At 57.0% G+C, this 48965-nt stretch carries 53 protein-coding genes and 1 tRNA gene; 47 read left to right on the top strand and 7 right to left on the bottom strand.

Features of this window, described 5'->3' with window-relative positions:
- The first annotated feature begins 310 nt into the window (after positions 1-310).
- The 11 genes from WAW39_RS25215 (at position 311) to WAW39_RS25165 (ending at position 7081) form a co-directional block, all read left to right on the top strand.
- A tRNA-Ile gene (locus WAW39_RS25215) sits at positions 311-383 on the top strand.
- Positions 384-643: 260 nt separating this feature from the next.
- Positions 644-856: a hypothetical protein gene (locus tag WAW39_RS25210; RefSeq protein WP_422321925.1), complete on the top strand. Its 213-nt coding sequence runs from the start codon at positions 644-646 to the stop codon at positions 854-856.
- 138 nt (positions 857-994) lie between these two features.
- A complete protein-coding gene (locus tag WAW39_RS25205) occupies positions 995-1519 on the top strand; it encodes a hypothetical protein (protein ID WP_422321924.1) in 525 nt (174 codons plus the stop codon).
- Positions 1516-2328: a RecB family exonuclease gene (locus tag WAW39_RS25200; protein ID WP_422321923.1), complete on the top strand. Its 813-nt coding sequence runs from the start codon at positions 1516-1518 to the stop codon at positions 2326-2328. Before WAW39_RS25205 ends, WAW39_RS25200 begins: the two co-directional genes overlap by 4 nt.
- Positions 2329-2388: 60 nt before the next feature.
- Positions 2389-2763 (top strand): hypothetical protein, encoded by a 375-nt coding sequence (locus WAW39_RS25195; protein ID WP_422321922.1) that lies wholly within the window; start codon positions 2389-2391, stop codon positions 2761-2763.
- On the top strand, positions 2702-3148 hold the full coding sequence (locus tag WAW39_RS25190; protein ID WP_422321921.1) for a hypothetical protein: 447 nt from the start codon (positions 2702-2704) through the stop codon (positions 3146-3148). The genes WAW39_RS25195 and WAW39_RS25190 overlap by 62 nt, the downstream gene beginning before the upstream one ends.
- A gap of 90 nt (positions 3149-3238) precedes the next feature.
- Positions 3239-4309, top strand: coding sequence for a DNA ligase (locus WAW39_RS25185; RefSeq protein ID WP_422321920.1), 1071 nt, complete (start codon positions 3239-3241; stop codon positions 4307-4309).
- A 24-nt stretch (positions 4310-4333) separates the two neighbouring features.
- On the top strand, positions 4334-4588 hold the full coding sequence (locus WAW39_RS25180; RefSeq protein ID WP_422321919.1) for a hypothetical protein: 255 nt from the start codon (positions 4334-4336) through the stop codon (positions 4586-4588).
- Positions 4585-6018 carry a DNA polymerase III subunit beta gene (locus WAW39_RS25175; protein ID WP_422321918.1) on the top strand — a complete coding sequence of 478 codons (1434 nt, stop codon included), beginning with the start codon at positions 4585-4587 and terminating at the stop codon, positions 6016-6018. The genes WAW39_RS25180 and WAW39_RS25175 overlap by 4 nt, the downstream gene beginning before the upstream one ends.
- Before the next feature lie 62 nt (positions 6019-6080).
- Positions 6081-6275, top strand: coding sequence for a hypothetical protein (locus WAW39_RS25170; protein ID WP_422321917.1), 195 nt, complete (start codon positions 6081-6083; stop codon positions 6273-6275).
- Between the two features lie 29 nt (positions 6276-6304).
- Positions 6305-7081, top strand: a complete 777-nt coding sequence (locus tag WAW39_RS25165) for a DUF932 domain-containing protein (RefSeq protein ID WP_422321916.1) — start codon at positions 6305-6307, stop codon at positions 7079-7081.
- 229 nt (positions 7082-7310) lie between these two features.
- Here WAW39_RS25165 and WAW39_RS25160 read toward each other — a convergent pair whose 3' ends face one another.
- Genes WAW39_RS25160 through lexA form a run of 3 tightly spaced genes read right to left on the bottom strand, consistent with a single transcriptional unit; the run spans position 7311 to position 11878 of the window.
- Positions 7311-8045, bottom strand: coding sequence for a hypothetical protein (locus WAW39_RS25160; protein ID WP_422321915.1), 735 nt, complete (start codon positions 8043-8045; stop codon positions 7311-7313).
- Positions 8042-11239, bottom strand: a complete 3198-nt coding sequence (locus WAW39_RS25155; RefSeq protein ID WP_422321914.1) for an N-6 DNA methylase — start codon at positions 11237-11239, stop codon at positions 8042-8044. The genes WAW39_RS25160 and WAW39_RS25155 overlap by 4 nt, the downstream gene beginning before the upstream one ends.
- A 3-nt stretch (positions 11240-11242) precedes the next feature.
- On the bottom strand, positions 11243-11878 hold the full coding sequence (gene lexA / locus WAW39_RS25150) for a transcriptional repressor LexA (RefSeq protein ID WP_422321913.1): 636 nt from the start codon (positions 11876-11878) through the stop codon (positions 11243-11245).
- A 384-nt stretch (positions 11879-12262) separates the two neighbouring features.
- Here lexA and WAW39_RS25145 point away from each other — a divergent pair, with 384 nt between their 5' ends.
- Positions 12263-14398 (top strand): ATP-dependent nuclease, encoded by a 2136-nt coding sequence (locus WAW39_RS25145; RefSeq protein ID WP_422321912.1) that lies wholly within the window; start codon positions 12263-12265, stop codon positions 14396-14398.
- Positions 14399-14400: 2 nt separating this feature from the next.
- Positions 14401-16212, top strand: a complete 1812-nt coding sequence (locus tag WAW39_RS25140) for a UvrD-helicase domain-containing protein (protein WP_422321911.1) — start codon at positions 14401-14403, stop codon at positions 16210-16212.
- Between the two features lie 79 nt (positions 16213-16291).
- On the opposite strand, the gene WAW39_RS25135 is transcribed toward WAW39_RS25140, so the two are convergent.
- Positions 16292-17872 carry an RNA-directed DNA polymerase gene (locus WAW39_RS25135; protein WP_422321910.1) on the bottom strand — a complete coding sequence of 527 codons (1581 nt, stop codon included), beginning with the start codon at positions 17870-17872 and terminating at the stop codon, positions 16292-16294.
- 383 nt (positions 17873-18255) lie between these two features.
- Between WAW39_RS25135 and WAW39_RS25130 the strand changes: the two genes are divergently transcribed.
- From WAW39_RS25130 to WAW39_RS25090, 9 genes are all read left to right on the top strand, one after another.
- A complete protein-coding gene (locus tag WAW39_RS25130; RefSeq protein ID WP_422321909.1) occupies positions 18256-18594 on the top strand; it encodes a hypothetical protein in 339 nt (112 codons plus the stop codon).
- 218 nt (positions 18595-18812) lie between these two features.
- Entirely contained in the window at positions 18813-19199 is a 387-nt protein-coding gene (locus tag WAW39_RS25125) for a hypothetical protein (RefSeq protein ID WP_422321908.1), read from the top strand.
- A 136-nt stretch (positions 19200-19335) separates the two neighbouring features.
- Complete coding sequence (locus WAW39_RS25120) at positions 19336-20613, top strand: TolC family protein (protein ID WP_422321907.1); 1278 nt, start codon at positions 19336-19338, stop codon at positions 20611-20613.
- Between the two features lie 13 nt (positions 20614-20626).
- Positions 20627-21337: a hypothetical protein gene (locus tag WAW39_RS25115; RefSeq protein WP_422321906.1), complete on the top strand. Its 711-nt coding sequence runs from the start codon at positions 20627-20629 to the stop codon at positions 21335-21337.
- A 7-nt stretch (positions 21338-21344) separates the two neighbouring features.
- Entirely contained in the window at positions 21345-24491 is a 3147-nt protein-coding gene (locus tag WAW39_RS25110; protein ID WP_422321926.1) for an efflux RND transporter permease subunit, read from the top strand.
- Positions 24488-24757 carry a hypothetical protein gene (locus WAW39_RS25105; RefSeq protein WP_422321905.1) on the top strand — a complete coding sequence of 90 codons (270 nt, stop codon included), beginning with the start codon at positions 24488-24490 and terminating at the stop codon, positions 24755-24757. Before WAW39_RS25110 ends, WAW39_RS25105 begins: the two co-directional genes overlap by 4 nt.
- A 79-nt stretch (positions 24758-24836) precedes the next feature.
- On the top strand, positions 24837-25277 hold the full coding sequence (locus WAW39_RS25100; protein ID WP_422321904.1) for a hypothetical protein: 441 nt from the start codon (positions 24837-24839) through the stop codon (positions 25275-25277).
- A gap of 66 nt (positions 25278-25343) precedes the next feature.
- Positions 25344-27581 (top strand): heavy metal translocating P-type ATPase, encoded by a 2238-nt coding sequence (locus WAW39_RS25095; protein WP_422321903.1) that lies wholly within the window; start codon positions 25344-25346, stop codon positions 27579-27581.
- Between the two features lie 8 nt (positions 27582-27589).
- Positions 27590-27976 (top strand): hypothetical protein, encoded by a 387-nt coding sequence (locus WAW39_RS25090; RefSeq protein WP_422321902.1) that lies wholly within the window; start codon positions 27590-27592, stop codon positions 27974-27976.
- Between the two features lie 158 nt (positions 27977-28134).
- On the opposite strand, the gene WAW39_RS25085 is transcribed toward WAW39_RS25090, so the two are convergent.
- The 3 genes from WAW39_RS25085 to WAW39_RS25075 all read right to left on the bottom strand — a co-directional run bounded on the left by WAW39_RS25085 (position 28135) and on the right by WAW39_RS25075 (position 29880).
- Positions 28135-28722 (bottom strand): class I SAM-dependent methyltransferase, encoded by a 588-nt coding sequence (locus tag WAW39_RS25085; RefSeq protein ID WP_422321901.1) that lies wholly within the window; start codon positions 28720-28722, stop codon positions 28135-28137.
- A gap of 43 nt (positions 28723-28765) precedes the next feature.
- Positions 28766-29554 carry a substrate-binding domain-containing protein gene (locus WAW39_RS25080; protein ID WP_422321900.1) on the bottom strand — a complete coding sequence of 263 codons (789 nt, stop codon included), beginning with the start codon at positions 29552-29554 and terminating at the stop codon, positions 28766-28768.
- A 137-nt stretch (positions 29555-29691) separates the two neighbouring features.
- Positions 29692-29880 carry a hypothetical protein gene (locus WAW39_RS25075; protein ID WP_422321899.1) on the bottom strand — a complete coding sequence of 63 codons (189 nt, stop codon included), beginning with the start codon at positions 29878-29880 and terminating at the stop codon, positions 29692-29694.
- Between the two features lie 267 nt (positions 29881-30147).
- Between WAW39_RS25075 and WAW39_RS25070 the strand changes: the two genes are divergently transcribed.
- From WAW39_RS25070 to WAW39_RS24950, 25 genes are all read left to right on the top strand, one after another.
- Positions 30148-30450, top strand: a complete 303-nt coding sequence (locus tag WAW39_RS25070; RefSeq protein WP_422321898.1) for a hypothetical protein — start codon at positions 30148-30150, stop codon at positions 30448-30450.
- Positions 30451-30530: 80 nt separating this feature from the next.
- Positions 30531-30854: a hypothetical protein gene (locus WAW39_RS25065; RefSeq protein ID WP_422321897.1), complete on the top strand. Its 324-nt coding sequence runs from the start codon at positions 30531-30533 to the stop codon at positions 30852-30854.
- The gene (locus WAW39_RS25060; RefSeq protein ID WP_422321896.1) at positions 30851-31336 is read left to right on the top strand and encodes a hypothetical protein; all 486 of its coding nucleotides are present in this window, start codon (positions 30851-30853) and stop codon (positions 31334-31336) included. Before WAW39_RS25065 ends, WAW39_RS25060 begins: the two co-directional genes overlap by 4 nt.
- 14 nt (positions 31337-31350) lie before the next feature.
- Positions 31351-31920, top strand: a complete 570-nt coding sequence (locus WAW39_RS25055) for an RNA polymerase sigma factor (RefSeq protein WP_422321895.1) — start codon at positions 31351-31353, stop codon at positions 31918-31920.
- 98 nt (positions 31921-32018) lie between these two features.
- Entirely contained in the window at positions 32019-32270 is a 252-nt protein-coding gene (locus WAW39_RS25050) for a hypothetical protein (protein WP_422321894.1), read from the top strand.
- 254 nt (positions 32271-32524) lie between these two features.
- A complete protein-coding gene (locus WAW39_RS25045) occupies positions 32525-33634 on the top strand; it encodes a hypothetical protein (protein WP_422321893.1) in 1110 nt (369 codons plus the stop codon).
- Between the two features lie 36 nt (positions 33635-33670).
- Entirely contained in the window at positions 33671-34585 is a 915-nt protein-coding gene (locus WAW39_RS25040) for a helix-turn-helix domain-containing protein (RefSeq protein WP_422321892.1), read from the top strand.
- Between the two features lie 64 nt (positions 34586-34649).
- Positions 34650-35066, top strand: coding sequence for a hypothetical protein (locus WAW39_RS25035; RefSeq protein ID WP_422321891.1), 417 nt, complete (start codon positions 34650-34652; stop codon positions 35064-35066).
- 8 nt (positions 35067-35074) lie between these two features.
- A complete protein-coding gene (locus WAW39_RS25030; RefSeq protein ID WP_422321890.1) occupies positions 35075-35389 on the top strand; it encodes a hypothetical protein in 315 nt (104 codons plus the stop codon).
- Positions 35390-35561: 172 nt separating this feature from the next.
- Positions 35562-35738, top strand: coding sequence for a hypothetical protein (locus tag WAW39_RS25025; RefSeq protein WP_422321889.1), 177 nt, complete (start codon positions 35562-35564; stop codon positions 35736-35738).
- A gap of 100 nt (positions 35739-35838) precedes the next feature.
- Positions 35839-36036, top strand: coding sequence for a hypothetical protein (locus WAW39_RS25020; protein ID WP_422321888.1), 198 nt, complete (start codon positions 35839-35841; stop codon positions 36034-36036).
- A gap of 146 nt (positions 36037-36182) precedes the next feature.
- Complete coding sequence (locus tag WAW39_RS25015) at positions 36183-37415, top strand: hypothetical protein (protein ID WP_422321887.1); 1233 nt, start codon at positions 36183-36185, stop codon at positions 37413-37415.
- A gap of 28 nt (positions 37416-37443) precedes the next feature.
- Positions 37444-37596 carry a hypothetical protein gene (locus WAW39_RS25010; RefSeq protein ID WP_422321886.1) on the top strand — a complete coding sequence of 51 codons (153 nt, stop codon included), beginning with the start codon at positions 37444-37446 and terminating at the stop codon, positions 37594-37596.
- Between the two features lie 52 nt (positions 37597-37648).
- Positions 37649-38074 carry a DUF302 domain-containing protein gene (locus WAW39_RS25005; protein WP_422321885.1) on the top strand — a complete coding sequence of 142 codons (426 nt, stop codon included), beginning with the start codon at positions 37649-37651 and terminating at the stop codon, positions 38072-38074.
- Positions 38075-38085: 11 nt separating this feature from the next.
- Positions 38086-38379 (top strand): glycogen-binding domain-containing protein, encoded by a 294-nt coding sequence (locus WAW39_RS25000; RefSeq protein ID WP_422321884.1) that lies wholly within the window; start codon positions 38086-38088, stop codon positions 38377-38379.
- 57 nt (positions 38380-38436) lie between these two features.
- Positions 38437-38775 (top strand): hypothetical protein, encoded by a 339-nt coding sequence (locus WAW39_RS24995; protein ID WP_422321883.1) that lies wholly within the window; start codon positions 38437-38439, stop codon positions 38773-38775.
- Between the two features lie 25 nt (positions 38776-38800).
- Entirely contained in the window at positions 38801-40153 is a 1353-nt protein-coding gene (locus WAW39_RS24990; protein WP_422321882.1) for a site-2 protease family protein, read from the top strand.
- A gap of 216 nt (positions 40154-40369) precedes the next feature.
- Positions 40370-42775, top strand: coding sequence for a glycoside hydrolase family 15 protein (locus WAW39_RS24985; protein WP_422321881.1), 2406 nt, complete (start codon positions 40370-40372; stop codon positions 42773-42775).
- A gap of 7 nt (positions 42776-42782) precedes the next feature.
- Positions 42783-43496, top strand: coding sequence for an ROK family protein (locus tag WAW39_RS24980; protein WP_422321880.1), 714 nt, complete (start codon positions 42783-42785; stop codon positions 43494-43496).
- 11 nt (positions 43497-43507) lie between these two features.
- Positions 43508-44332: a hypothetical protein gene (locus tag WAW39_RS24975; protein WP_422321879.1), complete on the top strand. Its 825-nt coding sequence runs from the start codon at positions 43508-43510 to the stop codon at positions 44330-44332.
- Positions 44329-45414 carry a 2Fe-2S iron-sulfur cluster-binding protein gene (locus WAW39_RS24970; RefSeq protein ID WP_422321878.1) on the top strand — a complete coding sequence of 362 codons (1086 nt, stop codon included), beginning with the start codon at positions 44329-44331 and terminating at the stop codon, positions 45412-45414. The genes WAW39_RS24975 and WAW39_RS24970 overlap by 4 nt, the downstream gene beginning before the upstream one ends.
- A 4-nt stretch (positions 45415-45418) precedes the next feature.
- Positions 45419-46162 carry a hypothetical protein gene (locus tag WAW39_RS24965; protein ID WP_422321877.1) on the top strand — a complete coding sequence of 248 codons (744 nt, stop codon included), beginning with the start codon at positions 45419-45421 and terminating at the stop codon, positions 46160-46162.
- Positions 46159-46962 carry a multiheme c-type cytochrome gene (locus tag WAW39_RS24960; RefSeq protein WP_422321876.1) on the top strand — a complete coding sequence of 268 codons (804 nt, stop codon included), beginning with the start codon at positions 46159-46161 and terminating at the stop codon, positions 46960-46962. The genes WAW39_RS24965 and WAW39_RS24960 overlap by 4 nt, the downstream gene beginning before the upstream one ends.
- 5 nt (positions 46963-46967) lie before the next feature.
- The gene (gene zwf / locus WAW39_RS24955; protein ID WP_422321875.1) at positions 46968-48584 is read left to right on the top strand and encodes a glucose-6-phosphate dehydrogenase; all 1617 of its coding nucleotides are present in this window, start codon (positions 46968-46970) and stop codon (positions 48582-48584) included.
- 42 nt (positions 48585-48626) lie between these two features.
- Positions 48627-48965, top strand: a 339-nt coding sequence (locus WAW39_RS24950) for a heavy metal-binding domain-containing protein (protein WP_422321874.1), incomplete at its 3' end; no start/stop codon positions are given.

Below are 48965 nucleotides of genomic sequence, written 5' to 3'. Positions count from 1 at the left end.
ATCAAGCTTTGGGCCTGCTTGTCATTGCGCCGCGATAAACTTGCCTTGCACTTCACCTCTCTGTTGGCTTTTGCCGCCGTCATCGATTGGATGCAGCCTTTCAAGAAGTTTTAAAACACTGCCTAGGGGACTCAAGGCTTGTCTCTCCACTCCTGCGCCCGGGGCTGAGTCCGTGGGTCTTTCAGACCCTGTGAGGCGAGGCGTTTTGACGAAGGGCGGCAGGAGGGGCATGGCGGCCTACAATGGAGGCAGCGAGATCATTAGTTGCCGCGTGTTCTGTGCGATGCATAATCACATGCTCCGTGCGCACGCTCCTGTAGCTCAACGGTTAGAGCAGGGGACTCATAATCCCTTGGTTGCGGGTTCGAATCCCACCGGGAGCACTTCATTTTCAATGCTTTATAAGCAATTCACCAAGTTAACGGTCGTCGCCCAGGTCAATTGTAGGTCAATAATTTTGGCCTTTCCAAAGCGGTTTGGAGTCGTTGCTTCGCTTTGAGATTCTGAATCTGACCGCTCCCATCCATGGCACCGCTGTTTAGAACGTCGCTGCTAAGTCGGCACGCCCTGCAATTCCCCGCACCTCCGCGTTATAAATAACTGAGCGACCAAGGCTTACCCTTTGCTGTCTCATCCACCCACCATGCCCCGGCGAACCCATTATTCGCCCTGCATCGACCGGGTCATCATCTGCGCATTGTATCATGAAGGCCGGCGGCTGCGCCGTCCCATGACACGACTGGTCAACGACCTGCTCACCTCATCCCTGCAACACACGCAGGGATGGAGCATCGCTGCCACGCAGATGAGCGTCCCGGCTCAGGGCCGCATTCAGGAGGCTGGCAACACCTGCTAGCCGCACCACGTCGTCACAGCATTCCACTTCATCCACCCGGTTCTCTCGCAAGAGGAACCGGGTGTTTTGTTGTCGGGCCATGTGGCGGCTTCCTCATCCACCCAAGCACACCCACCCCACATCAGGAGACACACCACCATGGCCATCAAACTCAGCGCCAATTACAGCAAAAAACTCGGCCTGCCGCAATACAGCAGCCACAGCTTCAGCGCCTCCGTTGAAGTCGAACTCAGCGACATCACCCAGGTCGAAGCCGAAGTGCAGAAGCTTTACCAGCTCTTGCAGCAGTCCGTCGATCAGGAAATCCAGCACCCCGGCTACGTCCCGACGGCCAATACCAACGGCAACGGGCATGCAGCGCCACAGACAAATGGACGCAGCTACCCGGCCAACGGCAACAATCGTTCCGCTCCACCGCCCGTCACGGATCGCTGGAACTGCACCGATGGCCAGCGCGGGTTCATCCTGCGCATCGTCAGCGAGAACGCCAGCATCACCAAACAGGTGGCGGAGGATCTGTCCCAGCAGCTCTTCGGCATCGGCGTCAAGCAGCTCAACAAGATGCAGGCATCTCAGTTGATTGAGGACCTGCTAGTCAAAGCCGGCAAACCCGCTCCACGCCAGACCCGCTGGCAGCAACAACCCACCGCCCAAGCCGCATGAACACGCCCGCTGCCTCACCTCCAGAGCGCAGCGAGCAGGACATCATCACCGCATTGCAGGCAACGGTGTCAGCTTCACGGCTGTCGCTGTTCCTGCAATGCCGGTTGAAGTTCTACTTCCGCTACGTGCTCAAGCTCAAGAAACCCAAAACAGCCTCGCTCCATCTCGGCAATGCGGTTCACGCCGTGTTGAAGGCCTGGAACAAGGCACGCTGGGTGCAGCAACCGCTTTCGCTCAAGGTGGTCCATGAGACCTACCAAACAGCTTGGGCGGACAACACCGAAGGATCAGTGGAATGGGAACCCGGTGAGGAAGATGCCGACAAAACGACAGGCTGGCGTCTGCTCGACACCTACCTGCGCGAAAGCCACCTTCCCGCTGAGGTCAAACCCGACGCCGTGGAAGTCGCGGTGGAGGCAGACCTGCAACAGCATGGATTGCCCCGTCTCATCGGCATTCTCGATCTGGTGCAACAACGCCAGATCATCGACTACAAAACCAGCGCCACGACCCCCAACGCGGACAAGGTCGCACACAGCACTGAGATCCAGACCAGCAGCTACGCTATTCTGTACCGGCACAACACCGGCGCGCAGGAAGCAGGCATGCAGCTGCATCACCTGGTCAAACTCAAGAACCCCAAGGTGGTCATCACCCCACTGCCATCCATGAGTCCAGCACAGCAGACCCGGCTGTTCCGGCAAATGGAGGCTTACCTCGAAGGATTGCAGCGTCGTGACTTCATCCCTTCGCCTGGGATGCACTGCTCAAGCTGCGAGTACTACAACGAATGCCGTCGATGGCATTAAACCCTGCTGCAGGTCGGCGCTCACCACGAGCGCTGGCCTGCGGTCCATCCCAACACCACAATGAAACATCTCATCCTCATCACCAGCCTTCTGATGCTGTTCTCACTGAACACGCATGCAGGCTGGTTCTTCGCTGATCCTCCGCCAGATCTCGGACCGGAATACCGGGCCAAGATCATCAAACTGGAAGATCGCATCTCGGAACAACACGCTTCCACTACTCGCTGGGAGATTGCCACCGGCTCTCTCGCCGTGGGCTGCGTGCTGTTGTTTGTCATCGGAACCGCCCTTGGGGCCAAAACACGCCAACATTATGATGGAACAACCAGAATGGGACGAACAGTCCCCACCACTACCCCGGCAGCTCCCAACGGTGCCCGCCACCACCTGGGCGAAGCAGGCCCGCCAGATCGTCATTCGACGCTGGCAGCCTGAACCGCTCAGCGAACCCGTCATTGACGATGCCCTGCCGCATCTCAGCACCATTGAGCGCTCTGCTGAGGTGATCAGTTTCACCTGTCGTCGGTTTGAATACTGGCTCTCACCACAGGGAACTCTGCGGGAGTGGCTCAAGTTCAACCTGCGTCTTGCTCTCGGACTTGCGGTGCCCGCCTTGCTGGTGGCACCCTTGGTCACGTTGGCTTTGAACCAGTTCAGCCTCTGGATCGATGTCATCAGCAAGACGACCTCCAATGTTGTCCTGGTGCCGCTGTCGGTGCTGCTGGTTGTAGGACTCATTGCTGGATTGGTCTCCATCGGAAAATCGATCCTCTCAATGCGCATACGTCATCAACAACGCCGGGATCCCTACAACTACTGACGCGTAGCACACGTCCCAACACTCCAAACCCAGGGCCGGATGATCGCAGGATCGTCCGGCTCTTTTCATTTCAAGAAAGGAAGTCACCTCATGGAAAGCATCACTTTGTATTTTCGCAAAGGTCCGTCCGACAAAGTGTACCAAGCCAGCATCTCCTCCAAGGATGCCGGGTATCACGTACACTTCGCCTATGGCCGTCGCGGTTCCACGCTCAACACCGGCAGCAAAACGCACACGCCGGTCGAATATCCAATTGCCAAAGGCATCTACGACAAACTCGTCCGGGAAAAGATGGCGAAGGGCTACATGCCTGGAACCGACGCTGCTCCCACCACACCACCAGAATCGCCCAACAAGCACACTGGCATTCAGTGCCAGTTACTCAATCCCATCAACGAACAGCAACTCGACCAGGTGTTGCTCAACCCCGACTACTGGATGCAGGAAAAGCTCGATGGCCGTCGTCTGCTCCTCAAAAAAGACGGCGACCAGATCACCGGCATTAACCGCCTGGGATTCCCCACCGCCGTTCCTGAGACGATTGCACGCAGTGCCGCCAAATACCCGCGCAACTTCGTTCTCGACGGTGAAGCGGTCGGAGACACCTACAATGCCTTCGACCTGCTCACCATTGGACCGGAGGACATGCGTCATCTGGCGTTCTCGGTGCGCTACCTGCGGCTGCGCGACATGCTCAACGCCTTCGATCATCCCCATATCCGGGAGGTGAGAGTGTTCTTCCCTCCTCAATCGGTTGGCTGGTTCCAGCAGTTCAAAAACGAGGGGAAGGAAGGCGTGGTGTTCAAACACAAGGACGCGCCGTACACTCCCGGCCGCCCCAACAGCGGCGGCAGCCAGCTCAAGTTCAAGTTCCACGAGACCGCCTCGTTCATCGTCACCAAGGTGAATGATAAACGGAGCGTCTCGTTGATCTTGTTCGCGGGCGAAAAAGTACGCCCCGCTGGCAACGTCACCATCCCACCCAACCACGAGATTCCTGAGCCGGGAACCGTGGTGGAGTGCCGCTATTTGTACGCGTTCAAGGAATCCGGCTCCATCTACCAGCCGGTTTATCTCGGAGCGCGTTCAGACATCCGTGCGGCTGAATGCGTCACGGCCCAGCTCAAGTACAAAGCCGATGCGATGTCGGCTGCCGCCTAGCCAACTCAACCCACGCTCAAGCCCATGCGTCTTCACCGGCGCATGGGCTTGTTTGCGTACATCCCCGAAAAATCATTCCTCATGAAGAACATTTTCCATTTCATCAGACTGGCAGCCTGTGCGCTGCTCGTCCTCACAGGCACAGCCTGCCCTCGCTCCTCTTCGCAGCCAGCCATCAAGGAACTGCGACAGGAATTCATCATTGTCGTTCCGCAAACCAACATCCCGCCGGAGCAACCATTGCATCCGGGCGATCAACCTCAACCGCCACACCCATGAACCCCATCACTCTTCCCATTGCGGAATTGAAACCCGCTCTCGCAGGACTTGGCAAAGTGATCAATCCACGATCCACTTTGCCCATTCTGCAGTACGTTAAAGTCGAGCGTACTGCCGATGGTTGGATTGCTCTCACGAGCACCGATCTTGACCGCTTCGTCACCGTTCGTCTCGAACAACCCGCCACAGGACCTGCCATGACGGTATTTGTCCCCCATGACCAACTCGTTCAGCTCACCAAGAACTGTGACCGCAACGAGAGTCTGCTCATTGATGCCACGCCGGGCGGACCCGTCATCAAATTCGCCCTGGCTGACAACCTCGGCGAATCCAAGGTGAAACTCATCCCACTTGCGGAATTCCCTATGACCCCGCGCCTTCCTGGTGAGGCCATCCCGCTGCCGCCCGAACTGCGCCGCTCCATCCACGAAGCGATGGACTGTGCCAGTATCGACAGCACGCGGTATGTTCTCAACGGCACATTCATCGACGCCAGCAACCCGAAGGCCCATTACATCGTTGGCACCGACGGCAAGCATCTGTACAGCGCAAACTCCTTTGCGCTGCCGTTGAAGCACTCCGTCATCATTCCGAACACCAAGTTCCTCGGTTGGAAGGAATTTAATAACGACGGCGAATGGCAGCTCAAGGCGGACGACAAAACCGTCCAGATCAGCAGCCGACGCTGGCGGTTCATCAGCAAGCAGATCGAAGGGAACTATCCCAACTGGCGACAAACAATCCCGAACCCAGACGACGCCAAGACCCATATCACGCTCGACTCGGCAAAACTGGAAGCGCTCTCCAAGCTCATTCAGCGCATGCCTTGTCACGATCCGGAGAAGTTCCAGACCATCGGCTTGGAATGTAAAGAGGGGCAATTGCTGCTCCTCGGTAAAGAGAACGGCAATGAGCCTTGGACACGAGTTCCTGTGCCCGATGCCAAAGTGGAAGGCCCGGAAGCACTGATCTTCCTGCCCCGACGCTTACTCATCAAGGCTCTCGATTACGGTCTCAGCACCATCAGCATCATCGATCAAATCGCCCCGCTGCGTTTCCACAACAAGGGCAGGCAGATGATCGTGATGCCTCTTCGACCTGATGGAGCCAACACCCAGCCCTCAGCAAACCAACAACCCGCTCCGGTGAACATGCCTCCATCCCGGCCTGTTCATCCGCCAGCACCACCACCCAAACCAATGATCACGAACCCCACCTCCGAAGGAACTGCAGCCAACGAACCCAAAAGCCCGACGGAAGAAGCCATCGACATAACCTTGCTCATCAGAGACAAGCTCAATGAAGGTTTCAGCCTGCTGCGCGACCTTTCCTTGAAGCTGAAGGCCATCAACCGTGACCAGAAGGCCAGTGCCCGCGAAATGCAGTCTGTCCGTTCCACGCTCAGGTCCATCCAAGGCCTGAAGATCTGATCCCACCCAAACCCCAAGGAGCCAGACGTGCCTTAATCGGTGTGTCTGGCTCTTGTCGTTTCATGAAACGCATCTCGTCCATTGTCTTCGACAAACACGAGCGACTCAGGCGAGCCACCATCATCACTCCGCTTGGCACCATCAAGGTCGAGTGGAGGGATGTGGCAGGTGATCGTTACTGGACCAGCTCTGGTGAGCTTACGGCCCGGTTGCTCGCAGTTCCTGTCATTGAAAGAATCGAACGTCTCTTTTCCTGACGTCTTCAACCCCAAACCACAACACCATCATGATTGCTCATCTCGAACCTGAAGCCCCCACATTCATCCAACGTTCCCATCCCAATCTCATCCTCCACTGTGGCGCTCGTGCCGCTGAGCGGCAGGAAATAGTTGCAGTTCCCACCCCACGCCCCACGGAAAGCTGGAGTCCCATCCCCCACATCGAACTGGTGAAACAGGTGGAAGGCACCCTCCGTAGCAACGGCCTTGTTGTCGGCACTCAGGCCCACAGCCTCACACACGATGGCATGCGCTACTTCGGCCTCATGGAAATCCAGCGTCGTGAACACGACAAGGATTACTGCTGGGTGCTCGGGTTGCGCAACAGCCACGACAAAACGTTCCCCGCCGGCATCGTGGCTGGATCAACGGTATTTTGCTGCGACAATCTCGCCTTTTACGGCGAGGTAAAACTCGCCCGCAAGCACACCAGGTTCATTGTACGTGATCTGCCCGGTCTCGTTCAGAGTGCCGTGGGCAAACTGATGGAGCGCTGGCACCATCAGGATAGCCGCATCGCGAGCTACAAGCTCGCAGACCTCGACGACCGCACGGCCCACGATCTCGTGGTTCGTGCTCTGGATGTCGGTGTCTGTCCCAACCGTCACATTCCTCTGGTTCTGCATGAATGGCGCCAGCCACGCCATGAGGCCTTCCAGCCTCGGAACGTCTGGAGCCTCTTCAATGCGTTCACCGAGACGCTGAAGGGCAACCTCATCGAACTCCCGAAACGTACCGAGGCACTGCACGGCCTCTTCGACACCCATGTTGGACTTTCGGCATGAAAAAAGCAGGCTCGAAGATGGCGGCAAGCCATCTTCGAGTTCTCTTTTTAGCTATCACTCGTTCATCTCAAAGCTTCCAGCATTTGCCGAAGCTCCTCTTTCACACGTCGCTTCAGCTCGGACGGCTCCAGTACTTGAGCTGGTGCCCGTGGCAGAGCCCAGCGGGTGATCTCTTCTAGGCCGACTGATTCGGCGCAGAACTTGCGTCACAAAGAATTCCGGCCCGATCTCACCCGCATTCGTGCCAGGAGTGAAATATCTCGATGGGCGTGGCCGCATCATCGTTATTCCATGGAAATAGACGCTGGTGGACCGTGCGATGTAGTCTGTCCGTTTGATGATTCAAAGGCGAAGTCTCCAAGACTTCAACATTTGCGGGACTGCCGAGTTGGCGGTGCCGCACGGCATCCGCCAACACGGGCGGCAAATCTCGGCCGATGGTGTGGCCACCACGCACGTAGCCGATCATGAACGCCTCCTCCATTGCCCAGGCATAATCGCCGATGATGAATCGCTCGATGCCCGTGCAATCTTTTCCCACCGCACAATAATGCCCCGTGAGACTATGCTGGCGATCCACTGGCTTGCACTCGGCGAAGACCGCATCCTGGCACTGATCCCAATCCACGCGATGCTCCCGGCGCAGTTTGAAAACCAGATCAGGCTTCTTGCTGATTTTGACGCCATCAAAGTTCACCACCTCGCTGCCGCGTGAGACAGACCGGAAAAAATGATGATCAAAGGCTTCCACCTCTCCCTTGTTCCAAACCCGATTTTCCAGCGTATTTTCCAGTCTTTCGGTAATCTGATTCTCACCCGCTATGGCCAAAGCATAGCCATCCGCACGGATCATCTCAAAAGCACGGGACACGGCCTGATGAATCGCGAAGGCTAGGCGGAGGCCGATTCGATCATGTGGCACCCGGTAACGGGGTGGCGGCCTGGAAAAAACAAGAGGCATCATGGACGGCTCGGCAGGGGAAAGTTCTTGTCCAAGTGCTCCCCGGCCAGATGAAGCGCGCAGAGCCGCGCTCGACTGCGAGTCCAGAAACGGCGTTGATTCAGCAGCCCCATCACTAGGCCACCACTTGGCACCGGCATGACCACCCTGCTTGCTGAAGTTTCAGAAGCGACGCGCATCAGCTTCGCAATGAACGCCGGTGTAGGCTCGAAAGTATCTCCTTCGAGCAGAACGGTCACAAACCGCCACGGCGGATTCCATTCGCCGTTTTTTTGATCCACCGCTTGGACTCGCACCTTCTGTTTCACGATCTTGAACAAAGGCTGCAAGGCGCGCCCAAGGCAGGAAGCAAACGAGGATAGTGCATTACTGTCTGGCGGCTGTGCGGCAAGCCCACGCGTTTTCTGATAGGGGCCATTATGCTCGACGGTCTCGTGGACCACCTCAGCATCAGAGGCAGACAACCCAAAGAGACCACATACAAAATTGTCCACGGACTTCCAGTTGATCGTGCTGCGAGCGTCGATTAATGATGCAAGTTCTAAGGCTTTGTTGCGATCATCATCTGTGAGTTCTTCGAGGATGGGGAAGGGAAACGAATCAACATCCTCCTTGGTTATGATTCGGTGCTTTGCACCGATGTAGGCGCTACGCATGTAGCAGTAATGCCGAAACAACTCGCTATGAACGATGACGTGAATTATCGCAGTCAACAGTTTGCCGTCTTTGCGGCAAGCGGCAGAATAGCCATAATGATACTGGTCAAAACAGACATCTTCATGTAGCTCCCTGTAGGCTTTGGGGGTGTCTCTGCCTTCCCTTGGCGTGCGTGCCACCAGTACAAGCGGGTGCTTGTAGTTCTCTTGTTGCCGAGGGCATTCCAGCGGTGCTTTTCCATAGGTCTCCTCGTAGGTGGATAATTTCCTTTTCTTATCGAAAAGCGTTTCATCCGTCGGCACCACAAACACGGATAAACCCAGCAGCCAATCAGGCGGTGGCTTGTTGCGTGATTTGAAGCCGAATCCTTGGCAGCTTTGCAGTTTGCCGCTCCAGAATGATCCAACCGTTTGTCTGGTTCGAGCTTGCTCGATTTTCTCCATTACCTCCACATCCAGCATCGTGCCCATTGCCAGAGCTTTGAGCAGCCAGCCACGATGGATGACTGATCGCACCGGAACAGGATAGGCGGCCTGATAATCCAGCCGAAAATCGCCTCTGCTGCTAAATGAGTTCTCACGCACGGGCGTCAGCAAATTGAAAGCCGCATGTTCAATGTCGGGTTTTGTGTTCCTTGCCCACAAAAGAAGCCAAGGTTCATCAATTGTTTCCCAAACGGCCGTTTTCTCTAAATCCGAACCGTTCAGAATACCGGTTACCATGACAGTTTTGAAAATTGCGTCTCGTGCAGCTTTGCTAATTTTCGATTGGCTTAGGATAAGCCTCGCATCCAACGCATAGGCTATCACCCCGCCGGGCTTGGCCCATTCCGTCGCCCGCCAGATAAATGGCACGTCGGGAACACCGCCCGGACTCTCATATGAGGCAGCCTCCACATTCAGTCCAGACGCTAACAGAACCCTCCTCCCGATGGCGGTGAAAATACGATCTGTGTCTTTCCGCCTTTTCTTGTCATCAGGTGTGCCAGCTTTATCTCCCTGCTTCAAAGTATCGCGTGTCCATGGCGGATTGCCGATCACGGCATCAAACTGACCGTCAAAGGATTTGTCCACATCATCCCCCAGACTGCCCAGCACAAAGCCGCGCTTGCGTTCAGCACCGTCCTTGGGTGCAAAGTTGAATAGCACAAGGTTCTTGAGAGCAGCGGGTGCGTGCAATTCGGACAAGGGTTTGGTGATCTCATTCAGTTCGATGGCGGTGACGTAGAGGCCGAGAGCAGCGAGGCGCAAGGCGGGTTCACTGACATCGAAACCGCAGAGCTGCTTATAGAGCACTTCATGGATGACTGCTTTGCCGGGGCGCTTCGCATCATCACCTTGCTCCTTGCGATCCTTTTCCCAGCGCCGGCGTACGATCTCGCGAAAGGCCAGCACGAGGAACACGCCCGCTCCGCACGCGGGATCGAGCACTTTGGCCCGATGCGGCTCATCCAAGCCGGCCAATGCCTGATCCACCAGCAGCTTCGCTAGATTCTTTGGCGTGTAATGAACGCTGTCTGCACGGGCGGCGTCCGAATCCCACTGGTGGCTAAAAGACTCATACACCTGACTGAGCACGCCCACAGGTATGTGGCGGAAGTTCAGATCCGTCCAGTCCACAGCTCCTGGCAACATCATCTGCACATGGTTTTTTGAGACAGCCTCGTAGCCTTTCAGGATTGCTTCCAGATGAAGAAATACCGCGCCATCCGTCAATTTTTCCGCCTCTTGATACGCTTGGAGATAAAGCTCCTTCCGCTCGCGTGTTGGTGTCTGCTTTGTGATCGCCTCCACCAGAGGCAGCAGGTCGCCATTGAACGTCTCATCCAGCCAGACGGAGATTTGAGCAGCACTTTCCGCCGATGAGAAAATTCCCTGAAGCCCTCCGCTGCGTAGCGGAGAGGGCAGATCATCCACATCAACGATACGGCGATCCATAAGAAAGCGGAAAAACAACGCCCTGCCCGTCATGGAGAGAACCGTCAGCCCATCCAATGGTCCCTCACCCTCCTCTCCCGCCAGAGCGAGTGAGGCATTCGACATCAGTCGGTGAATCTCTGAAAATACGGGGTCGGCCTCCGTCATGCGCCCTTCGATGACCCTGCTGCCGGAGGCCAGTTCTTGAAACAAAAAAGGCGCGCGCTCATCCCTGACTTGCACCACATCAAAGCGCCCGGATAGCAGTTCTTTTCGGTCCAAATTCAGTGGATACAGGGTCAGATCTCCAGGCCGCGACACGGCAAGAACAGCGTGCTCCCCACGATTGGCGAGTAGCTGTTGCAAATCCTGCAACTGCTGTGGCAAAGGCGCACTGGCAGTGCCATCCAGAAAATAAAGGACCGCCCGGCCCTGAAACTCCGCCACCGCCTGTGGCAGCGGCGTGGCCCCGGACAAGTCACGCTCCGGCAGCAAGTCGAGGTATTGGATATGCTCCGGCTTCATCTCCTTGCGTCGCAAGGGGATGAGCTTCGGGCAACCAAAGCGTCGCGCCAGAGTATTCAGACGATCCAAGGCTGCATCACTGAGGGCGGCGGCTGGCATGGCTCAGAAACGTCGAATGGTTCCCACCAGAATGCCTGCGAGGCGACAGCTTCGCGCCGCCTCCGAAGAAACGACACGATCCGGGAAAGCCGGATTCTCTGCCTTCAATCGCAGTCCCCTGGAGGTGCGATAGAGACGCTTAAGCGTGGCTTCTTCATCCACCACTACGGCGGCGATCTGCCCGTTTTCAAAATCAGGTTGTGCGGCGAGAATGGCAAGATCGCCCTCGAAGATACCCGCCCCAGTCATGCTGTCGCCCTGCACTTTCAGAGCAAACAGCTTCCGTCCACGAAAAAGCTGCCTTGGCAGTTCCAAATGGTCCTCCACGTTCTCCAATGCAAAAATGGGATGGCCTGCCGCGATCCGTCCCAGCAGAGGAACCGTCACCATGTCTGTCCTTCCGGGCCTGCCCGCACGCCGCACGAGCAATTGGATTGAGCGCGGCGAGTTCGGGGACCACGCGACGTAGCCTTTCTTTGCCAGAGCTTTGAGATGGTCGCTCGCCGCGTTCGGACTCTTGAAGCCAAAATGATCACAAATCTCCTGCAAGATGGGCGCAAAACTCCGCTCTTTAACGAAGTCCTCAATAAAACCGAGAACTTCCTCCTGGCGTTTAGTCATTGCATTTTTATCCCGCATTTTTGCGGATCCTACTGTAACCATTTACAGTATTCAAGTCTCGCCGCTCGGTCAGGCAACATTTTTTATCTCCAGTCTTGATTTGGCTTGGCCGCGCAGATCATGTGCTCGGATGAGGGAGCAAGTCGAAGAAGGGAAAGCGGACAATATCGCCTGAGGTGCGCGAGAAAATCGCAGAGGCAAAGAGAGCACTATGCGAAATCTCAACAAAGCTGCGAGTGCTTTAAAAAGGCGCATTCTGATTGAGCCCGATGGCACGTCGGTTGCGAAAAATATCGCCGTTGCCTTAAAGGGTGTGCCGACTACGATACCACAGAATTTTTAACTCTGGCAAGGCTCAAGGCTGCACACCTACCCAACAGACCACAAAAGGCAACCTGATCAATGCACATCTCAAAGCTCTCCCTCGTAAACTATCGCAATTTCAGGAATACGAAATTGGTGTTCAACAAGGGAATTAACACCATTATCGGCGAAAACGGCTCGGGAAAAACGAACATCTTTCGTGCGCTTCGACTGCTACTGGATGAAAACATGCGGCGTTCGGCTGTTCGACTGGAACAGGGCGACTTCTGCCGTGCCTTGGGTGAATGGAGAGGCCACTGGATCATTATCAGCATTGAGTTCGATGAGATCTCGGCCGATGAATCGGTACAGTCCCTATTCCTGCACGGGACCGCAGATGTTAGCGGTGCCTCAATCGAGCGCGCCACATACAATCTGATCTTTCGGCCCAAGGCGGAGATCAGGGCAGCACTGTCGAGAACTGAGGACGGCGACCACGACGCTCTGGACGGCATTCGACAAGCCATCACGATTGCAGATTATGAGCCAGTTATCACAGGAAGAAGCTCTGCCGATTTCAACGATGACGCAGTATATAAGGCACTGGTGGGTGATTTTGAAACTGCGGTCCCCAGCAGGGAGCTTGAGAATCCGATTCTCGGCGCTCGCGTTCCAGCGGGATTCTCGATTTTCCAGGAGATCTGTTTTACATATATTCAGGCACTGCGGGACGTGGTAGCGGAATTCCACAACAACAGGACGAATCCTCTTTTGACATTGCTTAAAAGCAAGAGCGGAGCAATCGACCCGGCGGCGCTAGTGCCCATTACAACCATGGTCCGGGAACTGAATGCTTCCATCGAGAGTCTTCAGGACGTGCGGACGCTTCAATCCGATATTGCCGACACCATAAGAGGAACTGCCGGTGAGACATATTCGCCAGCGGCACTTTCTATCAAATCCGACCTCTCCAATGATGCAGACAAGCTCTTCCAATCGCTGAAACTCTACGTTGGAGAGGCTGATGACGGGCACGAAGGCGGAATCAATGATCTGAGTCTCGGTGGTGCAAATTTGATTTTCTTGACCTTGAAGCTCCTGGAATTCAAATACCAGCAAACCAAGCAATCATTCGCAAATTTCCTCATCATCGAGGAGCCCGAGGCGCACATCCACACGCACATTCAGAAAACGCTTTTCGACAAGCTCAACTTCGCGAATACACAGATCATATACTCTACGCATTCCACTCAGATCTCCGAAGTGAGCAATGTTCGCAATATGAACATTCTCGGAAGACGGTCCCCAGTCTGCGAGGCATATCAGCCTTCGACTGGCCTGACAGACGGTCAGATCAATGTTACACAGAGATACCTGGACGCAGTGCGAAGCAATCTGCTGTTTGCCAAAAGCGTCATTTTAATAGAAGGAGATGCTGAGGAAATCCTGATCCCCATCCTTGTAAAGAAAGTGCTCGGCATCAGCCTGGATGAGCTGGGGATCAGTTTGATCAACATACGCAGCACGGGTTTCCAGAATGTTGCTGTTCTGTTTCATGATGACAGGATCAGGAAAAGGTGCGCAGTCGTTACTGACCTTGATACCGCAATAATTGACACCACTCCGAACGTCAGAGATTCGGACGAAATCAAGAAACTCAAAGCCAAATGCCTGGCTTCCCAACAAAGCGGTATTCGGAGAAAATCTGCGCTTGAAACATTTGCGCAGGGGAATTCTTGGATCGGACTCACCTTCGCGCATCACACTTTTGAGGTGGACTTCATCGCGGCTGGCAATGCCGCAAAGGTTGTCAGTGTGCTTGGCGAGGTGTATGCCGATGCAGCAACCATTGTCGGCGCAAGGACGCAACTAGAATCCCAGGATGTAACACAGTATGGTCGCCGGGCACTGACGATTGCCGAAAACAAGGGCAAGGGCTGGTTTGCCTTGCTGTTAAGCAGAATGATAGACTATCGGACTACCATTCCGGACTACATTTTGGATGCAATATTTTTCGCCAAGCCGCTTCTTACGGACCGAGTGTGGGTCAATATTTTGAGTTACCGGGTGGAAAAGATCGTCCAGAACCAGCAACTTACCGCAGCCGAAATCAACGCGTACAAAGAGACCATTGATGATTTTAGCTATGGTCTAATTGACTTTGTTCAGTTGAGGAATGAAACGCTTGCCGCTTTTCCCTCTGACGTTATCAACCCAATCATGGATCGTTTTTAGAAATGTTCGTCTGGACCGAAGATCAGCTCGATCCTGAGCAGGATGCCGCCGTCAGGAGCGACGGCAATGTCTTCCTTATTGCGTGTCCCGGCAGCGGCAAAACGCGGACCCTGACTTACAAGATCGCGTATGAGCTGTCGTGTCTTACCAGTGACAAGAAACGCATAGTGGGAATTACCTACACCCATCGCGCTGCTGACGAGATCCACGAACGTATTGATCTTCTCGGCGTGGATGCATCACAACTGTGGATTGGAACAATTCACTCATTCTGCCTGGAGTGGATTTTAAAACCATACGGAATCTACCACGAAAAATTAAAAAATGGCTTCAGGGTCATTAATTCCTATTCTTCTGAACAGCTAATAACTGATCTTTGCAGCCAATATACGAATCCCCGCATCCAGTTCCGCGATTGCGAATTCTATTACACGGAAACAGGTATTAAATATGCCTGCACGAACAGCTGGAGATTGGACAGTGTGAAGCAGGTGTTGAGCGATTACTTAAAGATTCTGTCTGACAATGGGCAGATCGATTTCGAGTTGATGCTCTATTATGCATATCAGCTGATTCAAGAACAGCCCTTGATAAGCATGATTCTGGGGAAGATATTTTCTAAGGTCTTGGTTGACGAATATCAGGATACCAAGTCGATCCAGTACTCAATCATTGCGGCAATTGTCAAAGCCAGCCAAGGCGAGTCGACTATTTTTGTCGTCGGCGATCCAAACCAGTCGATTTACGGTTCGCTTGGGGGCTACCCGATACCCGTCGCCGATTTCGAAAGAATGGCAGACATCACTATCAATGAGATGGAACTTTCAAAGAACTACAGGTCGTCAGAGCGCGTCGTAGATTATTTTAGCGAATTCAATGTGTTCGATACGACGATCGAATCTGCCTCGCCACATCGAGACTATCCGAGCAAGATTTCCTTCATCGACACAGTTCAGCTGGATGCGCTTCATGAGGAGATCGTCAGATTGGTGCGTTACAATATTGAGGTCGTTGGCATAGCACCTCATGAAGTATGCATCCTGGCACCCTGGTGGGTTTCATTGGCAAGCATGACGCGTCAACTGGTGACGCGTCTGCCCGAATATGATTTCGATGGCCCCGGGCTCATTCCTTTCGGCAGGGATCTGGATAATTTCTGGTACAAAATGTGTCGACTGGCGCTCACAACAGCATCGCCAGCGATGTTCATTCGCCGAAAGCGCTGGGCTAATGAAATTCTAGTTGACCTGGCGGCCTCCGGATTTTCCACTGACGGCTTAACATCGAAAATGTTGCTTCGCCATTGCAACAGTATCAAAATCGAAGAGGAAGATGGATTGGCATATTTAGAGGCCTTTTTTCACCAGCTATGCCTGCAGCTTGGTTGCAACATAGAAATGAATGCCATGCTGAAGGAGCATCATGCAGCTTTTTTCGAGAGTGCCCGCAGCAGGATCGAGAGGTTGACCAGTGATGGAGCTGGCTTCATCGGCGAATTGAGCAATTTCCGAAAAGTGTTTGGAAACCGGGGCGGGATTACCGTCTCGACGATTCACGGAATCAAAGGCGACGAGTATGATGCCGTGATTTCGTATGCTCTGCTGGAAGGCATGGTGCCACATTTTACAGACGGTCAGGACAGTGCGAAAAAGCTGCTCTATGTGGTCTGTTCAAGGGCCAGGAAAAATCTTCATCTGATCTCTGAGCGGCGGCTAGATAACAGGGGCGTGGAGAGACAGACAACCATCTCCCTTGCAAACCACCGTTTCGATTACGATGTGATCGCTGAGGTGACCGAATCGTGTGCGGCTTGATTCCTGCCGCTCCCACTTTGCCGAAGGCATCCTGGTCGAGCCCTGGGCGATGATTAAACAATCGCCAGCGCTGAAGTAGCTAGTATTCACCGCTCCCGCCTCCACCGCCTGATCCGGGAACGTACCGGCTGAGTATGCGCGGGAGTGCATTGATATTGAAGAACGACACATTTTGGCTACGCAAAAAGTCGAATTGAGGATGCGCACCGAGGGAATCCACTCCTGATGGCGGAGTCAGCCACCCTTGCTTATTGGACTCGTAACAGAGAAGCCAATGCCTCCCGAATAGTTCCGATGGTTCGGCAAATGCCTGAAGTCGAGGAAAGGACGCCTCATTCCAAAAGTCATAGCTGGACATGCTCAACGCCATCAGTGCTACGGGAGAATCATCGCAAGTATCGATGGCGGACACCACAGATTCAGACATGCTGATGCCAAGGCACCGCATCATCCATAGTGCCCAAAGCGCTTCGCTGGCTTGTCCCAAGGGCAATCGTTCAAGGATGGTTTGTTCAAGGCAAACGGTCCAAAGTGGAATGTCCACGGCCAAGCCTTGGTTCGACTGATAGTAAAATATTTGATCACAAACCTGAGGCAGGCACGCTGGTTCACAACGAGCACATTGGCTGAGAAGATATTGGAAAATCTGCCAGTTGTCGGGAGCTAGATCCACAGCGTTAAGTCGTGGAATGGCATACTTGAAAATTGTTTCGTCTGGGGCACCCCTTGCCAGAGCAAAAACGTTGTCGAAATAGGCGGTGAGATCTGTCCGCTGTCCCTTGGTGCCAGCGTCTCTAAAGACGAAAGTTCTGAGACGTGAGGTCCACAACGGTTCGATTGGGTGCGGCAATTCGATGATTTGTGTCTTTGTCGGATTGAGTGCTAATTCAAATTTACTCAAAATAGATTGTAAGGTGCTTACGACCACCTCAGCTTCGGAGCGCTTGTTGGTTACAAACTCATAATCATCGATAAAGCGAATCCCCCGCAAGCCGGGAATAGTTTGATTAAGCTCTTCGTCGACTGCGGCCAGAACACACTCGGCGAGCAACAAAGAGGTGTCTGGTCCAATGGGTATACCCACCGTCTGCTGATCGTTCATATTGCGTGTATTGGTATCCAATCTATCAGACCAAATCGTATTGAGAGTATTTGTTGCCTTTGCCTGTTTGACCACATTCTTCCCTTCGATTGCCCATGGAATCGAATGGGTGTAAACTGAGGGGTAGAATCGGTTGATGTCAGCGTGAATAAGAAAACGCCCTGAGGCCCTTAATTCTGCCCGGCGCATCGTTCTAGCTGTGAAATCATGAGATCCCGTGATTGCCCTCTCTGCTCCCGTGTCCACAGGCTTCGTTAGCGAAAATGGAGAGCGGTGGGCGCTTTGCTGCAACGCCGCCCAATGTTGAACAATGAACGAACACTGGCGCGAGTAATGAACTGGATTCGGAATTCCAAGATGTCTCCGAAGACCGCCGCTGCGGACCATGTTGTGAACACACATTTCCGCGTATCGAGGCGAGCCGGCTACGGTTGATATTTGGGCGACCAATCCATCGTTTGGCCCAGTCACCGCATTAGCGAATGAGGCGGTGGAAAAACTGGGAGGCAATTCTCTGGCGAAATATCCAGACGCTAGAAGATTTTGGAGAGTTGGCATGACGTGGTGATTCAGCCGAACAAGTTTGGTAGCACGTTGCCCCCGGCATTCTTCGGCGCACTCTTGTTGGAATTATTTTGGCTCGTTTTATCGTGTAGGCCGGTTCCGGGGTCTTTCGGCATAGCGCAGATGGTTGAAGGCAAGGAACTGAGTGGAATCACACATGATACATGGGACCCATCTGGTGCATCTGTATCACAGGCCTTGACGTCCTGAACGACTTGGGAGCGGTTGCGGAGTATGACGATCTGAATGGGCTCGGGAAGGGCGATCATGCGGTGCATGCGCATGAAAGAGGTTTCATTGCCCTCCGGCAAGGAATAAGGAGTAATACGCGGGGGCCACTGCTTGGGCCGAAAGTTGAGAGAAGGGATGGAGGAGCCATGCAGCTTGAGAATGGTAAAGACGACTCAGGCGTCGTTCACAAGGCGCAAACAAGCTTCGCTCTTGGACAGGTTCCGCAGGAGAATGTCAGTCAAGACGACCAGGCTCCATCAGTCCCTCAGGCTGGCTCCTCACAAGGCCGGCAAATTGGCACGCGTCTCATCCCGCCCGTATTGCATGAATGGCGCGAGCCTCGTCATGATGCGTTTGAGGGACGGAACGTGTGGAGCTTGTTCAATGCTTTCACCGGATCGTTTAAGGGCAACCTCACCGAACCCCCTCGCCGCACGGAAGCCCTCCACGGCCTGCTCGACAATCATGTTGGCTTGTCGGCATGATTGAGAAAGGCGAAGAGAGGTTCGGCGCAAGTCGGGTCTCTTTTTTAGCTATCCCGAGGCAGAACGCGCTTCGGTTCGGTCATGCAACCCGGTGTTCGTTAGCATTGGCAACTGAGGTGCATGGATTGCTCTCATCAACATCGCCAAGACCTTGCTGCCCCCCAAGATCACCACTTGACCATTCCCGCTCATCTGCGATTTTCGGTATCGCTTCGTCAATGAAACGCTTCTGGCAAATCATCGCACTCATCCTGCTGGCCCTCATGGTGCCTGCCTCGATGTGCTGTTGGGTTCCGGAAAGCACCGGCAAGTCTTGTGAATGCCAAGGTGAGCCAGCTCATCATGAAGATGGCGGGGAGTCACAGAACACCTGTCCTAGCGACACCATTGCCCACAGCCAGATGCCAGCGGCGATAATGATGCCTGAGATGCAAATGGTAGAGCTGCTTGATTTGCTGGCGGCGATGGTTCACCGAAATGAAAGCTCGGCAGCTTTTTCTAGTTCCACCAGTGAAATGACCACCGCGCCACCGGAGCTAAGTCCGACGTGGGCCTTTGTGAGCCGTGCGGCACTGCCTGCACGCGCCCCTTCGGCTCTAGCCTGATTTTCCGTGCGCACGCCACCCTTGAGGTGGCGAATGAATGCGTCGGAGTGATGCACACCCGTCAGCGGTGTCGCCTGTCCGCCTCGTGTTGAGGCACTTCCATGTCTGTATCTGCCATTCAACCTCCTTTCCCATCATGCGTTCCATCCATTATCCACTCTTGCTGCTCGCAGCGATCTCATCGGTCCTTTCAGAGGAACCGCCCGTACCAAAATCCGTCGAACATTTAGTCTCGATCACACTCACAGCAAATCCAGAAATCCGATTTTACGAGGCCGAGATTGCCAAGGCGCAAGCCACGCGCAGCACGGCAGGCAGGCAGGCAAATCCCACGATCGAACTCCAATACGGCAAGAACAAGCTCATCGCGCCGGAAGCTAGCTCTGACGGGCTGGCCTTTTCGGCGAGTCTCGCACAACCCATTGAATGGCCTGGACGGTTGGGTTTGCGGAAGGCCATCGCGAACCGCGACATCAGACTCGCAGAGCTTGGTCTGGAGCGCTTCCGCTTTCATCTCGCCTCGCGGGTGAGGGTGTTAGCCTACACGCTGATGGCACAACAAGATGTCGCGACTGCTGCAAGCGAGGTGGCCACCCGTTACGCATCGCTGCGAGAGGTGATGGTGCAACGCGAGCCTGCGGGCATCGCGCCCCAATTGGAGATCACCACCATTGAGGCGGCGGCGCTCGTGGCCGAATCACGGGCGGCTGAGGCGGCGGTGGCCGTTCAGAATGCACTGCTGGAACTCAATCAGCTCATGGGCCGCCGGGCAGACGCCGCCCTCGTGGTGAAACATGCCGCCTTTAATATGAAACCGGTCCCCTCTCTCGACTCGCTGATGCTGGCTGCGATGCAGAACCATTACGACCTGCGTGTTCGCCGTGCTGAGCTGGAGCAGCAGGGCTTCAAGGTTGAGCTGGCGAAAAATGAGCGCTACCCCGCCATCACAGTTGGGCCATTTTTTCAACAGCAGAATGCCCCGGCGCTGGAAAACCAGTCAGTGATCGGCATCGGTGTCTCCTTCCCGCTGCCGATATGGAAGAACGGCAAGGCGGAAGTCACTGCCGCCGAAGCACGACAGATGCAGGCGCAGGCCAGTCTCAGCACTTTGCAGCGTGATGTCGAACGTCAGGTGACGGCGTCCATGCTGCTCTACAAAACGCAGCATGCACGCCTTGCTTTATGGAAGCCGGGCACTGTGTCAAAGTTCAGCGCCGCAGCAGAGCTCGCAGATCAACACTATCGCCTTGGAGCCGTCCCCATGGCCACGTTCGTTGAGCTTCAGGACAAGTATCTCGCAGCCATTGAGGCCATCAACAAAACTCAGGTCAATGCACTCGATGCCGGCCTTAATCTGGAAGAACTCACCGCAAGTCCAGGGCGCTACATTTCGACCGCTACGTCCAACCCCTGATCTCCAGCAAATTATGAAAAAACTCATTTCAATTCTACTCGTTCTATTTGTGTCACTTTTGAGCAATTGCAGCCGCACAATGGCTGTTCCAACCGATGAAACTACTTCGGCTGTTGAAAGCGGAGCCCAGTTCAAGGAGGGACATGGGCTCACCTTGTCTTCCCTGATGGAGCGATCAATCGATCTCAAGACGGCGGAGGTGACTGAGGCTGCCATCGCGCCTTCGTTCACGGCCCCCTTTCAGGCCCTGCAGTCAGGCTCCACAGAGGCCACAAGTTGGGTTCCAGAGAAACAGGCGGCGCTCCTGAAACCCGGCATGACTGTTGATCTAGATTACGCGGGCCGTTCGATCAAGGCCACGGTTCTTCGCTTCAAAAAGTCCCCCTATGTAACCCTCGGCGACACGGAGGTCACCCTCCAGGCAAGCGAACCGCTGGATGAGGGCACGCCCATCCACGCCACGTTCAGCGTTCCGGCGGGCGGTCCAGTTAGCGCGATTCCCCGGAGCGCTCTGCTTACGACGGTGGAAGGCACTTACGCCTATGTAAAGAACGATGCCTTCTTCGTGCGTACGCCAATCAAAATCGGGGACTCGAACACTCAGTACATCGCCGTCACGGACGGACTCTACACCGGCGACGAGGTCGTCACTACCGGAGTGCTGCAGTTGTGGCTTGCCGAACTCCAATTCCTCCGCGGCGGTAAAGCCTGCACCTGTGATTGAATCCAATATGCTCAATCATCTCATCACCCTCGCGATGAAGCAGCGCTCCGCAGTGCTGCTCGGAATGCTGCTTCTTGTGGGCATCGGTACGTGGTCGGCCATCAACCTGCCCATAGATGCCGTCCCAGATATCACCAATCCACAGGTGCAAATCAACACCGCTGTCTCCGCGCTGGCCCCGGAGGAAGTGGAGAAACTCGTGACCTTCCCTCTTGAGATGGCGATGACGGGGATGCCCGACATGGTTGAATTGCGCTCCTTGTCCAAATTCGGCCTGTCACAGGTGACGATGATTTTTCACGATGATGTGGACATTTACCGCACCCGACAGCTCGTCGCAGAAAGACTGCAAGGCGTGTTGGATGAATTACCGACGGGATTGGCACCAAAACTGGCTCCCATCGCAACAGGCCTTGGGGAGATATTTCACTTCAGCGTGGACTATGCCGAGGACGCACCCCACAAGCCCGCAACTCGCGAAGCGCAGCTCATGGAACTCGCGCAGATTCAGGAGTATCAGGTGCAGCCATTGCTGCGTGGCACACCTGGCGTTGCAGAGGTCAATACAATCGGTGGTTATCGCAAACAGATCGTTATTCAACCAGACCCCATGCGGCTTGCCGCGCGCGGCCTCTCGCTGGATATGCTCGCCGCAATTGTAGAGCAACACACCCGCAACGCTGGAGGAAGTTATGTCGAGATTGGCGGTGAACAGCTCATCATCCGAGCTGCAACGCGAGTGAATTCCATCGAAGAGATACTCACGATTCCTCTCAAGTTCACAGGCGGGGTGACTCCCATCCATATCGGCGATGTGGCCACCGTCAGCATTGGATCAGCCTTCCGCACAGGGGCGGCCACGGAAGACGGCCGCGAAGGAGTGATCGGTTCAGCGATCATGTTGGCGGGAGCCAACTCGCGCCTTGCCGCCCGGACTGTCCGCACCCGGCTGGAGGAAATCCAGGAAAAGTTGCCGGAGGGAGTTGTCATTCAGACACTCTATGATCGAAGCACTCTGGTGAGTCGCACCATCGCGACTGTGGAGAAAAATCTGGTGGAAGGCGCGTTGCTCGTTGTGGTCGTGCTCTTTGCGCTGCTCGGGAACTTCCGCGCCGCTTTCATCGTCGCATTGGTCATACCGCTGTCCATGCTCTTTGCGATGACCGGCATGGTGCGCTACACCATCAGCGGAAACTTGATGAGTCTGGGCGCGGTTGATTTCGGACTCATCATTGATGGTGCCGTCGTGATGGTGGAAAACATCGTGCGCCATCTTGGCGAGCGTCAGCACATGCTGGGCCGCCGCCTCACGCTCAGCGAGCGCACCGAAGAGGTGCTCAAGTCCGCCAAGGAAGTCGCCAACCCCATGTTCTTCGGCGTGATGATCATCACCGTCGTCTATGTGCCCATCCTCGCGCTTCAGGGCATTGAAGGGAAAATGTTCAAGCCCATGGCGCTCGTCGTCATGCTGGCCCTCGGGGGGTCGCTCGTGCTCGCCATCACCTTGATGCCCGTCCTATGCTCCTATTTCCTCGGTGGAGACATCAAGGAGAAGGACAACTGGATCGTGACTGTCACGAAGCGCTGCTATACGCCGCTGCTTCAATTTGGTCTGCGCTTCAAAAAGTTGGTTGTGCTTTCAATGCTTGTGCTCCTCGGGTCGTCCGCCTGGGTCATGTCCCGGATGGGCTCCGAGTTCATTCCGCAACTCGACGAGGGTGACTTCACGTTCCAGCTCATTCGGAGCAGTAGTGTGGGCATTACGGCATCCGTCGATTTGCAGAAGCGGAGTGAGACTTTGATCCGCCGCGACTTTCCTGAGGTTGTCAAAATCTTCTCCCGGATCGGCACCGCCGAACTGGCAACCGATCCCATGAACCCAAACGTCGCCGACACCTATCTGATGCTGAAGCCGCGTGATCAGTGGCGTCAACGGGACGGGAAACCGATCGCAAAACAGGAACTTGGGGAGCTCATGAAAAATGCGCTTCTCGAACAAGTGCCCGGACAAAACGTGATGATCTCACAACCCATTCAAATGCGTTTCAACGAAATCATGGCCGGAGCCCGCGCCGATCTCGTGTGCAAGATATTCGGCGACAGTTATGAGGAACTGGAGCGCCTCGCCGGGGAGGTTCGGACCGTGGTGACGGCCATCCATGGAGGGCGGGAAACGGAGTTCGACAACATTGGAAGAAACCCCATGATCGAGATTCATCCCAACCGGGTAGCTCTGGGTAAGTTCAACGTCCACACCGAGGAACTCAACCGCGTCATTGAAGCGGCAATGGCTGGAGATGACGTTGGCATGGTGATTGAGGGCAACAAGCGCATCCCCATCGTCGTCCGTCTGACGGAACAACAACGCCGTGACCTTGAAGTCATGAAGCGTCTCGCCGTCCGCACTGATGATGGCGGACTGCTGGCATTGAGTCAGGTGGCGGAGATCAAGCTGGTGCCTCAACCCGTGCAAATTTCCAGAGAGAACACCCAACGGCGCGTCATTCTCCTCATCAATGTTCGAGACCGTAACACATCCAGCTTTGTCGAGGAAGCGACTCGGGCGATTCGTGAGAAAGTAAAGTTCCCGGACGGTTACTATTTCGAATTCGGCGGGCAATTCGAGAATCTCCAGGAGGCCAAGGCTCGTCTGACGATTGTGGTGCCCCTCGCGATGACTTTGATATTTGTCCTGATCTTCCTCAGTTTTGGTTCCATTCGCCAGGCCGCACTCATTTTCATGTGCGTCCCACTGGCCACGACTGGCGGCATCTTCGCTCTGTCCCTGCGGGGCATGCCCTTCACCATCAGTGCCGCCGTCGGTTTCATCGCGCTGAGTGGCATCGCCGTCTTGAACGGCATCATGCTCATCAGCTTCATCAACCAACTGCGCGGAGAAGGCATGCCGCTTCGAGATGCGGTCGTCGAAGGCACCCTGACACGGCTACGCCCGAAACTTATGACCGCGCTCGTCGCCAGCCTTGGCTTTGTCCCGATGGCCATCGCCACCGGGGCCGGGGCTGAAGTCCAGCGCCCCATCGCCACCGTCGTCATCGGCGGTATCATCACCTCCACTTTCCTCACCCTGCTCGTGGTGCCTGTGCTCTACGACTGGATCGAACGAAAAGGCAAACCTCAAACCAACCCACCATGAAAACACGGCTCTATCTCGCCACCCTCATCGTTCTCGCCACCACGTCCGCCTTTGCCGCTGAAAGCGTGGAATCTTTCCCGCTGTTCGCCAAGCCCATGGAATACTGGCGGCAGCATGTTCTTCTCGCGAATGCAAGCCACGCCGCTGGCGGTTTCGGCCTCGCCGTGGTGCTGCAACGCCACCTGGCAGGCAAACCGGCGATCAAAGCATTGGGCTGGCTGCTGCTGGCATTTGCCCTGGTGACGCATTTGATCGCTTTCCTCTAAAGTCCATCGAGGGCGCATCAAAAAGATGCGCCATCCAAACAAACAAAAAAACACAAACATCGACACCAAGCAACACACCATGAAAACACTGCTGAACATCCTCATCATCGCCACCCTTGTCTCCACGTCAGCCTTTGCCGACTCCAAGGTCAAAGCCGGTCCCCGCAAAGGCCTCTTGCTCTATTTGGAAGGCTGCCATGCCGAATTCTTCGTCGAGAAAGACCGCACCATCAGCATCGCCTTTTACGAGGCCTCCATTGGCGACAAGGCCCAACCCATCGGAGAGCGTACCGCCACCGCCACTGCCGAAGCGCCCAGCGGCAAGGTGAAGCTGGAGTTTGAAAAGAAAGGCGACCTCCTCGTCTCCAAGGCCCCGCTGCCCGAGGGCGAAGGCTACACTGTCGTCATGCAGGTAAAGGAAACACCGTCCGAAAAGCCGACGAACTTCCGCATCAAGCTCCTGCTGCACGAGTGCGAGAAGTGCCACAACCCTGAATACGCCTGCATCTGCGATGAGTAAATGACATTGCGGGAAGCCCCACGGGAGCATCACGCTGGCTCTACACTCTGGATCTAATACCTCAATATGCACACTCCAAGCACTCCCGTTTCTGACTCCAATTCCCCAGAGCACGGGCATGAACACAGCAAGGCCGCGCCTGAAAAAATTGCGCTCAATCCCGATGCTAAAGGTGATCAACAGACAACCCTCCGCATCACCGGGATGGATTGCGCCGATGAAGTCGCGGCACTGGAGCAAGTGTTGCGTCCGCTCAAGGGCGTGCGCGAGGTACGAGTGAACTTGATGGGCGGCAAGGTTACCCTCGCGCACGATAAGAGCGTGACGGCGGCGCAGTTGATCAGCGCCATCGCCACCACAGGCATGAAGGCGACGCCGGATGGGGGAAACCCGGAAGACTTGGAAAGCGCAAAACGAATGCGGCAGATCGCAGTCAGCCTCTCGGGCTTAAGTCTTGGTCTCGGCATGCTCTCTGAGTGGCTGAACTTCGGGCCGGTTTGGATCGCCGATGTTGCGTATGGCATCGCCATCATCGCAGGCGGCTGGTTAACCGCACCCAAGGCGTGGCGTGCATTGCAGCGGCGCTCTTTGGACATGAACGTGCTGATGACCGTTGCAGTTTCGGGGGCGCTGGTGATTCAACAATGGTCGGAGGGTGCAGCGGTGACCTTCCTGTTTGCCCTCTCAGAATTGCTCGAAGCCTTCACCCTAGCCCGTGCACGCAAGGCTGTTCAGGCGCTGATGCAACTCACGCCGGAAACCGCTCTGCTCAAAGACGGCGAGACGTTTCGTGAGGTGCCCGTCGCCGAGGTTGCCGTGGGTGCAACCATTGCGGTGAAGTCTGGAGCGCGCATTCCGCTCGATGGCGAAGTATTGAAAGGAAACTCCGCCGTCAATCAAGCACCCATCACCGGGGAGTCGATGCCGGTGGAGAAGAAGCCCGGCGATGGCGTGTTCGCTGGCACCATCAATGGCTCCGGCTCCCTCGAAGTCCGCACCACCAAAGCCAGCACAGACAGCACCATAGCCAAGATCATCCATCTCGTGGAGGAGGCGCAGTCGCAAAAGGCCCCTTCTCAGCGCTTCGTCGATGTCTTTGCCCGCTACTACACACCCGCCGTCATGGTCGCTGCTGTGCTCGTCATGCTCCTGCCGCCGTTGTTGTTCGGCGGCGCATGGTTCACCTGGTTCTATCGCGGCCTTGTGCTGCTCGTCATCGCCTGCCCATGCGCATTGGTCATTTCGACGCCTGTGTCTGTCGTATCTGGCCTCACTGCAATGGCGCGGCGAGGAGTGCTTATCAAAGGCGGTGCCGTGCTGGAAGCAGTCGGCAAACTCAAAGCACTGTGCATGGACAAAACCGGCACCCTCACGGAAGGCAAACCGCGCGTAACCAAGGTCATCACGGTGAATTCAAAGGATGAGTCCATGGTTATACGCATTGCCGCTGCCATTGACACCCACTCCGAGCATCCGCTGGCGCAGGCCATCGTGGCGTATGCAAACGACAAGAAGGTCGAGTTTCCGCGCAGCGAAAACTACCAGGCACTCGACGGACGCGGTGCTGAAGCCGACCTCTACGGGCATCGCTACTTTGTCGGCAATCACCGCCTTGCCCATGAACTCGGTGTCTGCTCGTCCGAGATCGAAGAGCAACTCGCGGCCATCGAGGCCGACGCACTGTCAGTGGTTGTGGTCGGCCACAGGCCGCACGGTGACTGCAAAGGCGAAGTGCTCGGAATCCTTGCTGTCGGCGACGCCATGCGAGCCAACGCCCCCGCCGCCATCGCGGCCCTGCATCGTGCAGGCCTCACCAAGATCGTCATGCTCAGCGGCGACAACCAGCGCACTGCCAGCGCCATTGCCAAGCAATGCGGTATCGACGAAGCCCACGGCGATCTCCTGCCCGACCAAAAGATCGAGCGAGTGAAGGCCCTCCTCGCCGAATTGAAATACGTCGGCATGATCGGAGACGGCGTGAATGACGCGCCTGCCATGGCCGCCGCCAGCGTTGGCATCGCCATGGGAGGTGCAGGCACAGACACTGCCATCGAAACCGCTGACATGGCGCTTATGCAGGATGATCTGAGCATGGTTGTCGAAGCCATCGTATTGGGACGACGTACGGTGGGTATCATCCAGTTTAACATCGCGTTTGCTCTCGCTTTAAAAGCCATCTTCCTCGTTCTCGCCCTGCTCGGCCACGCCAGCCTCTGGCTCGCAATCCTGGCGGATACCGGTGCGACATTGCTGGTCATCCTGAACGCACTTCGCTTGTTGAGTGGAGCTACACACTTTAAATGATGCAATTCATGAGCAAGCACTCTCGTCGCAAGCTGGCCGCGCCTCCCTCCGCCAAGATCTCGCGTTCCGATGAAACCAAGGCCTTTGGCTTTCTGCTCCTGTTCTTCGTTTTCCTAACACTGTTTTGGTACTTCCATTCCGTTTATCAACAGGACCTCTCTGTGTCCAAGACCATCGAGGAATGGAAAACGATCTATCACATCACCGACAGCCAGGCGGAGCGCATCAAACAGATCGAACTCGACTTCCACGGCAATGGCAGCCCATTCGCCATCAAAAGCAATCGAACGCATGACGAAAAACACCGCCATCATGAAGAAATCAGCCGCCAGATGCCCCCCGAGGATGGTGCGCGCTTCATGCAGGTGATGGAGGAAGGCACGGGCATGCATTAAGCCTTTACGCAATGCTCGGTGTTCTTGCCTGCCACACCGCCAATGAGCGTAGTGATGCTGGTCGCAGAAGTGTTTGCAAAGATGTGTCAAAGTGCGGACGGCGGCTTTGGCAGCATGAGTGATCGGTCAGATGCATTGAGCGCTCCTGACGCCGTCAGCTACAATTTTGCGGCCACTACTTTCCGGAATCTCAGCCCATAATGCCAAGGCGGCAGATCAATCACATTTCCCGACAGTTCGAGTCCGCCTGCCTGTCCTGCCCACTCCACGATTTTCTCGGGACGCGGTCGGATTTCCATCATCGGACCGCGCGGAGTGGTGGGATCGTAACGCCAGTGGATGACGAGCACCCACCCACCGGGTCGCACTACCCGCGCCGCTTCCCGCAGCAGCGCCACCGGCTCCTCGCAGTGCAGGATGTTGAAAAACAGGACGGCATCTTGCGAGGATGGCTCAACCCCAAATCCATCCGTCATCACATCGCACACCTGGCAGTGGAGGTTCTGCAAGCCCGCTGCCGTCGCGCGCTCCAGAGTGCGTTCCACCATCGGCGGCTCGATGTCCACACTGGTCAGCGAGCCTGTGATGCGTCTTGCGACGGGCAGTGTGAACGTGCCGTGTCCGCAGCCCAGTTCCACCACATCACGCAGCATGCTGTCCACGCCAAGTTGGTCGAGGATGAGGGGGACATCGAACAAAGTTTCCCAGTAAGCCTCCGTCGGCATGCCGCTGTCGCGCAATTTCATAGTAGCGTCTCTGACATCGCACGCGTCTTCCTGCAAGATGTCTTCACAACTTAGAGAGCACCGCCCCAGTCTGAAAGCCATGCTGCTGGAAGATTTTCCCACCCCGCTCCGGCATGGCGAGATAGCGGGCGAACTTGAGCGCCTCCTGCGGCTGTGTGCAGGCGGCGAGCACGGCGGCGCTGGCATTCTCACGATGCTTGGTGAGTTCTGGCAGTTCCACGGCTTCCAGCCCTTTGAATTGCGGCACGGTGGCATCCCATAGAATAGCGGCATCCACCGCGCCAAGTTGCACATCGGCCGCAATCTCGGTGACGGTGGGCTTCATCACCGCCGCTTTGGCGGCGATGCCCTCCCACTGCGCCGCTAACAGCATGCGCGTCACTTTGGAAATGCTGGCACTGTCTGGGTTTGCAATGGCGAGCTTCACATCGGCGCGGGTGAGGTCGGCCAGTGAGCGGATGCCTTTCACGTTGCCTTTTTTCACGGCGACCACGGGGTGTTGCACAGCGATGGGCACGGCTTCAGTAATGACATTGAGTCTGCGCGCGTCCGCGAGCGAACCATTATCCGTGGCGATGAACAGATCGCCCTGCTTGGCGATTTGAAGCTGGCTCAACAGCGTGCCGGTGGGGCCGTATTGCAGGAAGACTTCGATGCCGCATTCATCTTGGTATTGTCGAGCGATGGCTTCGACGGGATTTTTCAGGCCAGCCGCGCAGAAAACAGTGAGAGCGGTTTTCCCTCCGCCTTGCTTCGGATACATGAACAGCCATACCGCGCAGCCGAGGGCGATGAATGCTAGAAAGAGTATGGTGAAAAATCGGCGATGCATGGGTCAAAATTACGCGACCGGTTTGGCTAAAGTTGCGCCGGGTGCTCAAGCCCTGCCACTCCTGCTTTGCTGAGGTAAATAAAAAACCAGCCTGTGATGCAGGCTGGTTCTTCAGGTAAACAAGGCTTGGGGGCGTGCTACTTGTTGCACTTCTCGCAGACCTTGCCGTCTTTTTCGGCCTTCACGCAGCAGGGATGCTCGCACTTGCCGCCCGCTTTCTGGGCTTTGTCACAGCAGCCGCCTTCTTTGTATTTTTTCTCCACCGGAGCTCCGATGGCAAGAGCACAGCTCATGACAAAAAGACTGAGGATGTAGGCTAGTTTCATGTCGATTGTGGTTATTGGGTTGGAATTGGGGGAAGCTAGGGGCTTCCTCGTCAGCCTGTGAAACGTGGCAGGCAGGGTTGTCTGTCGTCTCAATCGGTGATTTTTGACTGAGGGCACCCGCTGACGGCGGCACTGCCGGGGTATTCAGCCAGCCAGTCTTTTTTCAAAATCACAGAGGGGTTGGCGCAGCGGCGGCGTTGCACTGCATGAACGCACTACACGGCGTCCAACCAGACGAAATCAAAACCAAGCAAACCAAATCCAACCATGAAAACGAAACTCACCCTCCTCGCCGCCACCTTGATCGTCGGCTTCAGTTCCACCAGCGCCACAGCCAGCCCCCCTGGCTGGGACTTCTATGGCTCCAAAGTGACTCCTGCTGTCAGTGCGGCCCACGCGGCGCGCGTTCACGGCCTCAAGTCCTGCTGCAACACCAGCACACGTTACACCACCGGCCCCGGCAAGGGTGGTGTTCAGGCGAATCGCAGTGTCGCCTGCAACACTGGCTGCAATGCGCCACACAATGGCAAGAACTGCTCCACCACGGAACGCAAGCAGTGTGCTAATTGAGAACCGACAGGCCCTCCCAACCCGCCAGGCATCAGATCTGGCGGGTTGGGTTCAGGAAGTAATCCTCCATTATCCATTATATGAACGATAACGAACTTCACACTCTCCTCAGACAGACGCGCCCCAAGCCTGTGTTCCTGACTTCCTTTCAGCGCGAAGTGTGGGCACGCATCGCTATTGCAGAGCAGCAATCCTGGGAAGTCCAGTGGCAACAGTGGTTTCAGGTTCTGTTCCTCTGGATCGCCCGCCCTGTTCCAGCAGCAGTCATATTGACGACAATGCTGGTTGCCGGTGCCGGGCTTGGCAATCTGACCGCGCCTGATGGCAATGTAAGCGCTCGGCGAAGTGCGTACATTGCATCCATCAACCCTTTGATTGCAACACACACCGAGACTCACGAATGAAACGAGGTTTCTGGATTTTGATCCTTTCACTGCTGGCTGGCTTGATGGGTTTTGTCGTCAGTCGCCAGCAATGCCGCTGCGCATGGAATGAGCGAACAGCCACACAGGAGCGCGGGTCTCAACTGCCTGGACTCGAATGGCTTCGTCACGAGTTCGGCTTGTCGAATGAACAGTTCACGAAAGTTTCTGAGCTGCATCTGGCCTATCGACCTATTTGTGAAAACCTCTGCATGAAAGTCATGGCTTCTCATGCGAAGGTGAAAAGGCTCGTTGGTGGTGGAACACAAGTATCGCCGGATCTCATATCGGCATTAAAGGAGCATGCCGAGTTGCATGTGGAATCTCAGACAGCGATGCTCTCGCACCTTTATCGGACAGCGAGTTGCATGACCCCAGAGCAGGCCAGGCATTATCTTGACGCCATGCTGCCGCAGGTCATCGAAATGGGGATGGAGCCCGAAGATATGTCCAGTGGGCACTAACCATCAGCCATATCATGGAACCCATTACTGATGTGTTGCTGATGCAGCAATTGTCCGAAGGTGATGATCTGGCCTTGAACGAGATCATGTCTCGTTGGCGCGATCGTATTGCCGTTTTTCTTCTGCGCATGGTCGGCAATCATGCGACTGCAATGGATCTCACCCAGGAGACGTTTGTTCGCCTCTACACCAGTCGTCACAGATACAAACCCACGGCAGCCTTTTCGACTTACCTCTTTCATATCGCGGCCAACCTCGCCCGCAGTCACATCCGCTGGCAAGGCAGGCATCCCACCGTGCCGCTCGAGGACGACGAGGGCGCTGCGGTCATGGTCATTGAGCCAGAAGACTCGCAGCCTTCGCCGGATGCTGCCGCCGAACTCCGCGAGAAGGCGGCTCTCGTACAAACAGCCATCGCCGCACTGCCCGCCGATCAGCGGGAAGCACTGCTGCTCTTTGCCGTGGAAGACATGAGCCACGCCGACATCGCCAAAACCTTGGGCTGTTCTGCCAAGTCCGTGGAAGTACGCATCTACCGCGCCCGGCAGGCATTGAAGGAGGCGCTGAGCCGCCAGTCGGGGTGATCATGAACAATCTGGAGGGGTTGGCCGCTGGCTGGCGTTGCACCTGATGACTGCCATATTACAGGCAGCGCAAACCCCAAAACAAAACAGCATCCACCATGAAACTCACTCTCGCCCTCCTCTCCAGCCTGCTCCTCGGCGCTGGCATCGTCTCCGCCATTGAAGGTGTCCCCGCCACCTATCCTCTCAAAAAATGCGTCGTTTCTGACGAAGATCTCGGCGGCATGGGCAAGCCCGTCAAAGTCACCCACGATGGCACCGACGTGTATCTGTGCTGCAAGTCCTGCCTGAAGGACTTCAACAAAGACCCCGCCAAGTTCGTTGCCAAAGTGAAGTCGGCGGTGAAATAATCCTCTCGCATTCATAACCACAGGCATTTCCCTTTGATGAAAAAAGCACTCCTCGCTCTTCTCGCGGTCAGCCTGACCACCTTCGCTCTCAGCGCTTGCGCCGCCAAAGGTCAGCAGGCCGGACAAAAGCACTGTTCGAGTTGTGGACTGCCCTAGCTGTTCGTTACACCTGGAGATTGGTCGGCACCAACCCCGGCCAGTTTCTTTTTCGTCATTTCCCCATAAACGCATCCCGCATCACCATTCCACCAACCATGAAATCCGTCTTTTCACTTTGGCTGCTCCTAATGGCCTCCATAAACGCTCAGGTGCAGGTCGAATCGCTCCCGGAACCGGGCATCCAGCCGCAGGTCGTCGTGACGACCGCAGGCGTGGTGCATCTGGTTTATCTCAAGGGCGATCCTAAAGCCTGCGACATCCGCCATGCCACGCGGCGTGTGGAGGGTGATGAGTGGACTGCGCCCGTCACCGTGAATAGTGAACCACGCTCCGCCATTGCCGCAGGTACCATTCGTGGCGCACAAATAGCTCTTGGAAAGGATGGCAGCGTGCAGGTCATTTGGAACGGCAGTAGCGATACCAAACCGGGCAAGATGCCGCAGTCACCGCTGCTCCATGCGAGGCTTCAGCCCGGTGCGAAGGCTTTCAGCCCGCAGCAAAATCTGATGGGCGACACCACTGCGCTCGATGGCGGCGCATCCATCGCTGCGAATGACAAGGGGCATGTCTGCGTCGTCTGGCACGCCGCGCCTGCGAATGAAACCGGAGAGGGCGCACGTCTGGTCTGGGTGCGGTATTCCGCCGATGACGGCGGCACATTTTCAGCGCCCACGGCACTGAACGCCACAAAGCCCGGCGTCTGCGCCTGCTGCTCCCTGCGTGCGCATCTTGCCAGCGATGACACGCTGAGCGTGCTCTATCGCGCCGCGACCACGCCGGATGCACGCGGCATGACCCTCATCACGAGCAAAGCCGGACGCACCGCCTTGACCAAGCTCGACGACTGGCGCATCGCCGCCTGTCCCATGAGCAGCGCCAGCCTTCTGCCCAGTGCGCAATCGTTGCGTGCCGCGTGGGAGAATGACGGTCAGATCGTCACCGGCCTCATGGGTGCTGCCGCCGCTGCCACGCAGAAAATCGGCCCCAAGAATGCCAAACATCCCACCCTCACTCAGAACGCGAGAGGCCAAACCCTCATCACCAGCATCATCGGCTCCGGCTGGTCCAAAGCTGGCAGCCTGCATTGGGACATCCTGGATGCCCAAGGACGCGTTACCGACTCCGGCGATGGCGAAAAACTGCCCGTGTGGAGCTACGCCACCGCCTATGCACGACCCGACGGCGGCTTTGTCATCCTGCGCTGATCAGCGCTTGTGTTGCACAAATCACAACCCAGCCCAATGCAGACCGCCGTCCATGATTCAAGCAGTCGAAGCGAATCGCTGAGCGGCAAGCTCACGAGGAGTCGGCTGTTTCAGGATTATCAGAGTGCTTTCGAAAGCGCCACCGGACTCCCCATGCATTTGCACGAGGCAGGAGGTGTGCCGGGAGGATTGTCCAGCCGTCCAGGTGGAAATTCTTTTTGCCTTTTGATGGCAAAAAGCAATCAAGCGTGTGCCGCGTGCTTTGCCTTGCAGCAGAAGATCGAGCAGCAGGCCGGCATGGAGCCAAGATCGCTGCATTGTTTTGCGGGTTTGTGCGAGAGTGCGGTGCCGGTGCGCGTGGGCGAGAAGATCATCGCTTTTCTTCAGACGGGTCAAATTCTGCTGCATCGGCCCGATGCCAAACAGTTCACCAAAGTGGCACAGACCTTGATCGAAATGGGAGCCGAGATTGATCTCAAGAAGGCGGAGGAAGCATGGTTTGCCACCACCGTGCTCAAAGAGTCGCAGTATCAATCCATGCTGCGGCTATTGCACATTTTTGCCGGTCATTTATCCGAGTGCGCCAACGCCCTGAGCCTGGAGGCACAGTCGGCGGAATCCGCTTCCGTCACCAAGGCGAAGGTCATCGTCCAGGCGAACTCTGATGATGAGATTTCTCTGGGGCGCGTTGCCAAGGCAGTGAATGTGAGCGCTGGCTACTTCAGCGAGTTGTTTCACAAGACCACCGGTCTGACCTTCACCGAGTATGTAGCACGCGTACGGCTGGAGAAGGTGAAAAATCTGCTGACGAATCCCCGACTGCAAATCACCACCATTGCCTACGACACGGGATTTAGATCACTGTCTCAGTTCAACCGCGTGTTCAAACGCGTGTGTGGCGTCAGTCCGCGTGAGTATCGCTTGAAGTTGATTGGGGACGCGGAAACCTGATAATCTGCACAGTAGTGCCGATGCGATGCGGAGCATGGGGGCAATGGCGAGGTAGTCTCGCCGCATGTCACAGGAATCCATCCAGGTCACCATCGTCGATTCCGCAGGCGTCCAGCAGACGTTCCATGCGGGCCGCGTGGAACTCGACTGCGGGTGTGGTTGCATTGACATCCGCTCTGGCAGGCCCGCCTTTTGCCGGGATTTTGATCGTGGCGTATTGACGCTGGATGATGGGACCACAGTCACCACGCTGAACGTCACCCGAGGCATGGCCTCACTCACGGGAAACGCAGTCAATGTCATCTGCGAGAGCGCAATCTTGGACCGCCAGGACTGGGGTGAACACCCCATAGTTTCCTCAAGCGCCTGCGATGAAGGCATCTCCAGCCCAGCTTCCACACTTTCGCCAACGGTGAACAGTTTTCCGGCCCAACCAGCGGAACCCAAACAGAACAAACAACAGACACACTACCATATATGAAAACATTGATGAAGACACTCCTGATGGTCGGCAGCCTTGGCGTTGCCAGTCTCCTGACCTCCTGCCAGAGCGGTACGACATACGTTGCGCCCACCAGCGCCGTGAGTTGCAGCAAGTGCGGCACCGTTTATTTCCAAGCTCCCGCCACCAACGGTGTTGGCGCTGCCGGTGCCAAGGGCGGCTTCATCACCCTGCGCACGGCCAGCCGAATGAGCTGCCCAGATTGTGAGAACAAGGTCATCGCATGGGTGAAGACTGGCTCCTTCACGCAGCACGTGTGCAAGACCTGCGGCGGCACCATGTATCATTGCAAGCGGCACTAAGCCTTGCATTCCTTGGGTCACCGTCGGCCTTCGCCTGGGCATCCATGCCACGCACCATTGCAAGCGACGGTAGGGGTACACCCCATGGCACCAAGTTTCAGCCCTCGCGCAATGTTACAGACAAATTTACGACCGCAATTTTCAGTCACGCAAAAATCAAAGCACAAACATCATGAAAACAACACTGACAACCACCGTGGCAACGATGAGCGTCGCCATCCTCCTCAGCCTCACCATCGCCAGTTGTGCGGGCTCCCGCCCTAATTCTACGGGCGGCTGGCACAACATGGGCGTCGGCCCCAAAGACAACAGGTCGATGCCCGATGAAAACATGCCCGGTCGCCGCTGAAATGAAGTTTGACGCGGATCAATCATTCAACGCTGAATTTGCGAACATCTCGTTCGCTGGAACCGAAACCAACCAAGCACACAAATAGAAAGACACAGATATGAAATCGACACTCAAACTCGCGCTCCTCGCACTGGCCTTCGCGGCCTTTCCCGTGGTCGCACAGGACACGCACAAGAAAATGAAGGCCACGAAGGACTGCGGTGCCTGCTGCAAACAGGGCGGCGACTGCTGCCCCAAGTGCGGCCACGATAAATGCGCGGCCTGCTGCGACAAAAAGGAAGCCCCGAAAAAGTAATTGGCCGCAGTTCGATAGAACGCAGTGCGCCCCTGCACTGCGCAGCGCTTCGGCCTGCGCAGTGCGGGGCGAGCACTTCGATCAAGCGCTGATCAGCTCGTCAATTCGCAGAACACACCTTTAAACGCCCTTCCAATTCTCTGACTATGAAATCATACCCTCATTGCTCGCGCTCTCTTCTTGCCACTGTCCTGGTGGGAAGCTGCATCGCACTCATCAGTGCCAACAGCTTGCCAGCGCAGACTCCGAAGCGCACCACGGCTACCCCCGCAGTCGATCCCGCGACACACGCCGCTCACGTCGCCTCTGGTGCCATGCCACCTGATGCGGCCAAGAGTGATCCCGCGCTCAACCAACAGCTTTCGCAATTGCAGGCGAAGGTCGCTCAACTCGAAGCCGCGCTGGCAAAAAGCGCACCACCGATGACCAGCGCAGGCGCAATGCCCGGCATGGGTGGGCCTCCGAGCGGTGCAGGCCCAGCAATGGCCGGCATGGGCCAGATGAAACCCAGTGGAATGCCTGGCATGACCGGTGGTGCCGCACCAGGGCCAGCGATGGCCGGTATGACACCAGCTCCAGCGATGGCAGGCATGGGCGGCGGCGCAATGCCTCCCGCAACGGCCATGGCCGGTGGCGGCATGGCCATGGGCATGGACATGATGAAGATGGGCGGGATGATGGGCATGATGGATAAGATGATGGGCATGATGGACAAAATGATGCCCATGGGCGGTGGTGCCATGCCAGCGGCAGCACCGATGCCTGCTGGCGGTGGCATGGGCATGATGGACATGGACATGATGAAGATGGGCGGCGGTGGCGCAATGCCAGCCGCAGCACCCGCAGCCCCGATGAGCGGCGGTGGCATGGGCATGATGGCGATGGACAAGATGGAGATGGCCGGAATGATGGGCATGGGTGGAATGGGCGGCGCAGCAGCCATGCCACAGTCCGCACTGCCAGGCTTCCCCGGTGCGTCGCACCTTTACCATCTCGGCGCGACGGGCTTCTTCCTCGACCACCCGCAGCACATCGCGCTCACGACCGAACAGACGGCCGGACTCAACAAAGCCAAGGAACAAGCGCTGCTCGCCAAGAGCACGGCGGATCGCGCGAAAGAGCAGGCCGAGCAGGAATTATGGATGCTCACCGCTGCCGATCAGCCGGACGCCGCAAAGATCGAGGCGAAGCTCGCTGAGATTGGCAAGCTCACCGCCGATGAGCGCCTCGCCTTCATCCGCGCCGTGGGCGACGCGAGCAAGCTTCTCACCGACGCGCAGCGCCAAAGCCTCACTGGCTTCGCGCCGCCCGCGCCTGCGATGCCTGCGGCGGGCATGGCCGCACCCGCGCCTGCGATGGCCCCGATGAAGGACATGTGAACAAGCAACACCCCAAAGGAACCTTATCATGAATCAGAACCACACAGACGGATGGATGCATGGCTGGTCGGACGGCTGGATGGGTGGATCGACGGGCGGAGGTGCTTGGGTTTTGCCGGTGATCGGCATCGTCATCGTGGTTCTGCTGGTCGTCGTCATAGGCAAGCTATCAAAAAAATGACTCAGCGCCCGGTGCTGCTGCAAGGCGAACTCCAAACCAGGAAAGCAATCTCATGTTGATCACTTTGCCCACCAACAAAACCGTGCGTGAAACCGCGGCGGCTTTGCAGACTGCCGTTGACGCCAATCACTTTGGCGTCATGCACATTCACGATCTCAAGGAGTCCATGTGGAAGAAGGGCGTCGAGTTCGACCATGAATGCCTGATCTTCGAGGTCTGCCAGCCGCAGCAGGCGAAGAGGGTGCTCGATGAAAACATGAGTGTCTCCACCGCGCTGCCATGCCGGATCTCCATCTACGAAGAAGGCGGCAGGACCATTCTGGCCACGTTGAAGCCAACCAACCTGCTGGCGATGTTCAACACGCCGCAATTGGACGGGGTGGCCCAGGAAGTGGAGGCCGCGATTGTTAAAATCATGACCGAGACTGCATCTCCGAGCACACCCACAGCACACGCCCCAACAACGAAACAAAGATAACACCACAGCACATGAAAAAGTCCCAGTCAAAGCCCGTCGAATTCTCCTGCCACGCTCCCAATGCAAACGCCGTGTTCCTAGCCGGCACTTTCAATGATTGGAGCGCCGACACGCTCCCTCTGAAAAAGCAAAAAGATGGACACTGGCGCATCACGCAGCCGCTTCCAACCGGACACCATGAATTCAAGTTCATCGTGGATGGGCAGTGGTGCTGCGAACCGGGCTGCGAGCACGAACATCGGGGCTGTCTCAAATGCGTGCCGAACGAATCCGGCACGATGAACCGCGTCTTGGAAGTGGGTTGAGAACAGTAGCAGCCGAAATCATTCGATGCGCATCAATGTCTGAAACAACAAAACTCCATGATGATGCGCCACCTTATGTTCGCCTTAGCCCTCGCCGTTGTTGTGAGCCTTCCCACGCTGGCTGCGGCAAGACCTCACCCAGGCCGCCACATTACTGGCATCGTTCAGAACACGAATATTCAGATGCGGGAGGCTGGGATTCTGCAAACCGATACAGGCGTGCCGCTCAGTTTCGTTTGGAACAATCGGACGACATTCGTGGCGAACATGCAGGTGGCGGACGCCGCGATCCTCAAGCGCGGAGCCAAAGTCGAAGTCAGCTATCACCAGCCGCTTTTTGGCCGTCCCTATGTCTCGAAGGTAACGCTTCTCGCAACCTCCAACCGTGTCCCATGACTCCACCCAACAATCTCCACGCATCATGAAACCCACCTCCGATACACCCGCTGCACGAACCGCCAGACGCGATGCGGGAATGCAGCTTCTCTTGATTCTAGCCATCCTGCTCCCGCTCATCATTCTTTTCCTCCTGCCAGGCGGTGGCATGATGCACGGGGGCATGTTCTTTTGGATGGGTCTGCTGCTCTGCTTCTGGATGCTCTCAATGTTCATCGGAACCACGGAGGAAAGTGAGCCGGAGGCTACTGCGCGTCTCTTGGCCGCTGAAGAACAGCCTGCGGCGGTCAAAGAGGTGATGGACGTTCGTTTCGCCGAGGAAGACAACGGCGTGCGGGTTTTTCGTGGTCGGCTGCGTGAGCCAGCCGCCTCTGTTTACGCCAAACTCAAGCACGCGCTCGGTGCCAACTCCACCCCGCTGCTACAGTCTGATGAGCAGTTCGGCGCAGCGATCCTGCTTGCGCCCGAGCCAGTCGAGAGGGCTGTGACGGAGCAGCGCGCGAGGCCGTGGGTGAATGGGTTGTTGTTTGCTCTCACCATTGCCACCACCACCTGGGCAGGGGCGGCGCATCAAGGCATTGATTTGCTCCGCGAGCCGGGACGATTCGCTGTTGGTCTGCCTTACGCACTCGGGTTGATGTTGATTCTCCTCGTTCACGAATTGGGGCACTACTTCATGGCACGGCATCATCGCATCCGTGTCTCGCTGCCTTACTTTATTCCGGTGCCGTTCGCGCTGGGCACGTTCGGCGCTTTCATTGAGATGCGTTCCCCTGCGGAGAATCGCCGCGCGCTCTTTGATGTCGCTGTCGCCGGGCCGCTGGCTGGGCTGGTCATCGCCATCCCGGCACTATTGATCGGGTTGCGCTCGTCAGTCATCGTGGCCGTTGCTGAACCGGTGGCAGGCATGATGCATGGTGGCACGTCCATCGGCTCGTCGGTGCTGCTCGCCTTTCTCGCGAAACTCTCACTGGGCACCGAACTGCTCGATGGTCATCTGCTGCAACTCAGCCCGCTGGCCTTTGCAGGCTGGCTTGGCCTCATGGTGACGGCGCTCAATTTGCTCCCCATCGGCCAGCTCGATGGCGGTCACATCGCTCATGCGATGTTCGGACGCCGCGCAGGCGATACCATTGGCAGTGTCGCCATGTGGACGCTGCTGCTGCTCGGGCTGTTTGTGTGGCCGGGGCTGCTGACGTGGGCGCTCATCGTCTTTTTCATTGCGGGCCGTGGTGCGCCGCCGCTGGACGATTTGACACCGCTGTCGCCATCGCGCCGCTGCCTGGGTTACGCAGCCTTCGCCATCCTCGCCCTCATCATCGCCCCGCTGCCGCACAAGCTGTGGGAAGCCGTGGGCATCCACTGCCCTTACATGTGAGCGCAGCATGAACCCAACCTGACCCTGTAACGAAAGCATAAATTTTATGGACTGGACTTCACTGCTACCCCTGGCCGCCATCGGCCTGATGTTTTTCTTCATGATGCGCAACGGTAGTGGCTGCTGTGGCGGCGGTCATTCGCGGCATCAGGAAAATCGCAAAGATCCAGCAAACAAAGACGAAGCTCGTCCAGCAAAGGAGCAACCGGATCGCAAATGAACACGCCTGCACAAAGCCTGGCCTTCGGCGCGCCGGGAATTGAGCCGCGCTGGACCTCCAGCGCCAAGGATGGCATTGGCACGGCGTATCACAGCGCGTCCTGCATCTGGTTCACGCTCAGTCACGGGATCATCAACGAGATTTACTTTCCGCATGTGGACTCGCCGAACACGCGCGACTTGCAGTTTCTCATCACGGACGGCGAATCGTTCTGCCACGAAGAAAAGCGCGACCTACTTCACAAGACCGAATACCCGGAGCAAAACGCATTGCTCTACCGCCTCACCAACTCCGACCGCGAGGGCCGCTATCGCCTCGTCAAAGAAATCGTCGTTGATCCGCATTCATCGGTTTTGTTGATGCATACGCGGCTGGAAATTCTGGACGAGAAGCTGCGCGGCAAACTGCGGCTTTACGCGCTGCTCGCCCCGCACATGAAGGGCACGGGCAAGAACAACTCGACCTGGTTGTGTGGCGTGGGTGGACGGAAGCTCATCGAGGCGCAACGCGAGGACATTGATATGTCCTTCGGTTGCACGCCTGATTTCACGCGGCGCTCCGTCGGCTACGTCGGATTCAGCGATGGCTGGCAGGACTTGATGGATAACTTCAAGATGGATTGGGAATTCAGCGAGGCTGTGGATGGCAACATTGCATTGATGGGTGAGATTGATTTATCGGGCGGGCTGGAGTTCACGCTGGGCGTGGGCTTCGGGCATACTTCGCACAGCGCGTGCGCCCATCTGCTGCAAGCGTTGGCCACCCCTTTCGCCGACCAGCGCGAGAAGTATGTCAGCCAATGGCAGCGCGCTCGTGCCAGGGTGGATCTGAGCGCGCACACCAGCGACGGCGGTTCAATGATGCGCTTGAGCCAATGTCTGCTGCTGGCGCATGAAGACAAGGTTTTCCAAGGCGCGTTCGTCGCGTCGTTGAGCATCCCTTGGGGCGACACCAAAGACGACACTGACCGGGGCGGGTATCATCTGGTCTGGACGCGCGACATGGTGCAAACCGCCACCGCGCTGCTGGCCTGCGGGCATACGGAGTCGCCGTTGCGCGCGCTGATCTGGCTGGCGTGTGTTCAGGCGGCGGATGGCAGCCTGCCGCAAAACAGTTCGATCAGCGGCGAAGCTTACTGGAAAGGAATTCAACTGGATGAAGTGGCCGCGCCGATTCTGCTCGCCTGGCGATTGCAGCAGGCGAACGCGCTCCGGCAATTTGATCCTTGGGCACTGGTCTCGCGCGCCACACGTTATTTGATCCTGCACGGACCGGTGACGGCACAAGAACGCTGGGAGGAAGCTTCCGGTTACTCGCCTTCGACGCTGGCGACCATCATTGCGAGCCTCGTGTGTGCGGCGGAATTTGCGCGCGGCAAACAAGACAACTTCGCGGCTGACTTTCTGCTCGACTACGCGGACTGGCTTTCAGCGCACTTGGAAGAATGGACAGTCACGAGTCGCGGCGAACTCATGGTAGGCAGACCGCGACATTACATCCGCATCACGCCCGCCGATCCAAAAAAAGCAGTGGCTTCGCCTGACCCGGACAATGCGGTGATGTTCATCGCCAATGGAGGCGGCAAACATCATGCAAGGAACATCGTCGGTGGTGATTTCCTTCACCTCGTCCGCTTGGGAGTTCGAGCAGCGGATGACCCGGTGATCGTCGATTCCCTCGCGGTCATAGATCACATCCTCAAACACGACTTGCCGCAAGGTCCGGGCTGGCGGCGCTACAATCACGACGGCTATGGCGAGAAATCCGATGGCAGCGCCTATGATGGGACGGGTGTTGGTCGTTGCTGGCCGATTCTTACCGGCGAACGTGGTCACTATGAACTGGCTGCCGGACGCGATCCCCTGCCGTTGATTGAAACGATAGAGAAATTCGCCAACAGCGGCGGCATGTTGCCAGAACAGCTATGGGACGCCGACGATTTGCCCGACGGAAAGATGAAGCGCGGCAGCCCGACGGGCTCGGCCATGCCGCTGTGCTGGGCGCACGCGGAGTATGTGACCCTGGTGCGCAGTCACAAGGACGGGGTTTGTTTTGACCGCATCGAGCCGGTGTATCAGCGCTTCGCCAAAGGCGGGACCGGCAGCGGGATTGAAATGTGGACGCTTGCCCACCAGTCGCAGAAGATTGTTCCCGGTAAAACGCTTCGCCTCATCACTGACAAAGCTGCGACCATTCACTGGAGTTTCGATGGCTGGATGTCCGCCAATGATCTGGAAATGCGTGATGCGGGATTCGGTTGCTGGTTCGCAGATTTGCCCTCGGACCAGCTCCCAGCCGGTGCCAGCATCGTCTTCACATTTTTATGGGAGCAGGGATGGGAACAAAAAGATTTCCAAATCGGAGTCGCTGCGTCGGACCAAACTCTAATACCAACTGGATAAACTAATTATGAATGTGCTCTCGATTGATACAGGCGGAACCCACGTCAAAATTCTTGCCACCGGAGAGAAGACTCACCGGGAGCTTCCATCTGGTCCGACGCTCACGGCGCGGCGCATGGTCGCTGCCGTCAAGAAGCTGGCCGGGGATTGGAAGTATGAGGTGGTTGCGATTGGTTATCCGGGACTCGTGGTCCACGGGCGACCCGTTTTGGAACCGCACAACCTTGCTCCGGGCTGGGTCGGGTTTGATTTCGCCGCCGCGTTCAAGTGTCCGGTGAAAGTGATCAATGATGCAGCCATGCAAGCCTTGGGCGGCTACAAGCACGGCAAGATGCTTTTCCTTGGCCTCGGAACCGGCCTCGGCTCTGCCATGATTGTGGATGGCATCGTGGTGCCGATGGAACTGGCCCACCTGCCATACAAGAAGGCGACTTATGAGGACTATGTGGGGATTCGCGGACTGAAGAAGCACGGTAAAAAAAGATGGCGACGGCATGTTGAAGACGTGGTGAAGCGCCTCAGCGCCGCCCTCGAACCCGACGATGTGGTTCTGGGCGGAGGCAACGTCCACAAACTGAAGAAGCTGCCTCTCGGTTGCCGCGTCGGCGACAACGCGAAAGCATGTATCGGCGGATTTCGGCTGTGGGCCAATTCCGCTGATGTGCGGCAATCTGTTAAAAAGGTCAGTCCGGCGCGGGAGAGACATGGCGAACACCCATGACAAAGACAATTATGAAATCAACATTCCAACAACTCAACAGGCGGCGCTTCATCCGCGTCTCCGCAGCGATCGGGCTGCTGGTCGGACTGTTTTGCGCTTCGGAACTGCGCGCGCAAACACCCGAGGAACACGCGAGCCATCATCCCGGCGGTGCTGCCCCGGCGGCAGGCGGAATGCCCGCCGCTGTTGGAGCAACCCCTGCGCCCGGTGGCATGGGCGGTATGATGGAAGGCATGGGCGAGATGATGAAAGGCATGATGGGCGGCGGCTCGCAGACCAAGGAACTCTATCCCACGCTCATGGCCTTGCCGGAGCTTTCACCCGAGCAACGCAAGCAAGTCGAGGCACAGGCTGGCGAGCGGATGCACACGGGCACGGTCTTGATGGGACAAGCGCTCGACACGCTCAACGCAGGCACGCAGTCTGGCGATTACGCTGCGATGCACGAGGCGACGACGCGGATGCGTGAAGGCATCGCGCAACTGGAGAGCGGCATCGCCGCACGTCGTGCTCTGGCGGAAGGCATTGCTCCGCGCTCGGTCGCTCTCGCATGGTTTAAGCAAGAGATGAACCTCGCACCCGCTGCCGTGCTCGCTGCGTATCAGGGGTCGGGCGTCACTGTGTTTCATCTCTTCACAATGGGGTTGCTCGTCGCGTTCGCGCTGGCGATGGTCGCCATGTATTTCTTCAAGATGCGCCGCGCGGCGGCCCTCTTTGGGCGAATCGAGGCCGACAAAGGATCGCCGCCACCGGGATCCGCACCGGAGCTTGCGGGTGGCAAACCTCCGTCCCGTGACAAACCAGCCACTCCTGCTGACAAGCCTGCTGCACCATGAGCGATCTGCCTCCAGAAAAGACCGCGCCGCCATTGACCGCCAATTGGCGCGGGCAGCTCCGCGTGGGGAGCATCATCAAGGAAACGCCGAACGTGAAAACGTTTCGGCTGCTGCCTGCATCCGGCGAGCGCTTCCTCCCCTTCACCTTTGTGCCGGGTCAGTTCCTCAACCTCGCGTTCTGGATTGGCGGCGCGCGAATGAACCGCTCCTACTCCATTTCATCCTCGCCAAACCAGCGCGAACACGTCGATCTCACCGTGCGGCGTGAGCCACGCGGCGCGGTCTCGCGTCACATCGTCGATTTGCTCAAGGTGGGCGACATCATCGAAGCGGGTGGCCCGGTCGGCAAATTCACGTTTGATGGCACCGAGGCGGACAGCATCGTCCTCATCTCCGGTGGCGTGGGCATCACGCCGATGGTGAGCATCAGTTGTTATCTCACCGAGCAGAAATGGCCCGGCGACATCTTCTTCATCTATGTGTGCCGCACTCCCGCCGATTACATTCTGGCGGATGCCATCGCCGCGCTGGCGCGCGAGAATCCCAAGCTGCACGTCATCATTACCATGACCCGACCGGAAGGGACGGACTGGCAAGGCCCGCGCGGACATCTCACGGCGGAATTGCTCGCCCAATCCGTTCCCGAACTGACATCGCGACGAATCCACCTCTGCGGCCCGATCCCGATGATGGATGCGACGAAAGCGCTCCTCGCCGAAATGGGCGTGCCTCCAGACCAACTCAAGACCGAAGCCTTCGGCACCCCCAAGCCAACCCCGGCTCCCGCAGGAACCACCGCCAAACCTTCCGCCGAAGCCGCCGGGCCGCTGGTGACATTTTCCAAGAACAACAAGTCGGCGAAAATTCAGGCCGGTCAGACTGTGTTAGAACTATCCGAAGACCTCGGCATCGGCATCGAATTCTCCTGCCGCGTCGGCACCTGTGGCGTGTGCAAAGTGAAGATGACATCCGGCGAGGTCACGATGGCGGTCGATGACTCGCTCGACGCCGACGACAAAACCAACGGCATCATCCTCGCCTGCCAGGCCATCCCGAAAGGCGACATTGCCGTGGAGGCATAGCCCTATGAAAGCACGCGAACGCATCATCCTCACCGGCATCCTCAGCCTCCTTGTGCTGGGCTGGCTTGGGTTTCTCGTGCATAGCTCGCCGCGCTTTGCGGGCAGCGGCATGGGCGCGGTGTTTGGCATCGCGGGGGCGGTCCTCATGCTGTTCCCGCTCGCCTATCCCATCGTCAAGCGCATCCCCTTCATCAACACCCGCGTCACCAAGCATGTGTCGATGGAGACGCTGATGATCATCCACGTTTATGCGGGCATCTTCGGCCCCTTGCTTGCGATCATTCACACCGGCCACAAGTATGAAAGCTGGCTGGGCATCACGCTGACCGCCGCGATGCTGCTCGTCGTCGTGAGCGGGTATGCGGTTCGTTATTTGCTCACCTACGTCAATCAGGAGGTAAAGGATAAGTTGCTCCTGCTGCAGACAGCGCGTGGCGATCTCGACCATGCGTGGGGAGTGCTGGAGAACCTCCCAGCGGAACAGAGCGCACCACCAAAGGCACCCCTCCTCATGGCTGCGATGGCGAACCTGGGGATAGACCTCTCACCCGGCGGCCCGACCGGAGAAGTCACCCGCACCGCCGAAGCCGTCGCGGACCTCGAATATGCAGTGCGCACACACGAGCTGTTCAAACGCTGGTTCAGCCTCGCGCTGAAGCTTCACATCGTTCTCTCCCTGCTTTTCTATGTGCTGCTCGGGCTGCACATCTGGGCAGGCATTCACTTCGGACTAAGGTGGTTCTCATGACACTCAAAAAAGCACTCCTCTTCGCGGTCCTCACCTTCGTCTTGCTGGTGCTCGCTTTCTTTGTCTTTTCCTCGCGTCATCCCGATAAGACGGCGCACGCGGCACTCTCACCCGCCTCCTGGCAGCACATGGTCCTCCCCGGCGCACTGTCGCAGCCGCACGCTTTTCTCGCCGACAATTGCGCCGCCTGCCACACCCCGAACAAAGGCGTCGAGGCGCAGAACTGCATCGTCTGTCATGCCGACAACAAGACCGTCCTCCAACGTCAGCCGAGCGCCTTCCATGCGGAGATCAGCGAGTGCGCCGCCTGCCATCTCGAGCATCAGGGCCGCATTCCGAGCACGACAAAAATGGATCACGTCGCCCTCGCGCACATCGGCTTGAAGCAAGCGCAAAAGTCCGCCACCGCGCACGATCCGCAACTCGCTGCACTCGTCGCCTGGATGAAGCAGACCGACTCGTCACCCCACGCGCCGCAACTTCAGCGCGCCGAGTCGCAGCTTAATTGCGCGACGTGCCATTCCACTAAAGACCGCCATCGCGGCCTGTTCGGCAACGACTGCGCCTCATGCCACGCGACCACGAAATGGACCCTTCCCGACTTCCGCCATCCCTCGTCCACCTCGCAGTCCTGCGCCCAATGCCATCAGGCTCCGCCAAGTCATTACATGATGCACTTCAAAATGGTTTCGATGATGACCGCCCGCGTGGCAAAGGCCGAGGTCAATCAATGCTTCCTCTGCCATCAAACCACCTCATGGAACGACATCAAAGGTGTCGGCTTCTACAAGCACCATTGACGACCATGACCCGTGATCCCATCTGCGGCATGACCGTCAATCCAGACAGCGCATTTCATGCCGAGCGCGATGGTCAGACGTATTATTTTTGCGGTGACGAATGCCTCCAGCAATTCTTGAGTGCTCAAGCGGTCTCTCAGCGTGCCGGGCCGTGTGTCATCGTGATCTTTGGCGCGTCCGGTGATTTGACGAAACGCAAGCTGCTGCCTTCCCTCTGCAACCTCGCCGCCAGCGGTTTGCTGGCGGAGGACTTTGCCATCATTGGTGTGGGTCGCAGAGAGTGGTCTGACGAAGACTTCCGGCAGCAGATGCGGGAGGCCGTGGCCGAGTTTGCCCCGCAGAAAGTGGACCCGGCAGTGTGGACTAACATCGAGCAACGGCTGCGCTACTGCCGTGGGGCCTACACCGATCCGGGAACTTATCAAAAGCTGAGCACCATGCTGGCTGAGTCAGACGCAAAGCAGCACACCGGCGGGAATGCGTTGTTCTATCTCTCCGTGCCGCCCGCTTCCTTTGCACCTATCGCTCAACAGCTCCACGAGAACGGTTTGTTGCAGGAGAAGCCGCCGGTTTGGCGGCGGCTCGTGATCGAGAAGCCGTTCGGACATGATCTGGCCTCCGCACGCGAATTGAATGCCACCCTCGCCTCGGCTCTCGCCGAATCGCAAATCTTCCGCATTGATCATTACCTCGGCAAAGAGACTGCGCAGAACCTCCTCGTGTTCCGATTGGGCAACAGCATGATCGAACCGGTCTGGAACCGCATGTTCATTGATCATGTGGAGATCACGGCGGCGGAAGCGATTGGGATCGAAGGCCGCGCAGCCTTCTATGAAACCGCCGGAGCGTTCCGCGACATGATGCAGACCCACATGCTGATGCTGCTCGCGCTCATCACGATGGAACCGCCTGCCTCGCTGTCAGGCGAAGCCGTGCGCAATGAAAAGGCCAAGCTGCTCCAAGCCATTCGGATTCCCAAGCCAGAGGACGTGATGCGCGACGCTGTGCGCGGCCAGTATGGGCCGGGCGAGATCGACGGCAAACCCGCCGCCGGGTATCGCGAAGAACCGGGCGTATCGCCAGAATCAACAGTCGAAACCTTTGCCGCTGCCAAGCTGTGGGTGGACAACTGGCGCTGGGCAGGCGTGCCGTTCTATTTGCGCACCGGCAAAAGACTCGCCCGCCGTGTCACCGAGATCATCGTCCATTTCAAGCGTCCGCCGCTGTCGCTGTTTGGCGGCACGGAATGTTCCCCGCTCGGCCCCAACCTGCTCATCATGCACATCCAGCCCGAGGAGGGCATCACGCTGCAAATGCGCGCGAAGACACCAGGCCCTACCATTCACGCGCGCGCTGTGACGCTCGACTTTGACTATGCTCAATTTGGCAAAGTTGCGCCCACCACCGGCTACGAAAAGCTGCTCTATGACTGCATAATCGGCGATGCCACACTCTTCCACCGTTCGGACATGGTGGAGGCCGCGTGGAAGGTCGCTGATCCGATTTTGAGCACCTGGGCCGAGCATCCGCGCGATCACCTGGCATTCTATGCCCCTGGAACATGGGGGCCGCCAGAAGCTGAAAAGTTGCTGGCGAGTGAGGGCCATTGGTGGACGGCCTAACCCTTCAATCGACGAACTCATCCGACATCACGAGACACTGCCATGAACGACGAACACACTCATCCTGCGCCTGCTGTGAAGCACGATTACTGCGGCGGTCACGATCATCATGGCGGCGACGTGAAGCCCTCACCAGCGGCAAAATACTTCTGTCCCATGTGTTCTGGTGTGGAGTCGGACAAGCCTGGCGACTGCCCGAAGTGCGGCATGACTCTCGTGCCCAAATCAGGCACGGCGGCGACCGAGGAGGATGATAGTGAACTTACTGACATGACGCGTCGCATGTGGATTGGCGCGCTGCTCTCGCTGCCCGTGTTTCTGCTCGCGATGGCGCATCTTTTTCCCGGTGCTCCGCATTGGATCATGGGCGGGGTGTCGCGC

This window comes from Prosthecobacter sp., from assembly GCF_049294395.1.
Classification (GTDB): Bacteria; Verrucomicrobiota; Verrucomicrobiia; order Verrucomicrobiales; family Verrucomicrobiaceae; genus Prosthecobacter.
This window is presented reverse-complemented; position numbering and strand designations above follow the sequence as displayed.

Bases quoted from the DNA above. Each gene is read 5' to 3' on its own strand.
- WAW39_RS24970 (WP_422321878.1), top strand. From the start codon at position 44,329: ATGAGCGATCTGCCTCCAGAAAAGACCGCGCCGCCATTGACCGCCAAT.
- WAW39_RS25000 (WP_422321884.1), top strand. From the start codon at position 38,086: ATGAAAAAGTCCCAGTCAAAGCCCGTCGAATTCTCCTGCCACGCTCCC.
- WAW39_RS25070 (WP_422321898.1), top strand. From the start codon at position 30,148: ATGAAAACGAAACTCACCCTCCTCGCCGCCACCTTGATCGTCGGCTTC.
- WAW39_RS25180 (WP_422321919.1), top strand. From the start codon at position 4,334: ATGCGTCTTCACCGGCGCATGGGCTTGTTTGCGTACATCCCCGAAAAA.
- WAW39_RS24990 (WP_422321882.1), top strand. From the start codon at position 38,801: ATGAAACCCACCTCCGATACACCCGCTGCACGAACCGCCAGACGCGAT.
- WAW39_RS25010 (WP_422321886.1), top strand. From the start codon at position 37,444: ATGAATCAGAACCACACAGACGGATGGATGCATGGCTGGTCGGACGGC.
- WAW39_RS25100 (WP_422321904.1), top strand. From the start codon at position 24,837: ATGAAAACACTGCTGAACATCCTCATCATCGCCACCCTTGTCTCCACG.
- WAW39_RS25065 (WP_422321897.1), top strand. From the start codon at position 30,531: ATGAACGATAACGAACTTCACACTCTCCTCAGACAGACGCGCCCCAAG.
- WAW39_RS25030 (WP_422321890.1), top strand. From the start codon at position 35,075: ATGAAGACACTCCTGATGGTCGGCAGCCTTGGCGTTGCCAGTCTCCTG.
- WAW39_RS25035 (WP_422321891.1), top strand. From the start codon at position 34,650: ATGTCACAGGAATCCATCCAGGTCACCATCGTCGATTCCGCAGGCGTC.
- WAW39_RS25195 (WP_422321922.1), top strand. From the start codon at position 2,389: ATGAAACATCTCATCCTCATCACCAGCCTTCTGATGCTGTTCTCACTG.
- WAW39_RS24965 (WP_422321877.1), top strand. From the start codon at position 45,419: ATGAAAGCACGCGAACGCATCATCCTCACCGGCATCCTCAGCCTCCTT.
- WAW39_RS25040 (WP_422321892.1), top strand. From the start codon at position 33,671: ATGCAGACCGCCGTCCATGATTCAAGCAGTCGAAGCGAATCGCTGAGC.
- WAW39_RS24960 (WP_422321876.1), top strand. From the start codon at position 46,159: ATGACACTCAAAAAAGCACTCCTCTTCGCGGTCCTCACCTTCGTCTTG.
- WAW39_RS24985 (WP_422321881.1), top strand. From the start codon at position 40,370: ATGAACACGCCTGCACAAAGCCTGGCCTTCGGCGCGCCGGGAATTGAG.
- WAW39_RS25140 (WP_422321911.1), top strand. From the start codon at position 14,401: ATGTTCGTCTGGACCGAAGATCAGCTCGATCCTGAGCAGGATGCCGCC.
- WAW39_RS25085 (WP_422321901.1), bottom strand. From the start codon at position 28,722: ATGAAATTGCGCGACAGCGGCATGCCGACGGAGGCTTACTGGGAAACT.
- WAW39_RS25075 (WP_422321899.1), bottom strand. From the start codon at position 29,880: ATGAAACTAGCCTACATCCTCAGTCTTTTTGTCATGAGCTGTGCTCTT.
- WAW39_RS25060 (WP_422321896.1), top strand. From the start codon at position 30,851: ATGAAACGAGGTTTCTGGATTTTGATCCTTTCACTGCTGGCTGGCTTG.
- WAW39_RS25045 (WP_422321893.1), top strand. From the start codon at position 32,525: ATGAAATCCGTCTTTTCACTTTGGCTGCTCCTAATGGCCTCCATAAAC.
- WAW39_RS25185 (WP_422321920.1), top strand. From the start codon at position 3,239: ATGGAAAGCATCACTTTGTATTTTCGCAAAGGTCCGTCCGACAAAGTG.
- WAW39_RS25020 (WP_422321888.1), top strand. From the start codon at position 35,839: ATGAAATCGACACTCAAACTCGCGCTCCTCGCACTGGCCTTCGCGGCC.
- WAW39_RS24975 (WP_422321879.1), top strand. From the start codon at position 43,508: ATGAAATCAACATTCCAACAACTCAACAGGCGGCGCTTCATCCGCGTC.
- WAW39_RS24995 (WP_422321883.1), top strand. From the start codon at position 38,437: ATGATGATGCGCCACCTTATGTTCGCCTTAGCCCTCGCCGTTGTTGTG.
- WAW39_RS25160 (WP_422321915.1), bottom strand. From the start codon at position 8,045: ATGATGCCTCTTGTTTTTTCCAGGCCGCCACCCCGTTACCGGGTGCCA.
- WAW39_RS25175 (WP_422321918.1), top strand. From the start codon at position 4,585: ATGAACCCCATCACTCTTCCCATTGCGGAATTGAAACCCGCTCTCGCA.
- WAW39_RS25130 (WP_422321909.1), top strand. From the start codon at position 18,256: ATGCAGCTTGAGAATGGTAAAGACGACTCAGGCGTCGTTCACAAGGCG.
- WAW39_RS25090 (WP_422321902.1), top strand. From the start codon at position 27,590: ATGAGCAAGCACTCTCGTCGCAAGCTGGCCGCGCCTCCCTCCGCCAAG.
- WAW39_RS25200 (WP_422321923.1), top strand. From the start codon at position 1,516: ATGAACACGCCCGCTGCCTCACCTCCAGAGCGCAGCGAGCAGGACATC.
- WAW39_RS25110 (WP_422321926.1), top strand. From the start codon at position 21,345: ATGCTCAATCATCTCATCACCCTCGCGATGAAGCAGCGCTCCGCAGTG.
- WAW39_RS25170 (WP_422321917.1), top strand. From the start codon at position 6,081: ATGAAACGCATCTCGTCCATTGTCTTCGACAAACACGAGCGACTCAGG.
- WAW39_RS25105 (WP_422321905.1), top strand. From the start codon at position 24,488: ATGAAAACACGGCTCTATCTCGCCACCCTCATCGTTCTCGCCACCACG.
- WAW39_RS25015 (WP_422321887.1), top strand. From the start codon at position 36,183: ATGAAATCATACCCTCATTGCTCGCGCTCTCTTCTTGCCACTGTCCTG.
- WAW39_RS25165 (WP_422321916.1), top strand. From the start codon at position 6,305: ATGATTGCTCATCTCGAACCTGAAGCCCCCACATTCATCCAACGTTCC.
- WAW39_RS25135 (WP_422321910.1), bottom strand. From the start codon at position 17,872: ATGCCAACTCTCCAAAATCTTCTAGCGTCTGGATATTTCGCCAGAGAA.
- WAW39_RS25125 (WP_422321908.1), top strand. From the start codon at position 18,813: ATGAAACGCTTCTGGCAAATCATCGCACTCATCCTGCTGGCCCTCATG.
- WAW39_RS25095 (WP_422321903.1), top strand. From the start codon at position 25,344: ATGCACACTCCAAGCACTCCCGTTTCTGACTCCAATTCCCCAGAGCAC.
- WAW39_RS25055 (WP_422321895.1), top strand. From the start codon at position 31,351: ATGGAACCCATTACTGATGTGTTGCTGATGCAGCAATTGTCCGAAGGT.
- WAW39_RS25145 (WP_422321912.1), top strand. From the start codon at position 12,263: ATGCACATCTCAAAGCTCTCCCTCGTAAACTATCGCAATTTCAGGAAT.
- WAW39_RS25120 (WP_422321907.1), top strand. From the start codon at position 19,336: ATGCGTTCCATCCATTATCCACTCTTGCTGCTCGCAGCGATCTCATCG.
- WAW39_RS25155 (WP_422321914.1), bottom strand. From the start codon at position 11,239: ATGCCAGCCGCCGCCCTCAGTGATGCAGCCTTGGATCGTCTGAATACT.
- lexA (WP_422321913.1), bottom strand. From the start codon at position 11,878: ATGCGGGATAAAAATGCAATGACTAAACGCCAGGAGGAAGTTCTCGGT.
- WAW39_RS25050 (WP_422321894.1), top strand. From the start codon at position 32,019: ATGAAACTCACTCTCGCCCTCCTCTCCAGCCTGCTCCTCGGCGCTGGC.
- zwf (WP_422321875.1), top strand. From the start codon at position 46,968: ATGACCCGTGATCCCATCTGCGGCATGACCGTCAATCCAGACAGCGCA.
- WAW39_RS25210 (WP_422321925.1), top strand. From the start codon at position 644: ATGCCCCGGCGAACCCATTATTCGCCCTGCATCGACCGGGTCATCATC.
- WAW39_RS25005 (WP_422321885.1), top strand. From the start codon at position 37,649: ATGTTGATCACTTTGCCCACCAACAAAACCGTGCGTGAAACCGCGGCG.
- WAW39_RS25025 (WP_422321889.1), top strand. From the start codon at position 35,562: ATGAAAACAACACTGACAACCACCGTGGCAACGATGAGCGTCGCCATC.
- WAW39_RS24980 (WP_422321880.1), top strand. From the start codon at position 42,783: ATGAATGTGCTCTCGATTGATACAGGCGGAACCCACGTCAAAATTCTT.
- WAW39_RS25080 (WP_422321900.1), bottom strand. From the start codon at position 29,554: ATGCATCGCCGATTTTTCACCATACTCTTTCTAGCATTCATCGCCCTC.
- WAW39_RS25115 (WP_422321906.1), top strand. From the start codon at position 20,627: ATGAAAAAACTCATTTCAATTCTACTCGTTCTATTTGTGTCACTTTTG.
- WAW39_RS25205 (WP_422321924.1), top strand. From the start codon at position 995: ATGGCCATCAAACTCAGCGCCAATTACAGCAAAAAACTCGGCCTGCCG.